This is a genomic window from uncultured Marinobacter sp., assembly GCF_947259545.1.
In the GTDB taxonomy this organism is placed as follows: Bacteria; Pseudomonadota; Gammaproteobacteria; order Pseudomonadales; family Oleiphilaceae; genus Marinobacter.
The window spans coordinates 747,016-804,686 of sequence record NZ_CAMYMK010000007.1; the positions used below are offsets into that span (position 1 = coordinate 747,016).

At 58.0% G+C, this 57,671-nt stretch carries 50 protein-coding genes and 3 tRNA genes (2 of these 53 only partly in view); 24 read left to right on the plus strand and 29 right to left on the minus strand.

What is annotated here, in order from left to right; genetic code table 11:
• The 3 genes from Q0Y21_RS11175 to Q0Y21_RS11185 form a co-directional block, all read right to left on the minus strand.
• Positions 1 to 2,003, minus strand: partial view of an ATP-binding protein gene (locus Q0Y21_RS11175; RefSeq protein WP_297795116.1) — the 5' portion only. 397 nt of this gene lie to the left of the window's left edge; the window shows 2,003 of its 2,400 coding nt (coding positions 1–2,003); its start codon is at positions 2,001 to 2,003; its stop codon lies beyond the left edge, outside the window.
• Positions 2,004 to 2,150: 147 nt separating this feature from the next.
• Positions 2,151 to 2,522 (minus strand): DUF202 domain-containing protein, encoded by a 372-nt coding sequence (locus Q0Y21_RS11180; protein ID WP_297795120.1) that lies wholly within the window; start codon positions 2,520 to 2,522, stop codon positions 2,151 to 2,153.
• On the minus strand, positions 2,522 to 3,400 hold the full coding sequence (locus Q0Y21_RS11185) for a putative RNA methyltransferase (protein WP_297795123.1): 879 nt from the start codon (positions 3,398 to 3,400) through the stop codon (positions 2,522 to 2,524). Before Q0Y21_RS11185 ends, Q0Y21_RS11180 begins: the two co-directional genes overlap by 1 nt.
• A 111-nt stretch (positions 3,401 to 3,511) precedes the next feature.
• Here Q0Y21_RS11185 and Q0Y21_RS11190 point away from each other — a divergent pair, with 111 nt between their 5' ends.
• Together Q0Y21_RS11190 and Q0Y21_RS11195 are read left to right on the plus strand one after the other, a co-directional pair.
• Positions 3,512 to 4,831 (plus strand): MFS transporter, encoded by a 1,320-nt coding sequence (locus Q0Y21_RS11190; RefSeq protein WP_297795126.1) that lies wholly within the window; start codon positions 3,512 to 3,514, stop codon positions 4,829 to 4,831.
• Positions 4,828 to 5,772 carry an aldo/keto reductase gene (locus tag Q0Y21_RS11195; RefSeq protein WP_297795129.1) on the plus strand — a complete coding sequence of 315 codons (945 nt, stop codon included), beginning with the start codon at positions 4,828 to 4,830 and terminating at the stop codon, positions 5,770 to 5,772. Before Q0Y21_RS11190 ends, Q0Y21_RS11195 begins: the two co-directional genes overlap by 4 nt.
• 25 nt (positions 5,773 to 5,797) lie before the next feature.
• On the opposite strand, the gene Q0Y21_RS11200 is transcribed toward Q0Y21_RS11195, so the two are convergent.
• The gene (locus Q0Y21_RS11200) at positions 5,798 to 6,139 is read right to left on the minus strand and encodes a 4a-hydroxytetrahydrobiopterin dehydratase (RefSeq protein ID WP_297795131.1); all 342 of its coding nucleotides are present in this window, start codon (positions 6,137 to 6,139) and stop codon (positions 5,798 to 5,800) included.
• A gap of 131 nt (positions 6,140 to 6,270) precedes the next feature.
• On the opposite strand from Q0Y21_RS11200, the gene imuA reads away from it, so the two are divergent.
• The 3 genes from imuA to Q0Y21_RS11215 are packed head-to-tail and all read left to right on the plus strand — an operon-like array spanning position 6,271 to position 11,507.
• On the plus strand, positions 6,271 to 6,960 hold the full coding sequence (gene imuA, locus Q0Y21_RS11205; protein WP_297795134.1) for a translesion DNA synthesis-associated protein ImuA: 690 nt from the start codon (positions 6,271 to 6,273) through the stop codon (positions 6,958 to 6,960).
• Between the two features lie 9 nt (positions 6,961 to 6,969).
• The gene (locus Q0Y21_RS11210) at positions 6,970 to 8,388 is read left to right on the plus strand and encodes a DNA polymerase Y family protein (RefSeq protein ID WP_297795136.1); all 1,419 of its coding nucleotides are present in this window, start codon (positions 6,970 to 6,972) and stop codon (positions 8,386 to 8,388) included.
• Positions 8,388 to 11,507, plus strand: coding sequence for an error-prone DNA polymerase (locus Q0Y21_RS11215; protein WP_297795139.1), 3,120 nt, complete (start codon positions 8,388 to 8,390; stop codon positions 11,505 to 11,507). Before Q0Y21_RS11210 ends, Q0Y21_RS11215 begins: the two co-directional genes overlap by 1 nt.
• A 52-nt stretch (positions 11,508 to 11,559) precedes the next feature.
• On the opposite strand, the gene Q0Y21_RS11220 is transcribed toward Q0Y21_RS11215, so the two are convergent.
• The 4 genes from Q0Y21_RS11220 to dbpA form a co-directional block, all read right to left on the minus strand.
• Positions 11,560 to 12,894, minus strand: coding sequence for a sodium ion-translocating decarboxylase subunit beta (locus Q0Y21_RS11220; protein WP_297795142.1), 1,335 nt, complete (start codon positions 12,892 to 12,894; stop codon positions 11,560 to 11,562).
• 13 nt (positions 12,895 to 12,907) lie between these two features.
• Positions 12,908 to 14,695, minus strand: a complete 1,788-nt coding sequence (oadA, locus tag Q0Y21_RS11225) for a sodium-extruding oxaloacetate decarboxylase subunit alpha (protein ID WP_297795144.1) — start codon at positions 14,693 to 14,695, stop codon at positions 12,908 to 12,910.
• 40 nt (positions 14,696 to 14,735) lie between these two features.
• On the minus strand, positions 14,736 to 14,987 hold the full coding sequence (locus Q0Y21_RS11230) for an OadG family protein (protein ID WP_297795147.1): 252 nt from the start codon (positions 14,985 to 14,987) through the stop codon (positions 14,736 to 14,738).
• Positions 14,988 to 15,212: 225 nt separating this feature from the next.
• Entirely contained in the window at positions 15,213 to 16,586 is a 1,374-nt protein-coding gene (gene dbpA / locus Q0Y21_RS11235) for an ATP-dependent RNA helicase DbpA (protein ID WP_297795150.1), read from the minus strand.
• Between the two features lie 142 nt (positions 16,587 to 16,728).
• Between dbpA and Q0Y21_RS11240 the strand changes: the two genes are divergently transcribed.
• A complete protein-coding gene (locus tag Q0Y21_RS11240; protein WP_297795152.1) occupies positions 16,729 to 17,265 on the plus strand; it encodes a DUF2058 domain-containing protein in 537 nt (178 codons plus the stop codon).
• Positions 17,266 to 17,391: 126 nt separating this feature from the next.
• Positions 17,392 to 17,904 carry a CHRD domain-containing protein gene (locus tag Q0Y21_RS11245; RefSeq protein ID WP_297795153.1) on the plus strand — a complete coding sequence of 171 codons (513 nt, stop codon included), beginning with the start codon at positions 17,392 to 17,394 and terminating at the stop codon, positions 17,902 to 17,904.
• A 278-nt stretch (positions 17,905 to 18,182) separates the two neighbouring features.
• On the opposite strand, the gene Q0Y21_RS11250 is transcribed toward Q0Y21_RS11245, so the two are convergent.
• From Q0Y21_RS11250 to alaS, 6 genes are all read right to left on the minus strand, one after another.
• Positions 18,183 to 18,259 (minus strand) — tRNA-Arg (locus Q0Y21_RS11250).
• A gap of 22 nt (positions 18,260 to 18,281) precedes the next feature.
• Positions 18,282 to 18,358 (minus strand) — tRNA-Arg (locus tag Q0Y21_RS11255).
• Positions 18,359 to 18,418: 60 nt separating this feature from the next.
• Positions 18,419 to 18,508, minus strand: a tRNA-Ser gene (locus Q0Y21_RS11260).
• Between the two features lie 129 nt (positions 18,509 to 18,637).
• The gene (gene csrA / locus Q0Y21_RS11265; protein ID WP_012139455.1) at positions 18,638 to 18,835 is read right to left on the minus strand and encodes a carbon storage regulator CsrA; all 198 of its coding nucleotides are present in this window, start codon (positions 18,833 to 18,835) and stop codon (positions 18,638 to 18,640) included.
• 193 nt (positions 18,836 to 19,028) lie between these two features.
• Complete coding sequence (locus tag Q0Y21_RS11270; RefSeq protein WP_297795157.1) at positions 19,029 to 20,264, minus strand: aspartate kinase; 1,236 nt, start codon at positions 20,262 to 20,264, stop codon at positions 19,029 to 19,031.
• Between the two features lie 105 nt (positions 20,265 to 20,369).
• On the minus strand, positions 20,370 to 23,000 hold the full coding sequence (gene alaS / locus Q0Y21_RS11275; protein WP_297795160.1) for an alanine--tRNA ligase: 2,631 nt from the start codon (positions 22,998 to 23,000) through the stop codon (positions 20,370 to 20,372).
• A gap of 130 nt (positions 23,001 to 23,130) precedes the next feature.
• Between alaS and Q0Y21_RS11280 the strand changes: the two genes are divergently transcribed.
• Positions 23,131 to 23,667 (plus strand): RDD family protein, encoded by a 537-nt coding sequence (locus Q0Y21_RS11280; RefSeq protein WP_297795163.1) that lies wholly within the window; start codon positions 23,131 to 23,133, stop codon positions 23,665 to 23,667.
• Positions 23,668 to 23,689: 22 nt separating this feature from the next.
• Here Q0Y21_RS11280 and lptG read toward each other — a convergent pair whose 3' ends face one another.
• Both lptG and lptF read right to left on the minus strand, forming a co-directional pair.
• Positions 23,690 to 24,751, minus strand: coding sequence for an LPS export ABC transporter permease LptG (gene lptG / locus Q0Y21_RS11285; RefSeq protein WP_297795166.1), 1,062 nt, complete (start codon positions 24,749 to 24,751; stop codon positions 23,690 to 23,692).
• The gene (lptF, locus tag Q0Y21_RS11290) at positions 24,744 to 25,841 is read right to left on the minus strand and encodes an LPS export ABC transporter permease LptF (protein WP_297795168.1); all 1,098 of its coding nucleotides are present in this window, start codon (positions 25,839 to 25,841) and stop codon (positions 24,744 to 24,746) included. Before lptF ends, lptG begins: the two co-directional genes overlap by 8 nt.
• A 225-nt stretch (positions 25,842 to 26,066) precedes the next feature.
• On the opposite strand from lptF, the gene Q0Y21_RS11295 reads away from it, so the two are divergent.
• The 5 genes from Q0Y21_RS11295 to Q0Y21_RS11315 all read left to right on the plus strand — a co-directional run bounded on the left by Q0Y21_RS11295 (position 26,067) and on the right by Q0Y21_RS11315 (position 32,778).
• A complete protein-coding gene (locus Q0Y21_RS11295; RefSeq protein WP_297795171.1) occupies positions 26,067 to 27,560 on the plus strand; it encodes a leucyl aminopeptidase in 1,494 nt (497 codons plus the stop codon).
• Positions 27,547 to 28,062: a DNA polymerase III subunit chi gene (locus tag Q0Y21_RS11300; protein ID WP_297795174.1), complete on the plus strand. Its 516-nt coding sequence runs from the start codon at positions 27,547 to 27,549 to the stop codon at positions 28,060 to 28,062. Before Q0Y21_RS11295 ends, Q0Y21_RS11300 begins: the two co-directional genes overlap by 14 nt.
• A gap of 319 nt (positions 28,063 to 28,381) precedes the next feature.
• Positions 28,382 to 31,234 carry a valine--tRNA ligase gene (locus tag Q0Y21_RS11305; protein WP_297795177.1) on the plus strand — a complete coding sequence of 951 codons (2,853 nt, stop codon included), beginning with the start codon at positions 28,382 to 28,384 and terminating at the stop codon, positions 31,232 to 31,234.
• A 3-nt stretch (positions 31,235 to 31,237) separates the two neighbouring features.
• Positions 31,238 to 32,221 (plus strand): ketopantoate reductase family protein, encoded by a 984-nt coding sequence (locus tag Q0Y21_RS11310; RefSeq protein ID WP_297795180.1) that lies wholly within the window; start codon positions 31,238 to 31,240, stop codon positions 32,219 to 32,221.
• Entirely contained in the window at positions 32,221 to 32,778 is a 558-nt protein-coding gene (locus Q0Y21_RS11315) for a cob(I)yrinic acid a,c-diamide adenosyltransferase (protein ID WP_297795183.1), read from the plus strand. Before Q0Y21_RS11310 ends, Q0Y21_RS11315 begins: the two co-directional genes overlap by 1 nt.
• A 16-nt stretch (positions 32,779 to 32,794) precedes the next feature.
• Here Q0Y21_RS11315 and Q0Y21_RS11320 read toward each other — a convergent pair whose 3' ends face one another.
• The 4 genes from Q0Y21_RS11320 to Q0Y21_RS11335 form a co-directional block, all read right to left on the minus strand.
• Positions 32,795 to 34,825 (minus strand): methyl-accepting chemotaxis protein, encoded by a 2,031-nt coding sequence (locus Q0Y21_RS11320; protein ID WP_297795186.1) that lies wholly within the window; start codon positions 34,823 to 34,825, stop codon positions 32,795 to 32,797.
• 125 nt (positions 34,826 to 34,950) lie between these two features.
• Complete coding sequence (locus tag Q0Y21_RS11325) at positions 34,951 to 35,838, minus strand: histidine kinase (protein ID WP_297795189.1); 888 nt, start codon at positions 35,836 to 35,838, stop codon at positions 34,951 to 34,953.
• A complete protein-coding gene (gene ampD / locus Q0Y21_RS11330) occupies positions 35,838 to 36,416 on the minus strand; it encodes a 1,6-anhydro-N-acetylmuramyl-L-alanine amidase AmpD (protein WP_297795419.1) in 579 nt (192 codons plus the stop codon). Before ampD ends, Q0Y21_RS11325 begins: the two co-directional genes overlap by 1 nt.
• Positions 36,417 to 36,543: 127 nt before the next feature.
• Positions 36,544 to 38,787, minus strand: a complete 2,244-nt coding sequence (locus Q0Y21_RS11335) for a DUF1631 domain-containing protein (RefSeq protein ID WP_297795191.1) — start codon at positions 38,785 to 38,787, stop codon at positions 36,544 to 36,546.
• Positions 38,788 to 39,009: 222 nt separating this feature from the next.
• Between Q0Y21_RS11335 and nadC the strand changes: the two genes are divergently transcribed.
• The gene (gene nadC / locus Q0Y21_RS11340) at positions 39,010 to 39,849 is read left to right on the plus strand and encodes a carboxylating nicotinate-nucleotide diphosphorylase (protein WP_297795194.1); all 840 of its coding nucleotides are present in this window, start codon (positions 39,010 to 39,012) and stop codon (positions 39,847 to 39,849) included.
• A gap of 7 nt (positions 39,850 to 39,856) precedes the next feature.
• On the opposite strand, the gene Q0Y21_RS11345 is transcribed toward nadC, so the two are convergent.
• The 5 genes from Q0Y21_RS11345 to Q0Y21_RS11365 form a co-directional block, all read right to left on the minus strand.
• Positions 39,857 to 40,195, minus strand: coding sequence for a YqcC family protein (locus Q0Y21_RS11345; RefSeq protein WP_297795197.1), 339 nt, complete (start codon positions 40,193 to 40,195; stop codon positions 39,857 to 39,859).
• Between the two features lie 13 nt (positions 40,196 to 40,208).
• Positions 40,209 to 41,006, minus strand: coding sequence for a ParA family protein (locus Q0Y21_RS11350; protein ID WP_297795199.1), 798 nt, complete (start codon positions 41,004 to 41,006; stop codon positions 40,209 to 40,211).
• 83 nt (positions 41,007 to 41,089) lie between these two features.
• Positions 41,090 to 41,788, minus strand: a complete 699-nt coding sequence (gene hda, locus Q0Y21_RS11355) for a DnaA regulatory inactivator Hda (RefSeq protein ID WP_297795202.1) — start codon at positions 41,786 to 41,788, stop codon at positions 41,090 to 41,092.
• On the minus strand, positions 41,785 to 42,342 hold the full coding sequence (locus Q0Y21_RS11360; protein WP_297795205.1) for a CDP-alcohol phosphatidyltransferase family protein: 558 nt from the start codon (positions 42,340 to 42,342) through the stop codon (positions 41,785 to 41,787). The genes hda and Q0Y21_RS11360 overlap by 4 nt, the downstream gene beginning before the upstream one ends.
• Positions 42,343 to 42,366: 24 nt before the next feature.
• On the minus strand, positions 42,367 to 43,611 hold the full coding sequence (locus Q0Y21_RS11365; RefSeq protein WP_297795207.1) for a DUF2066 domain-containing protein: 1,245 nt from the start codon (positions 43,609 to 43,611) through the stop codon (positions 42,367 to 42,369).
• A gap of 193 nt (positions 43,612 to 43,804) precedes the next feature.
• On the opposite strand from Q0Y21_RS11365, the gene purM reads away from it, so the two are divergent.
• From purM to Q0Y21_RS11380, 3 genes are all read left to right on the plus strand, one after another.
• Positions 43,805 to 44,869, plus strand: a complete 1,065-nt coding sequence (gene purM / locus Q0Y21_RS11370; protein ID WP_297795210.1) for a phosphoribosylformylglycinamidine cyclo-ligase — start codon at positions 43,805 to 43,807, stop codon at positions 44,867 to 44,869.
• Positions 44,866 to 45,540 carry a phosphoribosylglycinamide formyltransferase gene (gene purN / locus Q0Y21_RS11375; protein ID WP_297795213.1) on the plus strand — a complete coding sequence of 225 codons (675 nt, stop codon included), beginning with the start codon at positions 44,866 to 44,868 and terminating at the stop codon, positions 45,538 to 45,540. The genes purM and purN overlap by 4 nt, the downstream gene beginning before the upstream one ends.
• Positions 45,541 to 45,617: 77 nt before the next feature.
• The gene (locus Q0Y21_RS11380; protein ID WP_297795216.1) at positions 45,618 to 46,403 is read left to right on the plus strand and encodes a DUF3108 domain-containing protein; all 786 of its coding nucleotides are present in this window, start codon (positions 45,618 to 45,620) and stop codon (positions 46,401 to 46,403) included.
• On the opposite strand, the gene Q0Y21_RS11385 is transcribed toward Q0Y21_RS11380, so the two are convergent.
• From Q0Y21_RS11385 to apbC, 4 genes are all read right to left on the minus strand, one after another.
• Entirely contained in the window at positions 46,400 to 47,671 is a 1,272-nt protein-coding gene (locus Q0Y21_RS11385; RefSeq protein WP_297795219.1) for a valine--pyruvate transaminase, read from the minus strand. The two genes, Q0Y21_RS11380 and Q0Y21_RS11385, sit on opposite strands and share 4 nt — an antisense overlap.
• A gap of 73 nt (positions 47,672 to 47,744) precedes the next feature.
• A complete protein-coding gene (locus Q0Y21_RS11390; RefSeq protein WP_297795222.1) occupies positions 47,745 to 48,344 on the minus strand; it encodes a YjaG family protein in 600 nt (199 codons plus the stop codon).
• Between the two features lie 40 nt (positions 48,345 to 48,384).
• Complete coding sequence (dcd, locus tag Q0Y21_RS11395; protein WP_297795224.1) at positions 48,385 to 48,951, minus strand: dCTP deaminase; 567 nt, start codon at positions 48,949 to 48,951, stop codon at positions 48,385 to 48,387.
• Positions 48,952 to 49,209: 258 nt separating this feature from the next.
• Positions 49,210 to 50,310 carry an iron-sulfur cluster carrier protein ApbC gene (gene apbC, locus Q0Y21_RS11400; protein ID WP_297795227.1) on the minus strand — a complete coding sequence of 367 codons (1,101 nt, stop codon included), beginning with the start codon at positions 50,308 to 50,310 and terminating at the stop codon, positions 49,210 to 49,212.
• 189 nt (positions 50,311 to 50,499) lie between these two features.
• Between apbC and metG the strand changes: the two genes are divergently transcribed.
• The 7 genes in view from metG to Q0Y21_RS11435 are tightly spaced (at most 37 nt apart) and all read left to right on the plus strand, a layout consistent with a single transcriptional unit that may run on beyond the window.
• Positions 50,500 to 52,533 (plus strand): methionine--tRNA ligase, encoded by a 2,034-nt coding sequence (metG, locus tag Q0Y21_RS11405; RefSeq protein WP_297795230.1) that lies wholly within the window; start codon positions 50,500 to 50,502, stop codon positions 52,531 to 52,533.
• A gap of 37 nt (positions 52,534 to 52,570) precedes the next feature.
• Positions 52,571 to 53,152, plus strand: coding sequence for an electron transport complex subunit RsxA (rsxA, locus tag Q0Y21_RS11410; protein WP_012139489.1), 582 nt, complete (start codon positions 52,571 to 52,573; stop codon positions 53,150 to 53,152).
• Positions 53,153 to 53,181: 29 nt separating this feature from the next.
• On the plus strand, positions 53,182 to 53,760 hold the full coding sequence (gene rsxB, locus Q0Y21_RS11415; protein WP_297795234.1) for an electron transport complex subunit RsxB: 579 nt from the start codon (positions 53,182 to 53,184) through the stop codon (positions 53,758 to 53,760).
• Positions 53,760 to 55,583 (plus strand): electron transport complex subunit RsxC, encoded by a 1,824-nt coding sequence (rsxC, locus tag Q0Y21_RS11420; RefSeq protein ID WP_297795236.1) that lies wholly within the window; start codon positions 53,760 to 53,762, stop codon positions 55,581 to 55,583. Before rsxB ends, rsxC begins: the two co-directional genes overlap by 1 nt.
• 22 nt (positions 55,584 to 55,605) lie before the next feature.
• On the plus strand, positions 55,606 to 56,658 hold the full coding sequence (rsxD, locus tag Q0Y21_RS11425) for an electron transport complex subunit RsxD (RefSeq protein ID WP_297795238.1): 1,053 nt from the start codon (positions 55,606 to 55,608) through the stop codon (positions 56,656 to 56,658).
• A gap of 3 nt (positions 56,659 to 56,661) precedes the next feature.
• Positions 56,662 to 57,363 carry an electron transport complex subunit RsxG gene (rsxG, locus tag Q0Y21_RS11430; protein ID WP_297795241.1) on the plus strand — a complete coding sequence of 234 codons (702 nt, stop codon included), beginning with the start codon at positions 56,662 to 56,664 and terminating at the stop codon, positions 57,361 to 57,363.
• 2 nt (positions 57,364 to 57,365) lie between these two features.
• Positions 57,366 to 57,671, plus strand: partial view of an electron transport complex subunit E gene (locus Q0Y21_RS11435; RefSeq protein WP_297795244.1) — the beginning only. It continues 411 nt past the right edge of the window; the window shows 306 of its 717 coding nt (coding positions 1–306); the start codon lies at positions 57,366 to 57,368; its stop codon lies off the right edge, out of view.

Here is a 57,671-nt window from a genome sequence, read left to right on the forward strand (position 1 = left end):
GCAAAGGACTGTTTCAGGGGAATCCGGGCAATGGCCGAAAGCAGCACACAGGTTTCAGCCACCGACGCGGAATCCCCCTCTACCCCACCATAGGATTGTTCAAAGGCCAGACTTGCCGACAGGGACAACTCCCCTTCACCCGCATAACGGCTTGCCAGAAACCGCGAAAGAATCATCACTGCCTTGCTGTGAATGGGACCACCGAGTTTGGCTTCCCGCTCGATATCCGCAACCTGGCCCTTGCCCGGGCGAGCCGTCGCGGTAATCCGCGTGGGCTGCCCGAACATGGAGGCACCCAGTCTGAGCACCGACAAGCCATTGATCTGCGCCACCTCCTCACCTTCCGTAGCGATCATCACCACACCCCGGGTTATTTGCTCCCGGCTTCGCTCGCGAACCCGGCTGGCCCGGTATTCCCGCTCATCGATGGCCTGCTGAATGTGACTGGCTTCGACCGTATCTGCACCAGACTGGCCGGCCCAGTGGTCCGCCTCGCTCAGAATGTCCCGAAGCACGCGATCGTGGGCGGTCAACTTGCGTTGATCCGCGGCCAGACGACTGGCGTGCTCAATCAGCCGGGCCACCGCATCACGCTCCAGAGGCCGCATTTTCAGCGCGCGGGCCATGGTGGCGATCATCCGGGAGTAGAGTTCGTAACAGTCGTCGCTGCGATCGAGGTCGTCCTCGAAATCCGCTTCTACCTTGAACAGATCCAGAAAATCGGGGTCGTAATGGGAGAGCAGGTAATACAGCATCCGATCCCCGAGCAGCACCACCTTGACCGAAACCGGTATCGGCTCGGGCTGCTGGCTGACGGTACTAACCAGGCCATAAAGCCGTTCCAGCGACTCAATACGGATTTCACCCGAGAACAGAATCCGCTTGAGGCTCTCCCACGCCATTGGCTGGGTAAGTACACGCCGGGCGTCCAGGATCAGATACCCGCCGTTGGCGCGATGCATGGAGCCACCGCGGATCAGAGTAAAATCGGTGTAGAGGTTGCCCTGGCGAGCCCGGTGTTCAATCTGGCCGGTCAGGTGCTGGTGATTGGGAAGGTCCTCATAGATAACGGGCGCTCCCACGGTATCGGCGTTGTCTATCAGTAGATTGACCTTGTAGCGGGCCAGCAGGCCGACCGGAGGGCCTTCATCGCTGTCCTGGAACGCTTCGGCATGCTCAACCACGTCTTCACGAACCGCATCCAGGTAATCGACAACCGTAGGAAGATGCGACCATTTCTCCCGCAGTTCGCCAATGGGTCCGCCCAGCGTCAGCTGAACCATTTCTTCGTTCAGGGCATGGACTCGTTGCCGCACTTCCTTGCGCAATCTGGGAATCTGCTGGATGGTCTGCTGGAGTTTTTTCTGTAATTCCTCGACCTTGGCTTCAATCAGTTGTTTCTCTTCGTCAGATAAGGTCTTGTACTCTTCCGGGTCAATCACCTCACCCTTACGCATCGGCGCAAAGGTAAAACCCGCCGGGGTGGTGATCATCGCGATGTTGTTGGCGTTCGCCTCCTCCTGAATGCCAGACAGGCCCTGGTGCTGGCGCCTGGCCATTTCTTCCTGAAGTTCCTGGAGCCGGGCCTGATATTCCTCGCTCTCAAAGGCTGCCGGAATGGCGGTGCGCAGTTCCTCGGCCAGGTCGCTCATGTCCCCCTTGAACTGCTGCCCCTCCCCTGCCGATAGCTGAATGACATTCGGTCGGTCCGAATACCGGAAGTTGAAAACATGGCACCAGTCGGGGGGTACCGGCTGCCGGGCCGCCTGTTGCGAGAGAAAACGCTGCACCAGTTCGTGCTTTTCCGCCCCTGAAGGCCCGAGAACAAAGAGGTTGAAGCCATCGGCCTGCATATTGGCACCGAACTCCAGCGCCCTCAGAACCCGATCCTGTCCGCAGGGCTGCTCCAGGTCTTCAAGATCCTCCGTGGTAATGAAATCCAGCTTTTCCGGCGGACAACGGTAGTAGACCTGCTCTCCGGTCAAAGGTGCGGGTAACGGCATTACATCCTCCTGATGGTTTCAACGGTAAAGCGAGATGCCTTGGTGCCAGACCGATTGATACACTGTCATGAGGAAACTATAGATGATCCGGTGCCATTCAGACGCGGATTTTCGGGATCAGACGACCAGGCTGGCAGCCCGGCCCTATCACATACGACCCACGAACAGGGAAACCACGAGTATCGTACCGAGGAATGCCACGATCATATTGACTGTCAGCCCCCAGCGGAATCCATAGCCTTCCGGGAACTCCGCAGGGGTCAGGGTGCGCAACAGCGCCCGGAACTGGCGTGACGACCAGATCGCCGCGAACGCTCCCAGCAAAATAAACAGTATGCCGATCCAGAACGTCAGCACCGAGTTAATGGCCCCCACGACGTCCGGAGCCAGGGCGTGTAACAACAAACCAGCCCGCTCGATCAGGAACCCGAAGGCGATAAAGGACAAACTGGTCCGATTCCATGCCAGCAGGGTACGTTCGGCGGCAAACAACACTCGCGGGTCTTTCAGGTCTGACATCAGGTGCTTTCCTTTCCGTCCAGAAGCGGGTTCTCGGGTGCGTGCCCGTAACAGGTAATGCGTATATCCACGGTTACCGTCAGGGAGTCCAGCGCGGCGGCACGCTCAAGTCCCTCTGCACTCGCCCGGTACAGATGCGGCGTCATTGCCAGCAAATCGGCGATCCGGTCCTGGCTGTTGAGCGCCAGGGTAAATCGCTCTGTTGTGGTATTCAGGGCAATGAAGCCCTCCGGGGCTTTGGCGGCCACGTTCTTTTCTGGCTTCAATGCAGGATAAATAATCTCCCGCAGCTCCAGCAGGTGCTCCGACCCCGCATCCACCTGGATCAGCTGACCACCCGGTTTCAGAACCCGGGAAAACTCGGAATACACCGGAAACCCGAACAAGCATAGCACCCGGTCCACGGAATCAGATAACACCGGCAATCTGGCGTTGGTGCCCACCACCCATGCCGGTCGTTTGTCCTGTTTCGCGGCCGCCAGCACCGCCCACTTGGAAATATCCACGCCCAGCAGTTCAAGGGAGTATCGTTCTCCGGCCGCAGCCGCCAGCTGCCTCAGGTAATACCCTTCCCCGCAACCAGCATCCAGGCAGCTGATGGAGCCTTCACCAGGAGCTTCCGCCAACACCGCACGATTCACCGCAGCGGCGATGGGTTGATAGAAGTCACCATTCAGGAGGTTGCGGCGTGCCGCTACCATCTCCTTGCTGTCGCCAGGGTTGCGGGAGCGCTTGTTCTGCACCGGTAACAGGTGCGTGTAGCCCTGACGGGCGATATCAAAGTTGTGACCTGACGGGCAGCGCCAGGCCGTGTCAGTCCGGGTCAGCGGGTCGCCATCCAACGGGCAGGCCAGAGCCTGAAACGGGGTAACGGGCATGCAGTATCCGCCTGAGTTCATCTGTGTACGGGGATGCAAGGCTAACCCAAACGCCCCCGATGGTCTAAATTTAAAGCCACGCCTGTCACCAAACCAGCCCGTTGCGTGTTTATGAGCAACCCGTTCGCCAAGCTGCTCAACATCAACCGCGAGGAAATCCTCCCGGTCATGCTCGCGGTGTTTTTCTTTTTCTGTGTACTCACCGCGCTGATGGTTCTGCGCCCCGCGCGGGAGGCCCTTGGTATCCAGGGTGGCATTGAAACCGTACGCTGGCTGTTTATCGGCACCGCGGTCATTACCCTGATGATCAATCCGGTGTTCGGGCTGCTGGTCAGCCGCCTGCGCCGCCTGACCTTCATCACCACGACCTACGTGTTTTTCGGGTTAAGCCTGGTGGCGTTTTATCTGGTCATGACGCGGGCCCCCAACGTCATCGGCGTCACCACCGGGCAGATTTTCTATGTCTGGTTCAGCGTGTTCAATCTGTTCATCACCATGGTGTTCTGGGCGGTGATGGCGGATCGCTTCACCCTCGATCAGGGCAAACGCTTTTTCGGTGTCATCGCCGTGGGCGGTACCTGCGGGGCCATTTTCGGGCCCTGGCTGACGTCCGTGCTGGCTGAGCCCCTGGGGACCCCGGCCCTGCTTCTTGTCAGCACCGGGTTTCTGGCTCTGGCGCTGGCTGCCTGCTGGGCTGTTACCCACGTACAGCCGGACCGGATCGGTCGCACACACGATACCCGGCCAGCCATCGACGAGCGCGAACTGATCGGTGGTAAAGCCTGGGAAGGCTTTCGGGCAGTGTTTCGTTCCCGTTACCTGTCGGGCATAGCCACCTACGTCATCATCCTGGCGATCGTGGTTACGTTCATTTATTTCACGCGGTTGCAGATGGTGGCCGAACTCGGTGAAAGCACCGACCAGAGAACCACCCTGTTTGCCAGAATCGATCTGATCACCCAGGCGGCCACGCTCATCATGCAGGCACTGGTAGCCGGCCACCTGATGAAACGGCTCGGCGTACACATCACCCTGGCTCTGCTACCTTTAACTACAGTGTTGGGCTTTATCGGCCTGGCCATGGTCGGCTCCCTGGCGGCGCTGATTACCCTGGAAGCTTCCTTCCGTGCGGTACAGCGCGCCATTATGCGCCCGGCCCGGGAAACCCTGTATACCGTGGCAAGCCGGGAGGACAAATACAAAGCCAAGGCCTTTATTGATACCTTCGTCTATCGTGGTGGTGATGTGGTGGGCGCGCAGGTAGAAGGCCTGCTCGGGCGCCTGGGTATGGGGCTGGCCGCCGTGGCCAGCGTCGCGGTTCCCCTGGCATTGATGTGGGCCCTACTGGGGCTGTGGTTGGGCAGGACGCAACAGTCCATCGCGACCGCTCTGGAATCGGAGGACGCCACCGAAAAGAGGACATCACCATGATTTCCCGCAGAGACTACCTGAAACTCACCCTCGCCGCCGGCGCTACACTGGCCCTGAATCCCGGCATGCTCTGGGCCGAGGACAAACAACTGGAACTGATCACCCGTGCCATCCCGTCCTCCGGCGAACGCCTGCCAGTGGTGGGGCTGGGCAGCTCCGCCACTTTCGCCAGTGTGTCCCGCAGTGACGACCGGAATGCCTTACGGAACGTTCTGAAAACACTGGTCGAGAAAGGCGGCAACGTCTTCGACACTGCCCCGAGCTATGGCGCTTCGGAAGCAGTGGCCGGGCAAATCGCCGAGGAACTGAACATCACCGATGACCTGTTCTGGGCCACCAAGGTGAACGTTGCCGGATGGGGTGGCGGCAAGGCCAATCCCGACACTGCGAGAGAGCAGATCGAAACTTCCTTCCGGCGCATCGGTACACCGGTCATCGACCTGATACAGGTCCATAACCTCGGGGACGTACCCACGCAACTCGGCATTCTCAAGGAGATGCGGGAAGAACAGCGGGTGCGTTATATCGGCGTAACCACCACCTTCCCCCGCCAGTATGAAAGCCTGGAGAGCATCATGGCGCGGGAACCCCTGGACTTCATCGGCATCGATTACGCCGTCGACAACCTAACGATGGAGCAGCGGATACTGCCACTGGCCAGGGAAAAAGGCATAGGCGTACTGGTCTACGCTCCTTTCGGCCGAACCCGGCTCTGGGACAAAGTGAAGGGCAAAGATGTGCCCACCTGGGCGGCGGAATTCGACGCTTATTCCTGGGGTCAGTTCTTCCTGAAGTTCGTCGTCGCCCACCCGGCAGTCACCACGGCCACACCGGCAACCAGTAAGGCCCGTCACATGGCGGACAATATGGGTGCTGCCATGGGGGCTCTACCCGACGAGGAAATGCGTCAGAGGATGATCCACCATATCGCTGGCCTGTGATCACAACGGACCGGAACGTTGCTGATCAGCCCTCGTAGGCGGCATCGGTGCGCGCCGCCATGATGAAGTCGTTCCTGTGCAGACCACCGATCTTGTGGGTCCACCAGCGTACGGTCACCTTACCCCATTCCAGCAGGATGGCAGGATGATGGCCCTCCGCTTCGGCCAGTTCCCCGATCGTGTTAGTAAACGCCAGGGCCTTGGCAAAATTGCTGAACTTGAAAACCCGCTTCAGCTGCTCTTCGCCATCCAGTTCAATAAGCTGCCACTCCGGAACTTCTCGCTGCAGGCTCTGCTTCTCTTCGTCGGTGGCTTTCGGGGCATCCGCACGACAGGCTTCGCAGGATTGCGTGGTCAGTGAACTCATGGTTCAACCTCCCTGATTAATGACTGGTACTACAAGCGTGGGTGCCGGGCTCTACATTATCAAGCCCGCTATTGAAATCCCCGCCTTTTCGGAATACTGTATATTTAAACAGTATTTCGAGAGTTTTCATCATGAGCGAGCTTCTGAACACGCTGATGCAGGATGCCCGTGTCTGGCAGGGGCACCGTCACGTACAGACCACACAGACTGCGGAACCAACCGGGTATCAGGTGCTGGATAACCAGCTTGGTGGCCTGGGCTGGCCCCGGGGCGCCCTGAGTGAATGTCTTCTTGATGCACCGGGTATCGGGGAGCTGCATTTGCTGCTACCACTGATGCAACGGGTGTGTGCTGAGGGTAGAACCGTGTTCTGGCTGAATCCGCCGCACACGCCCTATGCACCGGCCCTGGCCCGGGCAGGTGTCAATCTGGACCAGGTAGTGCTGATCCAAACCGAAGACGAAGGCGACTTTCTGTGGACACTGGAAAACTGCCTGCGCTCACCGGTGACCGGGCTGGTTGTGGCCTGGCCCGGGAAACTGGCCTCCCGGGAAGTCCGGCGCCTGCAGCTGGCTGCTGAAGCCGGCAGCAATGTGTGCGTACTGTTCCGGGAACGGCGTTACGCCGAGCAGAACTCTCCGGCTGCCCTGCGTCTGGAGCTGGAACCCGATGAGCAACAGGCCCTCAAGGTGAATGTGCTGAAGCGCCGGGGCAGCTGGCCCGGGCAACGCTGCTCACTGGCCATGGCCCAGCGGGCCGACCTGTCATTCCGTGAAACCACCCGGATCGTCCGGGGCCCCTGGTCGGGTTCAACCGGGTAATCATTCGTCATGCTGTGGCTGTATCTGCATTTCCCGCACCTGTTGCTGGACCACATTCGCCGTTCCCGTGAAGATCAGGGCGCTCTGGTCATTGTGGAAGGCTCTGGCCAAAGGGTTATCCAGGCCTGCCCTGAGGCCAGGACCCAGGGCATCCGTACTGGTATGCGCCTGAAAACCGCCATCAGCCTGGCGCCGGATCTGGGCATGGTCCGGGCCGATGCCTCCCGGGAAGCCGGAATCCTGGAAGACCAGGCCCGCTGGCTTTACCGCTACGCGGCCCACATTGTGCTGGTTCCTCCCGATGGCATGCTGGCCGAGGTCGGCAGCCTGCAGAAGCTGTATGGTGGGTTGCCCGCCGTTTGGCAAACGGTGGAACAGGGGCTGAATGAACGTCAGCTGAATGCCTGGATCGGGATTGGCTACACGCCCCTGGCAGCCCGCCTGATTGCTCGTGCAGGCAAGGGGGAATGCACGTCAGACAAGGGCCACATTCAGCGAGCCCTGAGCCAAATGCCCCTGCTTGCGGCGGAATTCGATGAGAAAGCCTGCACCCGACTACAGCGGCTGGGACTGAACACACTGGGAGAGGTTTTTGATTTGCCGCCCGGCGAACTGGCCCGCCGTCTCTCACCCGAACTGCTGGCTTACATCCAGAAGATCCAGGGCACCCGGCCAGACCCGCGAACACCCTGGCAGCCGCCCCACTCTTTCCGCCAACAGGCGGATTTCGTGCAGGAGATCGAGCACACCCAGGGGCTGCTGTTTCCGCTCCAGCGAATGCTCACGGAACTGGAAGAGGATCTTTGCTGGCGTCAGCAGGATACCGACAGCCTGCGGCTGGTGCTGAAACACCGGCACTCGGAACCTACACGTTTACACATCCGCACTTCCGGACCGGAGCACCGGGCCGACAATTTCCTCAACCTGATTCGCCTGCGGCTGGAGCAGCACTCGCTGCAGGCGCCGGTGATTTCTCTGACGTTGTCGGTGAAGCGCTTCCTGTCCCGGGAGGCGCCCTCCGGCCAGGATTTGCTGGGCGAAACACAGGATCTGAACGAGGCCTGGCATACACTGATCAGCCGCTTGCAGGCCCGGCTCGGGGCAAAAGCGCTCAGACAGCTCTCGCCCCAGGCCGATCATCGCCCCGAGCGGGCATGGTCTGCTTCGGAAGTTCTGCGCAAGAACGGCACAGCATTAAAGCCTGGGACAGAACTTCCAAGGCGCCCCCTCTGGCTGCTGAAAGGCCCGCAACCGCTGACCGAGGCGCCAGTCGCCTGGTTTGCTGGCCCGGAGCGCATCAGTGGTGGCTGGTGGGATGGCCAGCGGGTGCACCGGGATTACTACATTGCCCAGTTGAACAGCGGCCAGTTGGCCTGGGTCTTCCGGGATGCCCGGGAGGGCTGGTTTGTGCATGGGTGGTTTGGCTGATGTCCGAGCGTCAGTACGCGGAACTGTTCTGCTTCAGCAACTTCACGTTTCTGACCGGGGCCTCTCACCCTCAGGAGCTGGCCGAGCGGGCACACGAACTTGGCTACACGGCCCTGGCCATCACCGATGCCTGTTCCGTTGCCGGTATCCCCCGGGCCTGGGCGGCACTGGCAGCAAGCCCGGTCCAATTGATTACCGGCAGCTGGTTTGAGCTGTCCGATGTGCTGCCCGGCGCCACCACTCCCCGCTTCATCCTGCTGGCCCGCACCCGCAAGGGCTATGGCCAGCTCTGCCAGTTGATCACCACCGGCCGTCGCCGGGCCGAGAAAGGCCAGTACCAGCTGTTCTGCCGTGACATTGAGACTCACACGCTGGATGACTGCCTGTGCCTGTGGCTGCCACCCTCACCGGCCGAGGCGGCGTCCGATCAGGCCCTGGCCTGCGGCGAATGGCTGGGCCGCCTGTTTGATCTGCGGCTCTGGATTGCCGCCGCCCGCACCCTGGAATCCGGCGAGGAACAGCGGCTTGCCCGGATACACTGGCTGGCTGACCAGTTACGCATCCCGGTTGCCGCCGTTGGTGAAGTACACATGCACAGCCGGGAGCGCCAGCCTCTGCAGGATGTGCTCACGGCCCTGCGCAATCACACCAACCTGGAAAATGCCGGCCACTGCCTGTTCCAGAATGGGGAGCGATACCTGCGCCCATTACCCGTGCTGCAACGGCTGTTTCCACAAACCTGGCTGAATGAAACCCTGACCATTGCCCGAGAGTGCACCTTCGAGCCCGGCAGCCTGCGCTACGAATACCCGCCGGATCTGGTACCGGAAGGCGAAACCCCTGCCGCTTACCTGAAGCGGCTGACCAGTGAGGGCGAGCGCCGGCGTTATCCGGAAGGCACGCCGCTGCAGGTCCAGAGCCTGATCCGCAAGGAGCTGGGCCTGATCTCCGAGATGAAGTACGAGCACTATTTCCTGACCATCCACGACATCGTGGCCTTTGCCCGCAGCCGGGGGATTCTCTGCCAGGGCCGGGGTTCGGCGGCCAACTCTGCGGTCTGTTATTGCCTGGGCATCACCGAAGTGAACCCGGCCCGGGTGGAACTGCTGTTCGAGCGGTTTATTTCCAAAGACCGGAACGAGCCCCCGGATATTGATGTGGATTTCGAGCACGAACGGCGGGAAGAAGTCATCCAGTATATCTACCGGCGCTACAGCCGCGAGCGGGCCGCCCTGGCCGCCACGGTGATCCGTTACCGGCCCCGCAGCGCCATTCGCGACGTCGGTAAGGCCCTCGGCTTTGATCCCGCCCTGGTAGAACAACTGCTGGAAGGTATTGACTGGCGAGACCAGGCCACCAACTGGCGCCAGCAGATCCTGGACAAGAAAATCACCCGTAACCCGCAGGTGGCAGACCAGTTCTTTAGCCTGGTCAACACCCTGCTGGGCTTCCCACGGCACCTGTCCCAGCATGTGGGCGGTTTTGTCATCAGCGCCGGGCCGCTGGCCGAGCTGGTACCGGTGGAAAACGCCACCATGGCCGACCGCACTGTGATCCAGTGGGACAAGGACGACCTGGAAAGCCTGGGCCTGATGAAAGTGGATGTGCTGGCCCTCGGTATGCTCTCTGCCATACGCAAGGCCCTGGAGTTAATCAGCGAGGAAAAGGGCCAGCCATTCCGCATGCAGGACATCCCCCAGGAAGACCGGGCCACCTACGCCATGCTCCAGACAGGTGACAGCATCGGCGTATTCCAGGTGGAATCCCGGGCCCAGATCAACATGCTGCCGCGCCTGAAACCGGAGACCTATTACGACCTGGTGATCGAAGTGGCCATCGTACGACCCGGGCCCATCCAGGGCGACATGGTGCATCCGTACCTGCGCCGTAAACACGGCCTGGAACCAGTGGACTACCCGAATGATGCCGTACGCAACGTTCTCGAACGTACTCTTGGCGTGCCTATCTTTCAGGAACAGGTCATCAAACTGGCCATGGTGGCGGCCGGTTTCTCCGCCGGCGAAGCTGACCAGCTGCGCCGGGCCATGGCCGCCTGGAAATCCCATGGTGACCTCACCCCGTTCCGGGAAAAACTGATTACCGGTATGCTCGAACGCGGCCACGATGCCGACTTCGCCGAACGGCTCTACCAGCAAATCTGTGGCTTCGGTGGCTACGGTTTCCCGGAATCCCACGCCGCCAGCTTTGCCTTGCTGGTGTACGTCTCCGCCTGGATCAAACGGCATTATCCCGCGGCCTTTTACTGCGCCCTGCTCAACAGTCAGCCCATGGGATTCTATTCCCCCTCACAACTGGTGCAGGACGCCCGGCGGCACGACGTTACCGTCCTTCCGCCGGACGTGAATTTCAGCCAATGGAACCACACACTGGAGAGCAAAGAACGCCACCTGCGTCTGGGCCTGAGGATCATCCAGGGCCTATCCGCCAACGGCGCCGAACGCATCCACCAGAACCGCCCGGCAACCGGCTACCGCTCCGCCAGCGAACTCCGCCATCTGGCCGCCCTGAATCAGCGGGATATGGAACTGCTTGCCGGCGCCAACGCCATGCCCGGATTCACCGCCAACCGGCATCAGGCTTACTGGCAACTGCTCGACCACGAACAGCCTACAGAACTGTTCGCCGAGGAAACTTCGGTTGAATACCAACCGGAATACTGCACCCAGCTACCGGAGCCCACGGAAGGCCAGAACGTCCTCGCCGACTACGCCAGCCAGGGTCTGACCCTGCAACGCCACCCGCTGGCCCTGCTGCGGGAACAGGGTCACCTGACGTTCTGTCTGAGCGCCGAGCAACTCAGAACCACCAAAGCCGGCATCCCCGTCCAGGTCGCCGGTCTCGTCACCGGCCGACAGCGCCCCGGCTCCGCCTCCGGCGTGACCTTTGTGACCCTGGAAGACGAGACCGGCAATGTGAACGTGGTGGTGTGGCTGGAAACCGCGCGGCGGCAGCGCAAGCCGTTATTGACTGCCCGGTTACTGCATGTGAAGGGGATTCTGGAGAGAGAGGGAGACATTGTGCATGTGATGGCGGGGAAGCTTTCCGATCTGAGCCACCTGATTCAGTCGTTGCCCGTTCATTCCAGGAATTTTCATTAAAAACAAAAAAACCCCGCACAAAGGCGGGGTTTTCGGTACTGCGATAAGAGGATCAGCTCAACAGCTTGATCATCACACCGGCAGCAACCGCAGAGCCGATAACACCGGCCACGTTCGGACCCATGGCGTGCATCAGCAGGAAGTTCTGCGGGTTGGCCTCAAGGCCTACCTTGTTGGAGACCCGCGCTGCCATCGGCACCGCAGATACACCGGCAGAACCGATCAGCGGGTTGATGGGCTCCTTGGTGAAGCGATTCATAAGCTTCGCCATCAGAACACCGCAGGCAGTACCCACACCGAAGGCCACAATACCCAGGCCCAGGATACCCAGCGTCTGGCCATCCAGGAACTTGTCTGCCATCAGCTTGGAGCCAACCGACAGGCCCAGGAAAATGGTGGTGATGTTAATCAGTGCATTCTGGGCAGTATCGCTCAGACGCTCGACCACACCACACTCACGCATCAGGTTACCAAAGCAGAACATACCCAGCAGCGGAGCCGCGTCTGGCAGGAAGAGAACAACCGCAATCAGAACCACCAACGGGAAAGTGATCTTCTCTCTCTTGCTCACCGGGCGGAGCTGGGACATCTTGATGGCCCGCTCTTTCTGACTGGTCAGCGCCTTCATGATCGGCGGCTGGATCATCGGAACCATCGCCATATAAGCATAGGCGGAGACCGCAATGGCACCAAGCAGATGCGGAGCCAGCACGCTGGACACGTAGATGGAAGTTGGACCATCCGCACCACCGATAATACCAATCGCAGCGGCTTCCAGAATGGTGAAATCCAGAATACCGAGCCAGTCGAGCAGAGCCGCACCCAATACAGTACCGAAGATACCGAACTGGGCCGCAGCACCCAGCAGCATTGTCTTAGGGTTAGCCAGCAGCGGACCGAAGTCCGTCATCGCGCCAACACCCATGAAGATCACCAGCGGCCCGATGGTGCTGCCGATAACTACCGAGTAGAAGTTATACAGCATGCCATTGCCGTATCCGAAATCCTGGGCAATAGAGTTTGCCATCGCCATTTCGGAATAGCTGGCCTCTTTCACCGCTACCTTGAAGGCTTCTTTCAGCTCAGGCGTTATTGCCTGACCGGCCTGGTAAGCCACGTCCAGCGGCGCCGCCAGCGCTGCAAGAATCTCGGCGCTTCCGCCTTTCAGGGCGAAGTGGATCGCATTTTCCGCCGCAGTCAGGGCAAGCCCCGCCTCCGGAATGTTCGCCAGAATACCGCCAAACCCGATGGGGACCAGCAGCAATGGCTCAAAACCCTTGCGAATCGCAAGGAACAGAAGAAGAAGGCCAACGGCGATCATGATCACCTGGCCGATCTCGATATTGAACAGGCCACTACCCGTCCAGAGAGTCAGTAATTTATCCATGGAATGCTGGCCCTTATGCGATTGTCAGCATTTCATCATCAGGGGAGACGGCATCACCGACCTTGATGAAGACTTCACCGATGGTACCGGCCTTCGGTGCGCGAACCTCGGTTTCCATCTTCATGGCTTCGAGGATGATCATCACATCGCCTTCTTCTACGGTGTCACCCGGAGAAACCAGAACCTTGAAGATGTTACCGCCAAGAGGTGCGACCACAGGCTCACCTTCGCCAGCAGCAGGTGCTGGAGCTGCGGATGCAGCCGGTGCAGAAGCAGCACCGCCCTCGCCCTGGATCTGGGTGATTTCGCCACCCTCGGATACTGCCACCACGAACTTCTTGCCGTTCACATCAACGGTGTAAGTCTCGGGGCCTTCAGCCTTCTTGGCAGGTGCGGCATCTTCAGCGGTCGGAACCGGCTCAAATGCATCCGGGTTGTCGCGGTTTTCCAGGAATTTGAGACCAATCTGCGGGAACAGAGCGTAGGTCAGAACGTCGTCTACGGTGTTCTCTGCCAGTTTGATGCCTTTCTCATCAGCCAGCTTCTTGAGTTCGTCGGTCAGCTTGTCCATTTCCGGCTCAAGCAGATCCGCCGGACGGCAGGTCACTGGCTCTTTCCCGTCCAGAACACGCTCCTGCAGCTCCTTGTTCATTGGCGCCGGTGCTGCACCGTACTCGCCCTTCAGGATCGCAGAGGTTTCCTTGGAGATGGACTTGTAGCGTTCACCGGTCAGAACGTTCAGTACCGCCTGGGTACCCACGATCTGTGAGGTCGGAGTTACCAGCGGGATGAAGCCCAGGTCTTCGCGGACCTTGGGAATCTCGTCCAGAACCTGGTCGAACTTGTCGCTTGCGTTCTGCTCGCGCAGCTGGTTTTCCATGTTGGTCAGCATACCGCCCGGTACCTGGGCAATCAGGATGCGGGAATCGGTACCACGGAGGCTGCCTTCAAACTTCGCGTACTTCTTACGTACCTGACGGAAGTAGCTGGCGATCTCTTCGAGCAGGTTCAGGTCAAGACCGGTGTCGCGGTCAGTACCTTCGAGGATGGCAACCACGGCCTCGGTGGGCGAGTGACCATAGGTCATGCTCATGGAAGAGATGGCAGTATCCACGTTATCAATGCCGGCTTCCGCCGCTTTGATCGCGGTGGCGGTAGACATGCCAGTGGTCGCGTGGCACTGCATGTGAATCGGAATATCCAGTTCTTTCTTCAGACGGCTGACCAGGTCAAAAGCCACATAAGGCTTGAGAATACCCGCCATATCCTTGATGGCAATGGAGTCCGCACCCATATCGGCGACTTCCTTTGCCAGCTCTACCCACATGTCGATGGTGTGCACCGGGCTGGTTGTGTAGGCAATGGTGCCCTGAGCGTGCTTTCCGGTCTTGCGTACGGCCTTGATGGCGCGATCCAGGTTACGGGGATCGTTCATCGCATCAAAAATACGGAACACGTCGACGCCATTCTCGGCAGCGCGCTCGCAGAAACGGTCCACAACATCATCCGCGTAATGACGGTAACCCAAAAGGTTCTGGCCCCGCAGAAGCATCTGCTGCTGAGTGTTGGGCATGGCCTTTTTCAGTTCGCGGATACGCTCCCAGGGGTCTTCGCCCAGGTAACGGATGCAGGAATCAAAGGTAGCTCCACCCCAGGATTCCAGAGACCAGAAACCGACTTTGTCGAGTTTCTCGGCAATGGGCAGCATGTCGTCAAGCCGCATACGGGTGGCGAGCAGGGACTGGTGGGCGTCACGCAGGATAACGTCCGTAATCCCCAGCGGTTTCTTTGTGTCAGTCATCGTGTCAGCCTTCTGTTTAAAGGTTCTATCTTTTACCGGGTCACTTCTTGTGGCGCGACCGGAATTGTGCAATCGCCTTCTTGATGGCCTCGGCGGTGTCAGGGTCAACCGACGTTGGCGCCTTGGGCTTGGCACGTGGCGTTCTGGCCGGGGTTGCCGGCTCTGGCGGCGCAAACCGAGAAATGAGTTTGGACATGAGCAGCGTGGCAAAAACCAGCACTATCAGGAACGAAAACACGAATCCCATGCCTGCAATCATCAAATCTACGGCTTGTGACATCAGGTCATTCATATCGAATAGCTACCTGTTCTGGTTTGTGTGATTTCCCCGATCTGCCCGGCACAACCGCGTTGGACCAAAGTCGTAGGCCCAACGAAAACAAATCGGGAGGCAAAATCCTGCGTAATTTACCGGTTTAGATTGCTTCGGGCAACCTGAATGCGAATTACTATACGCGCTTTCCGAGCCTCAAGACCCATTATGACAGACATAAGGCCCGCTATAATCCACCTCCACTCAGGCATATCGGACGCGCATTTTACGGCCTTTTATCCTGCCATTCTCCAGCCTATTCAGCGCCTCTCCGGCGACACTACGGTCAACTGCCACAAAGCACTGGAAGTCAAACAGATCAATCTTGCCAACGGCTTTGCCCGGAATACCTGCCTCTCCGGTGAGCGCTCCCAATACATCTCCCGGCCGGACCTTGTCCTTGCGGCCACCAGAAATGCATAACGTACGCATGGTCGGCACAACTGGCCTGTCAGGATTGGCTAACAGTTTTTCGGTATCTCCCCACCGCACTTCCTCGTCACGCTGGGATTCCAGACGGGAAATCTTATGGCCCTGGGAGGGTGTACACAGAGTTACTGCCAGACCCGCCTCACCTGCCCGGCCGGTTCGGCCAACGCGGTGGGTGTGAACCTCCGGATCTCTGGCCGGCTCGACATTCACCACCAGCGGCAACGCCTTGATGTCCAACCCACGGGCAGCGACATCCGTTGCCACCAGGACCGAGCAACTCTGGTTCCCGAAGCGAACCAGCACGCTGTCACGATCCCTCTGCTCGAGATCTCCGTGCAGGGGCAAAGCCGAGAAACCACGATCACCCAGAGCCGCGGCCAATTCATCACACTGCTGCTTGGTGGTGCAGAAGGCAATACAGGAGGCAGGCTGGAGATCCGACAGCAGCGCCGCCAGTGCATCCGCCTGCTGGCCGGAGGCAATCTCATAGAAGATTTCACGAATGTCGGGCTTTTCAATATGCCCTTCAACCCGGATATCCACAGGATTCGATTGGTAACGCTCACTGAGCGTGCGAATAGCGGCCGGCCAGGTTGCCGAGAACATCAGAGTCTGACGCTGCGATGGCGCCTGACTGATGATATCTTCCACCGCATCCTGAAAGCCCATATCCAGCATGCGATCAGCTTCATCCAGCACCAGGGTTTGTAGCCTATTCAGGGTCAGTGTGCCCTTGCGCAGATGATCCTGGATTCGTCCTGGTGTGCCGACAATGATATGGGCGCCATGACTCAGGGAGCCAATCTGCGGCCCGATGGCAACACCCCCACACAGCGTCAACACCTTCACATTGGTCTTTGCCCGTGCCAGCTCCCGCAGGGCCTTGGCTACCTGATCGGCGAGCTCCCGGGTCGGACACAAAACCAGCCCCTGGACCGAAAACTGCCGGGTCCTGAGCTTCTCAATCAACCCGATACCAAACGCCGCTGTTTTACCACTGCCTGTTTGCGCCATGGCAATAACATCCTTCCCAGCGATGGCAGCAGGCAACGCCCTGGCCTGTATGGGCGTGGGTTGCTGGAATCCCAACTGTGCAAGATTGGAGACCATGGCCTGGGAAAGGCCAAGCTGGTTAAAGGAAGACATAAATAGAAAATCCTGAAATGAATAATGCTGGTTATGGCGGAGTTTGCGGTGCGCGTATACTACCTTATCAGCGAGCGCCCCGTCTGGTTAATTCATCACCAGGACGAGGCATCAGAGTCAGCAACTATTTACGGAGTCGTCGATGGCATCACTTCAGGACCAGTTATTGAAGGCCGGACTTGCCGATGAAAAAAAGGCCAAGGCCATTCGCAACGAAAAGAAGAAGCAACGGAAACAGCAACCCAAAGGAACCGTGCAAGTCAGCGAGGCTGAAATTCGCGCCCGCAAGGCCCGGGAAGAGAAAGCCGAGCGTGACCGCCAGCTGAACCTGGAACGCCAGAAGGAAGCCGAGAAAAAAGCCATTCAGGCGCAGATTCGCCAATTGGTGGATACCAACCGCCTCGACCGTTCCCGGGGAGAAACCTCCTACCAGTTTGTTCACGACAAGAAAATCAAGAAAATCTTCGTGGACGACAAAATGGTCGACCAGCTCTCCCGCGGACGCCTGGCCATTGTGTTCGTCAACGACCAGTACGAGATTGTCGCCGAAGGCGTCGCACGGAAAATTCAGGAGCGGGATGAAAATGCCGTCGTTGTCCTCCATGATCGCCACAAAGATGATGCTGGGGAAGACGACCCCTATGCCGGGTACGAGATTCCTGATGACCTGATGTGGTGATCATCGAGGTATTCTCCGGGCCAGATTGCTGTTTTTTCACCATGAGGTGCATCTGATTTGCCACTTCATGCGAATAACCCTATGCGGCTTACCGCAAAAAAACAGCAAAAACCAAGGAGAACACCGATGAAATCATCCAGCGTAAAAACCTTGATGGCAGCGACTCTTACCTGTGCCGCCATGGGCGTATCGTCTGCGGCCATGGCGGGTCACACTAACCATGTGCTGACCACCCAGTTAAGCGCCAAGGAGATGGTAGGTAGCAAGGGCGACCCCAACGGCAAGGGCCATGGCCACGTTTTCGGCGTCGATGGTGACCCCAAGACGCTGTGCTATATCGTTCAGGTGGAAGGTATTCAGACTGTACCGGTAGGTGAAGGCATGGCTGCCCATATCCATGAAGCTGCCAAGGGTAAGAATGGCGCCCCGATTGCCATGCTCGCCGGCCCGGAAGACGGAGACGCAGCTGACTGCCTGACAGAAGGCGAAGAAGGCAAGTTTCCTACTGGTGAAAGCGGCATCGTTAAGCGCATTCTCGAGAACCCGTCCGATTTTTACATCAATGTGCACAACCCGGAGCATCCCAATGGCGCCCTTCGTGGACAGCTGATGGGGGCAGATCATAAAGGCAAGATGTAAGAAGACAGATCGCGAGGACCAAATCCTCGGCTGATCCTCAGATCTGTAAACAAAAAACCCCGCTCAAGGCGGGGTTTTTTGTTTGATATGGCGCGGCTGGGAGGATTAGGCGGGCCTGCGGCCCTTCCCCTTCGGGGCCGCCGTCGCTGCGCTCCCGCGTTCCTTCGCACACTGCGTGTGCTGCGGTCGAACCTCTTTCGGTTCAAATCCTCCCAGCTATACAAAGCAAAACGCCTCAGCCTGTGGGGTACACAAACTGAGGCGTTCTGATCTTGATATGGCGCGGCTGGGAGGATTCGAACCTCCGACCGCCTGGTTCGTAGCCAGGTACTCTATCCAGCTGAGCTACAGCCGCTTAAAACTTTGTATGGCGAAAATGGCGCGGCTGGGAGGATTCGAACCTCCGACCGCCTGGTTCGTAGCCAGGTACTCTATCCAGCTGAGCTACAGCCGCGCATCTTGTCGCTCTGGTTGAGTGCCAAATCAACCTGCTCTCTTTTCCGGTGAGGGAAAATGGCGGAGAGGGAGGGATTCGAACCCTCGGTACGATTGCTCGTACGGTTCCTTAGCAGGGAACTGGTTTCAGCCACTCACCCACCTCTCCTTGAGAACGGGGCGTATACTACCATAATTTTTCTGTTTTCATAGGGTTGACACAAGTTTTTTGCATCTCATTTTTACCAGGCAGAAAAAAAGCCGTTCAGGTTTCCCCTGAACGGCTTTTTAAGGCCTCTCAGCTATTGCCAGGTTCTGGCTCATCAGAATCTTTCTCGCTCTGAATGCGCTGATAAATCTCTTCACGGTGTACTGCTACTTCCTTGGGAGCGTTAACACCGATACGCACCTGGTTTCCCTTAACTCCGAGCACGGTAACGGTGATTTCGTCACCCACCATCAGAGTTTCGCCAACACGGCGAGTCAAAATCAACATATCCTGTTCTCCCTTGTCCAGAGCTACCTGTTCCGAAAATAACGTTCTACTTTTGTGTAGTCACTTTTATAGTGGGACTACTTGCTACTCAAAAGGCGCATAGTTCCTTATACGGAAACCTGCGCTAACGGGAGCAACAAATAACACCCTTTTTTTCAGACAGCCTGAGCGAACCGACCTGTGCTTCGCTTGATCAGGCTTCTTCAACCCCGGACTTGTCCAGCTCGAAAGCACTGTGAAGTGCACGAACTGCAAGCTCGAGATACTTCTCATCAATCACCACGGAAATCTTGATTTCGGACGTGGAGATCATCTGAATATTGATACCCTCATTGGAGAGAGCTTCGAACATCCGGGTGGCAACGCCGGCATGTGAGCGCATGCCAACACCAACGATACTAACCTTGGCAATTTTACTGTCACCGCCAACTTCACGAGCTCCCAGCTCGTCTGCGACACCCCGGAGCACTTCCTGCGCCCGCTTGAAGTCATTGCGATGGACCGTAAAGGTGAAGGACGTGTGATTATCCTCCCCCACGTTCTGCACAATCATATCAACTTCAATATTAGCGTCGCTAACAGGTTTCAGTATACGCAAAGCACTGCCAGGTGTATCGGGCACACCGGAAATAGTGACTTTGGCTTCGTCACGGTTGAAAGCGATGCCGGAGACGACCGGTTGTTCCATGGCGTTATCATCCTCAAGAGTAATCAGGGTGCCTTCACCTTCCTGGAAGCTGGAAAGAACCCTTAAAGGAACATTGTACTTACCTGCAAACTCAACGGCACGAATCTGCAATACCTTTGAACCCAGGCTGGCCATTTCCAGCATTTCCTCAAAGGTAATTCGCTCAAGCCGCTGCGCACTGTCAACAACCCGGGGATCGGTCGTGTAAACCCCATCCACGTCGGTATAGATCTGACATTCGTCGGCTTTCAATGCCGCTGCCAATGCAACGGCTGTGGTATCCGAGCCACCACGGCCAAGCGTGGTGATATTGCCGTTGTCATCAATACCCTGGAAACCAGCGACCACAACCACTCTCCCCGCGTCCAGATCTTCGCGCATACGCTGCTCATCGATCTGCTTGATGCGGGCCTTGGTATGGGAACTGTCGGTCACGATACGGACCTGCGAACCGGTATAGGAACGCGCGGTGCACCCTAACTTCTGCAGGGCCATGGACAGCAACGCAATGGTGACCTGCTCGCCGGTAGAGACCAGCACATCCATTTCCCGGGGCGTGGGCTCTTCCATGATATCGTTTGCCAATGCGATCAGGCGATTGGTTTCGCCGCTCATGGCGGACACCACCACAACCACCTCATGCCCCTCACGACGGAAGCGAGCCACTTTCTCGGCCACCGCCTGAATACGCTCGGTAGTTCCTACCGACGTACCACCGAATTTCTGAACCAACAGAGCCATTTTCTTCCCGGTATCCTGAAGAGGACAAAGGCGGAGCCAAAGCCCCGCCGGTTAAAAATCAAACGGGCAGGATTATAAACGTCTGCCCGCTATCGCAACAGTTGCTTATGCAATATTTTCTTTCACCCAGTCAGGAACGCCTGCCAGGGCATCAGCCAATCGAGAGGGATCGTTTCCACCACCCTGAGCCATATCCGGACGACCGCCGCCCTTACCATCCACCTGGGCCGCGAGATGCTTCATCAGGTCACCGGCTTTGATCCTGCCGGTGGCCGACTTGGTGACACCAGCAACCAACGTGACTTTGCCGTCCTCCACACTGGCAAGCACCACAACCCCTTCACCGAGCTTGTTCTTCAACTGATCCGCTGTTTCCATCAATGACTTGCGATCAGCGCCTTCCAGCTCGGAAGCGACGACTTTCAAGCCGGCCACGTCAACAGCGGAACTGGCCAGGTCAGTCCCGGCAGAGCTGGCCAGTTTGGCCTTTAGGGCTGTCACTTCTTTTTCCAGCTGACGATTACGATCCACAGTCTGCTGAACTTTCTCGATCAGCGATTCCCTGGTTCCTTTCACCAGCCCGGCGGCTTGCTTCAACGTTTGCTCGGTTTCGTCCACCCACTCCAGAGCACCGAAACCAGTGACTGCCTCAATACGACGAACCCCTGAGGAGATACCGCTTTCCGAGGTGATCCGGAACAGACCGATATCCCCGGTGCGCGCCACATGCGTACCGCCACACAGCTCGACGGAAAAGTTATCGGAGCCCATGCTCAGTACTCGCACAGTATCTCCATACTTTTCACCGAACAGAGCCACCGCACCTTTTGCCTGGGCCTGCTCCATGTCGGTGACTTCCGTCTGTACCGGTGTATTGGCAAGAATCTGCTCGTTTACCTGACGCTCGATTTCCTTCAACTGTTCCAACGTAACAGCCTCGAAGTGCGAGAAATCGAAACGCAGTTTATCCGGATCCACCAGTGAACCCTTCTGGGTGACATGCTCGCCCAGCACATTGCGCAGTGCGGCATGCAGCAGGTGGGTGGCAGAATGGTTGCGTTTGGTGCGCTCACGGCGGGCGTGATCTATGCGGGCGTCCACTTCCAGCCCGGAAAACAGCTCGCCTTCAATGACGGTGCCGATATGAAGGTGGTTATCCCCTTCCTTGCGGGTATCGGTTACCTGGAAGCGGCCACCACTCCAGGTCAACAGGCCGGTATCACCCACCTGACCGCCGGATTCCGCATAAAACGGCGTACGTTCCAGCACGACAACCGCCTCGTCCCCGGCTTCGGCCGCCTTCTCTTCATCGCCGACAATCACGGTGCGAATCGTCTCATGGCCATCGATATGCTCGTAGCCGGTAAACTCAGTCTTGCCTTCAATGGACAGGCCGGCGGCATTGTAATCAATGCCGAACTTGCTGGCGGCACGGGCGCGCTCACGTTGGCTTTCCATCGCCTTTTCGTATCCCTCGTAGTCCAGTGTCAGGCCACGCTCACGGGCGATGTCATTGGTGAGGTCCACCGGAAATCCGTAGGTGTCATACAGGGTGAAAATCGTCTCGCCAGGGATAACACTTCCCTTCAGCTCAGCAATGTCCTGCTCCAGCAGACGCAGCCCCTTGTCCAGCGTTTTGGCAAACTGCTCTTCTTCCTGCAACAGCACCTTTTCGATCTGCTTTCGGCTGCTGATCAGCTGTGGATAGGCATCCCCCATCAGCTCAACCAGGGCACCGGTAAGCTTGTAGAAGAAAGGCTGGGTGGCACCCAGTTTGTTGCCATGGCGGGCGGCACGGCGAATGATCCGGCGCAAAACAAACCCGCGACCTTCATTGGAAGGCATAACGCCGTCGGAAATAAGAAACGCACATGAACGGATGTGGTCGGCAACCACCCGTAACGATGCCTCGGTCGTATCGACACCGCCCAGAATACTGGAAGCCGCTGTCAGCAGGTCCTGCATCAGGTCGATTTCGTAGTTGCTGTGAACACCCTGGAGAACAGCGGTGATGCGCTCAAGCCCCATCCCGGTATCCACCGACGGCTTTGGCAGATTCAGCATTTCTCCGTCAGACGTGCGGTTGTACTGCATGAAGACCACGTTCCAGATTTCAATGTAACGGTCGCCGTCTTCTTCGGGGCTGCCAGGAGGGCCACCGGCCACGTCAGGACCATGGTCATAGAAAATCTCGGTACAGGGACCGCAAGGTCCAGTGTCACCCATCTGCCAGAAGTTGTCGGACGCATAGGGTGCGCCCTTGTTATCACCAATGCGCACAATTCGCTCAGCCGGAACACCGATTTCCTTGTTCCAGATATCATAGGCCTCGTCGTCCGACGCATAAACGGTGACCCACAGCTTGTCTTTGGACAGCTTGAGCCAGTCGTCACCGGTCAGAAAGGTCCATGCGTAGTTAATCGCTTCGCGCTTGAAGTAGTCACCAAAGCTGAAGTTGCCCAGCATTTCAAAAAAGGTATGGTGACGCGCGGTGTAACCGACGTTCTCAAGATCGTTATGTTTGCCGCCGGCACGCACGCATTTCTGGGAGGTCGTCGCGCGGGTGTAATCGCGCTCTTCACGGCCAAGGAACAGATCCTTGAACTGGTTCATCCCCGCGTTGGTAAACAGCAGGGTGGGATCGTCCGCCGGTACCAGCGAACTGCTCGGCACAATGGTGTGCCCCTGCTGCTTGAAATAGTCCAGAAACGCCTGTCGCAACTCTGCGGTTTTCATAGCCCTTTGATACCCTTCTATAAACCCGTCGGGGTCCACGATTGAGAACACATACTTACATGCGTGTGCAAATCCGCTACTCTAGCACACGCCGAGAACAGGAAAAACGTGAAACATCACAGGAGACCCCATGCCCCGACGCTTTCATGACGCCGAGGAATTGCTACCCCCCGCCACGTTTATCAAACGACTTCTGACCATTATTTACGATGGCTTGATCTGCATTGCCGTGCTGTTGGTGGCAACCTGGATTTACACCATGATAGCCGGATGGCTGACGGGATGGGATCGTTACCAGGACATGGCTGAAAGCGGGACCCTGGGCGGTGATCCGCTGCTGACGTTTATCCTGTTCCTGGTGCTGTATCTGTTTTTCGCCTATTTCTGGACGCATACCGGCCAGACACTGGCCATGCAGGTCTGGCGCATTCGCATCGAGAACCTGGATGGCACTTCCGTGAGCTGGTCCCAGGCGCTTCTACGTTATGCTACTGCCGCAGCGGTTTTCTTCGTAACTCTGCTGGCCTCTTATTACCTTGGGACGATTACCCTGGCGATCACCATACCCGCCATGCTGTCCCTGTTCTGGCCGATTAACGGCCTGTCCGTCACAGACCGGATTTCCGGTAGCGTGGTGGTACAGGTACCCAAACCGACTAAGAAGTAGCGCCACTCTTCTTATCCTCGCCTTACCCCGCCCGTCGCATCAACACCGCACCAACGGCGGCATTGATTGCGATGGGCAACAGAATGGCCAGAACCGGATTAAAGCCGAAGACAAGACTCATCGGGCCAAGCAGATCCTGCATGTACTTGAACAACAACCCGACGATCAGACCGGTAAAAACCCGGAAACCCATGGTCACCGAGCGCAACGGCCCAAAAATGAAGGAAATGGCTACCAGCACCATCACTGCCGTACCCAGCGGCATCAGCACCTTCTTCCAGAACGCCAGCCAATAATTGGCCGAGCTCAGCCCCTGCTGATCCAGGTAACTGGCGTAGGTGTATAGCCCGGTCATCGGCAGATTTTCCGGCTTGACGATCAGCACACTCAGCACGCCAGGGGAAAGCCCCGTCTCCCAGCGCAGGGTTTCGCGGGTTTCCTGAGTCAGCCGCTCTTCACCCATCACGGTGGTGGTCACGTTCTGCAATTGCCAGTGATCGCCCTGGTAAGTCGCACGCTCGGAAAAGCTGGCCGAGAGCATCCAGCGGTCGGCATCAAAACGAAACAGGGACACACCCTGCAATTCGCCATTCGGACGGACAGCGTTGAGGTGCATGAACACATCCCCCTCCCGATGCCAGATGCCCGATGCCGTAGCAATGTTTTCCCCCGCCCCCCGGGCAATCGCTTTCTGGCTCTGGGCCATGCGCTCTGCTGGCGGCGCCACGTACTCTCCGATCACCAGTCCGATCATCACCACAATCAGCGTGGGCTTCATTGCAGACCAGACAATGCGCTTGATGGATACCCCGGCGGCTCGGATAACCGTCAGCTCTGAGGAACTGGCCATCGCCCCCAGGCCCACAAGACACCCCATAAAGGCGCCCAGGGGCAGATAATCATAGATACGGCGGGGCAGCGTCATAAACACGTACCATAACGCCTGCAGTGTCTGGTAATCGTTACGGGTGTCATCCAGTTCGGCGATGAACCCGAAAATCAGGTCCAGGGACAGCACCACCACCATGACCAGGAACATCGCTCCGCCCACGGTACGCATGACGTATTGATCGATCTTACGCACGGGCCTGGCCCTCCCGAATCAGACGCCGCTTATACAGCCAGGCGGGACCAAACTGGAGCCACAGCCCCAGGGCAAGGAAAATGGCATGTACCCACAACAGGCCGATCCATTCCGGCACCTTGCCTCCGGCGAGCGCATCCCGGGCCACGATCAACAGGCCGAGATAGGTAATGTAAACCAGCATCGCGGGAAGCAAATGGAAGAAACGGCCCTGGCGGGGATTCACCCGGCTCAGCCGGACCGCCAGCAAGGTGACAATGGGAACAATCAGGGGCAAGGTGAATCGCCAGTGCAGCAATGCCCGGTCGTCCGGGTCATCCGAGGCCATCAGGTCCAGGGTGCTGACCCCCTCTTCCAGCTCCTTGTCACGGCCACCACCACTCTGAACTTTCAGGCCGTAGGCATCAAAACCGGTCATCTGGTATTCAAGCTGACCGGGCTGCCCCTCAAAACGCCCACCCTCTTCCAATATCAGAAAACGACTACCCGTTTCCTGATCAATCAACTGGGAGCCGGATTCCGCCGTGATGATGGTCAACCCCTCACGACCGTATTCTGCGATGAACACACCTTCAAGAACCCGCTTGTCGTCACTCAGACCTTCGGTGTAGGTCACCCGGCCGCCAGAGGCCAGATCCTGAAAACGACCGGGCGCCAGCATTTCAAACTCGGTCGCCTTTCGCTGCTCATTGAAAATCGCCTCCACCTGTTTCATACCCCAGGGCGAAACATACAGACTCATCGCCCCCACAGTCAGCATCACCGGTATGCTGGCTATCAGAGTTTTGCCAAGCACCTGGCGGTCACTCATGCCACAGGCAAACAGGACCGTCATTTCGCTCTCAAGGTACATACGACCGTAGGCCAGCAGGATACCGATGAAGAATCCAAGGGGCAGGATCAGCTCCAGGAAACCGGGGAAACGGTATGCCATGATCTGAAACAGCACATCACCCGCCAGCTCGCCTGCGGCAGCATCCGCCAGATATTTGATAAACCGGCCGCTCATGAATACCAGCAGTAAAACACCGGAAACGGCGAGCATACTGATCATGGTCTGGCGGGTAAGGTATCGGAAAACGATGCTCAAAACGTTGTCTCTGGCCGGAACGGATCGTTGTCAGTGGATGGAAAAACGACGGGGCTATTCTATGTAACCTTTGCACTGAATGACAGTACCGGAAGTTAAGGAGCTGTCAACGCTTGATAAATCCGTCCGAAACCTCAATCCTAGGAACATTAGTTCGCAAGGTTACAGCACCGACTCGCAGTTAATCTGAATCGCACTCAACCAGAATCAAACAAGGGAGTTGCCATGAACTTCAGCCTGAGCAGTAAATCGATCACCAGCACCAAGGCCGATTGTCTCGTCGTCGCCCTTCCTGAAAAAGGCAACTGGCCTGACACCACCACCCAGGCGGATGAAGCTCTGGGAGGTCTGATAAAGAAACTGGAGAAGTCCGGCGACATCACCGGCAAAAACGCCACCACCACAATGATCCCGGTTGATGACCAGCCATGGAGCCGGATTCTGGTGATTGGTACTGGCAAGGACAGCGATCGTACACCGGCCAATTATCGCAAAGCCCTGATCGCCATGATGGGACAGCTGAAGGATGGCGCCTCGAAAACCGCACTGATCGCCCTGGCGGATACGCCCGTAACCGGCGACGACGCGGTAACCTCTGAAAGCGCACGCCTTAACCTGATTGGCCGAACCCTCGAGGAACAGCTTTACACGTTCAATGAGTTCAAGAGCGAAAAGCCCAGTGCGCGCAAGCTGAATAAAGTGGTTGTGGCGGCATCAGGCGCTGGCAAGGCACTGAAAGATGCCTTCAATCTCGGACTGGCTACCGGTCGCGGTATGAACTTCACCCGCGATCTGGGGAACACACCACCGAATGTTTGCCACCCCTCCTGGCTGGGCGAGCGCGCCGAACAACTGGCCAAGGACCATGACGTCATCAAGACCGAGATCCTTGACGAGAAACAGATGAAAAAGCTGGGCATGCACAGCCTGCTGTCGGTTTCCGCAGGCAGCGCGCAACCCGCCAAGCTGATCGTCATGGAATACCGTGGCGGCAAGGCCAAGGACAAACCCTACGTCCTGGTCGGTAAAGGCATCACCTTCGATACCGGCGGTATCAGCCTCAAGCCAGGCGAAGGCATGGATGAAATGAAATACGACATGGGCGGTGCCGCTGCCGTATTCGGCGCCATGCAGACGATTGCCGAAACCAAACCGAACATCAACGTCGTCGCGGTGATCGCCGCTGCCGAAAACATGCCCAGCGGCACCGCAACCCGCCCTGGCGACATTGTCACTTCTATGTCGGGGCAGACCATCGAAATCCTCAACACCGACGCCGAAGGCCGCCTGGTGTTGTGTGACGCCCTCACCTACGTGAAAAAGTTCGACCCAGAAGTCGTCGTCGACATGGCTACCCTCACCGGTGCCTGCATCATCGCCCTGGGCAACCACGCTACCGGCCTGCTGAGCAATAACGACGAACTGGCCAACGAACTGCTGGCCGCAGGTGAACGCGCCGGCGACCGCGCCTGGCGCCTGCCGCTGTGGGACGAATACCAGAGCCAGCTCGACAGCAACTTTGCCGACATGCAGAACATCGGCGGCCGCCCTGCCGGCACCATCACCGCCGCGTGCTTCCTGTCGCGCTTCACCAAGGAATACCGCTGGGCCCACCTCGACATCGCCGGAACCGCCTGGAACTCCGGCAAAGCCAAAGGCTCCACCGGCCGCCCGGTACCCATGCTGGTCGACTACCTGATGTCCCATGCAGGAAAATAAACCCGAAAACCGCCCGGAACCCGGCAGCACCGCTGCCGGTCCCTCCGGACAGGGCGACCGCAACCAACGATACTGGTTCCACATCCTCGCCCAGAACACCCCCGCCGCCCGCAACCTCCACGCTGCCAAACTGGTGGACAAAGCCTGGCAACAGGGCGACCGCGTGTGCGTCGTCTGCGACACCGCACGTCACGCAGAAGAACTGGACGACCTGCTGTGGAACTTCAGCCCGGACGCGTTCATTCCCCACAGCGTTGTACCCGACTCCGCCACCACCTGCACCGACCCCGTTGGCATCCTGCTTTGCCCGCCGGTGGCTGAGGACTGGGATACAGTGATCATCCTATCGGCTACCCTGCCGGCAGATGCCGATCGGTTCAAGCGACTGGCTTTAGTTGCTCACAATGATCCGAATGTTCTCAATCAGGCGCGGTCGCACTTCAAGCAGCTGAGGGCGCTGGGGATCGAACCGAAGGTGCATGATCAGAGGAAACGGGGATAAGTTCGGCCCCGGTTGTCGGGTTACGCTGCGCTAATCCGACCTACGTTTGCAGCTGCCCTGGAACTCCCGCGAAATGCAAAATGTCAGATCTGCGGAGTCGGAACAGGCTTCCCAAAAATTTCGAAGGCCATGGATGGCCTGAGAGAAGCGCACATGGATGTGCTCGTAGCGGTTTTTGGGAAGCCTGTTCCGACTCCGCAAGGCACCAAATCAGCAGGCTACGTGCATACAGAGGTTCGCCGCAGCGAGGGCGAGCATGTATAATCAGGCGTCTTAATTTTCCCTTGTGAATCAACCAAACGGTCACCAGCAGAAACCCATGGAAAAAACCTACCAGCCAGAAAACATCGAGCGCCAGTGGTACGAGAACTGGGAATCCAAAGGGTACTTCCGCCCCAGCGGTGAAGGCCAGTCCTACAGCATTGCCATCCCGCCGCCCAACGTCACCGGCAGCCTCCACATGGGCCATGCGTTCCAGCACACCATCATGGACACCCTCACCCGCTACAAACGCATGCAGGGCAACAATACCCTGTGGCAGGTAGGCACCGACCACGCCGGCATCGCCACGCAAATGGTTGTTGAGCGCAAACTGGCAGCCGAAGAAGGCAAAACCCGCCACGACCTGGGCCGGGAAGAATTCATCAAGCGCATCTGGGACTGGAAAGATCATTCCGGCGGCACCATCACCCGCCAGATCCGCCGCCTGGGCAACTCCGTAGACTGGGACAACGAACGCTTCACCATGGATGACGGCTTCTACAAAGCCGTACAGGAAGTGTTCATCCGCCTGTACGACGAAGGCCTGGTCTATCGCGGCAAGCGCCTGGTCAACTGGGATCCGAAACTGCACACCGCCATATCCGACCTGGAAGTGGAAAACAAGGAAGAAAAAGGCTTCTTCTGGCACCTGCGTTACCCGCTGGCTGACGGCGCCAAAACCCAGGACGGCAAAGACTACGTCGTCGTGGCCACCACCCGCCCGGAAACCATGCTCGGCGACACCGCCGTGGCGGTACATCCGGACGACGAGCGCTACCAGCACCTGATCGGCAAACACGTCATGCTGCCGCTGGTGAACCGCCGCATTCCGATTGTGGCCGATCACCACGCCGATCCCGAAAAAGGCTCTGGCTGCGTAAAGATCACCCCGGCCCACGATTTCAACGATTACGCCGTTGGCAAACGCAACAACCTGCCGATGATCAACGTCATGACCCAGGATGCCAACATCCGGGCCATGGCCGAAGTCTTCAACAGCGACGGCACCGAGAACAACGAACTCGATGGCACCATGCCCGCCGCCTACGCCGGCCTGACCCGGGAAGATGCGCGCAAAGCCATCGTCGCGGATCTGAAAGAAGCCGGTCTGCTGGAGCGCGAAGAGGACCACGTGCTGAGCGTGCCTCGTGGCGACCGCTCCGGCCTGATCATAGAGCCCATGCTGACCGACCAGTGGTTTGCCGACGCCAAGACCCTGGCCAAGCCTGCCATCGAAGCGGTGGAAGATGGTCGCATCCAGTTTGTCCCCAAACAGTACGAAAACATGTACTTCGCCTGGATGCGTGACATTCAGGACTGGTGCATCTCCCGCCAGCTGTGGTGGGGTCACCGGATTCCGGCCTGGTACGATGCCGAGGGCAACATCTACGTGGGGCGCAGTGAAGAGGAAGTGCGCCAGAAGCACAACCTGGCCGCCGACCTCGAGCTGAACCAGGACGACGACGTACTGGACACCTGGTTCAGCTCCGCCCTGTGGACCTTCGGCACCCTGGGCTGGCCGGAAATCACCGAACGCCTGAAAACCTTCCACCCGACGGACGTGCTGGTCACCGGCTTCGACATCATCTTCTTCTGGGTTGCCCGGATGATCATGATGACCATGCACTTCATGAAGAACGAGGACGGCACCCCGCAGGTACCGTTCAAGACCGTCTACGTCACCGGTCTGATCCGCGACGAACACGGCGACAAGATGTCCAAGTCCAAGGGTAACGTCATCGACCCGCTGGACATGATTGACGGCATCGGCCTGGACGACCTGCTGGAGAAGCGTACCGGCAACCTGATGCAGCCCAAGCTGGCCGAAAAGATCGGCAAGCGCACGAAGAAAGAGTTCCCGGAGGGCATTGCTGCCCACGGCACTGACGCCCTGCGTTTCACCCTGGCCGCCATGGCCACCACCGGCCGCGATATCAACTGGGACATGAAGCGCCTGGAAGGCTACCGCAACTTCTGCAACAAGCTGTGGAATGCCGCCCGTTACGTGCTGATGAACACCGAAGGGGAAGACTGCGGCGTCAACGACGAGCCGGTGGAACTTTCCCTGGCAGATCGCTGGATCATCAGCGAGCTGCAGAAGTGCGAGCAGGATGTCACCCGCCACCTGGAACAGTACCGTTTCGACCTGGCCGCCTACGCCCTGTACGAGTTCATCTGGAACGAGTACTGCGACTGGTATCTGGAACTGTCCAAGCCGGCATTGAGCGATGATAATGCCAGCGCGGAGGCCAAGCGCGGCACCCGACGCACCCTCGTGCGGGTACTGGAAGCCGTTCTGCGACTGGCCCATCCGATCATGCCGTTTATTACCGAGGAAATCTGGCAGCGTATTGCGCCGCTGGCAGGAAAATCCGGTGACAGCATCATGTTGCAGCCCTTCCCGCAACCGGACAGCAGCAAGCAGGACGCGGCTGTGGCAGCGGACATCGAATGGCTGAAGGGGGTTATCGTTGCCGTCCGCAACATTCGTGGCGAGATGAACATCTCCCCGGCGAAGAAAATCCCGGTACTGCTGCGCGGCAAAGACGCCGAAGACAAACGCCGCATGGACGACAACCGCCAGTTCCTGAGCTCACTTGCCAAGCTGGAAAGGCTGGAATGGTTTGAAGGCAACAAGGCACCCATGTCGGCCACTCAACTGGTCGGAGAAATGGAAGTACTGGTCCCGATGGCCGGCCTGATTGACAAGGACGCCGAACTGAAGCGCCTGGACAAGGAGCTGGAGCGCCTGCAGAAAGAGATTGGCCGCCTGGAAGGCAAGCTGGGCAATGAGAAGTTCACCGCCAAGGCCCCTGCCGAAGTGGTCGAGAAGGAACAGGAAAAGCTGCGGGATGCGCAGGGCAGCCTGACCCGCCTCAGTGAGCAGCGGGCTGACATCGAGGCCATGTAACCCATGGCCGACGCCCGGCATCAAGCACAAAGCGCTCCCGGGAATGGCCGGATAGCGATTCTCGGGGCCGGCTCCCTCGGTCGGCTCTGGGCCGCCCTGCTCCCCGCAGGAACGACCACTTTCATCCCTCGCCAGTATGGTTCGGAAAAAAATGATCCGGGCCTGACATATCGCTTTCAAGACAGGCACGGGTACGAATACCCGATCTCAGTGCCATTACTGGACTGGAGCACCGAATCCCCCGGCGCGGTAATCGTCACCACCAAAGCGGGTGACACGCTGGGGGCGCTGGAAGCCAACCTGCCGAACCTGAAACCATCCGTTCCCGTGGTGTTATTCCAGAACGGCATGGGTAGCCAACAAGCTGTTGCTGAACGATGGCCTGACCGCCCCATCATGGCCGCCAGCACGACCGAGGGCGCCAATCGCCCCGATGCGCGGACAACGGTTCATGCCGGCGAGGGAGAAACCTGGATCGGCGCCCTGACAGCCAGCGCATCACCACTTGTTGCCGGCGTCGTCGCTCAATTGAATGCCTCTGGTCTGGTCATCCATGAAGAACCGGGCATTCTGAAGCGGCTCTGGGGCAAACTGATCATCAATGCCGGGATCAACCCGTATACCGCCATTCTCGATTGCGCCAACGGGGACATACTCGACGCACCGCTATTCCGGAACACTGTTGGGGCGCTGTGTCTTGAGCTGGTGAGTGTGATGCACCATGAGGGCCTGTCTCCCCCATCTCCGGAAGAGATGCAGGCGCAGATCGAAGCCGTTGCCAGAAAAACCGCGAAGAACACCTCGTCCATGTGCAGTGATGTGCACCGGGGCAAGCCCACGGAAATCGACTACATCAACGGCTATATTGTCAGCCGGGCACGTGCCCATAACCTTCCGGCACCAGTGAACCAAATGCTGACGGAACGGGTAAAACTTCGGACAGCGACACAGCAAGAAACTAAACCGGACACTCCAGGAGCAACCTGATGGGCAACCGCCTTTCCAAGATCTATACCCGCACCGGCGACGACGGCTCGACCGGTCTTGCCGACGGCAACCGCATTGCCAAGAACGCACAACGGGTTGAAGCGATGGGAACCGCTGATGAGCTGAACTGCCATCTTGGACTGCTAATTGAGTGCCTGGAGAGCGATGACGGCCTGGTGGAAACCCTGCGTCGGATACAGCACCATCTGTTTGACCTGGGAGGGGAGTTTGCCATTCCGGGCAGTCACATGATTGGCGATGAACACATTGAGTGGCTGGAGGCGACTCTCGATCAGCACAACGAAGATCTGCCACCATTGAAGAACTTCATCCTTCCCGGTGGCACGCCGGCGGCTGCCCAGTGCCATCTCGCCCGATCCGTGTGCCGCAGAGCGGAGCGAGTTGTTGTCGCCCTCAGTCATGAGGACTCGATAAACGCCGCGTCCCGACAGTATCTCAACCGATTGTCTGATCTGTTGTTCGTGGTCGCCAGGGTTCTGGCGCGCCGGGGTGGCGGAACGGAGATCCTGTGGGAACAGAAAAAGTCCGGCCTCTGAGGCCGGACCTTGAGCATCAGACCTTGAACGCCTCCACCAGGCGTTGAAGGGACGCGGTCAGCTCCGACATCTGTCGCGCCGAGCCCAGCGTCTCGTCCGCGTTCTCGGCGGTGACCTGCCCCAGATCGCTTATCCGTTCAACGTTCGTGTTGACGTTCTTGGCCACCGCTGATTGCTCCTCAGCCGCCTGGGCAATCTGATGACTCATATCCACGATCGTGGAAATACCGCCGGCAATGCGATCCAGTGCTTCGGTGACTTCTGAAGATTTTCGAACCGTTGTCTCAGTGACATCATGGCTGTTGGTCATGGCCCCAACGGCATCCTTTACACCGTTCTGCAACCGGGAAATCATGCCTTCGATTTCCTCGGTGGACTTGTGGGTCCGCTGGGACAAAGACCGGACCTCGTCAGCCACAACCGCAAACCCGCGCCCATGTTCACCAGCACGCGCAGCCTCAATGGCGGCATTCAACGCTAACAGGTTGGTTTGCTCAGCAATGGCCTTGATCTCAACCAGCACCTGACTGATGTTGTCGCTGTCTGCACTCACGCGGTTGATCACTTCCACCGCACCGGAAATCTCGGTTGCCAGGCGATTGATGGTTTCCACCGTGTCCGCCACCACCTGGCGACCGGCCTCCGTATCACGCTCTGCGGTACCCGCACTGTCAGAGACCCTGTGGGCGCTCTCAGTAACCTCATGAACCGCCTCCACCATCTGGGTCATGGCCTCATTAATCTGGCCGGATTCGTCCATCTGGTGAGCGACAGCCTCACTGTTGGCCGTAGCCGTATCTTTTACCCGGATGGCCTGCTGATCTACATCCAGGGTTGTGCGGCCCACCGAGCGAATCAGGCCCGCGATGCGGTCCGTCATGTTATTGAACTCAGTCGTCAACTCACCAAGCTCATCACGGTTATCAAGCTGAATGTGCGCTGTCATGTCACCGGCGGCCACGGTCCTTGCCGCCTCACTGAAGCGGTTAATTGCCGTACGCACCGACATGAAAAATCCTATATACAGGTAGACCACGACCAGCAAAACAAGAACCAGGGCAACAATGATCAGCTGCCGCTGCCGCATTTCTCCCTGCAACCTGGCCGACATGTTGTTTCCCACCACATCAAAGACGGTCTCGGTCAACGCGTCGTAGTGTGCAAGCTGCTTCGCCACCAGTGCATCAAATTCCTGCCACGGCATTTCGAGACGCATGGGGGTGATAATCTTGACGTCCAGTTCATCCCTGACAACCGACAGACTGTCAGTGATGCTATCCATGGTGTCACCGGCTTCCGCCGCCAGTTCCGGAGACGCATTCCTGGCGACAGACAAAGCGGGGGCCAGCAGTGAAGCGCGGTTTGTCAGGGCATCGTATATCTCGTTAAGCGCCTCACTCAGGTTATATCCCACCTGCCCGTCTACCAGCGCATAGGTCCCGAAAGCCCTGGCACGACCAATGACGTGGCGTGCCTCCGGAAGAGATTCCCTCAACAGGCCCAGCAGCAACAGATTCTCGCGGGACGAATCCTGCCCCATGCCGGAAATCTCAATGGTTGCCGACTGTATGGCCCGAACCTTCTGGACAAATTCCTGATAGTACTTGAACTGCGGGTCAAGGTTGCTCTGGTAACTGTCCTCGCGGCGCAAGGTCTCCCACTCTTCCTGCAACTGAACCAACTGCTCATTCCAGTTACCGGAAACATCGAATGCCAACTCGCGGGTAGCCAGGTCTTTCAGGATACGGCTGATGGTCTCGGCAGCCTGGTCGGATTTTGCCAGGAGCTCAGAATTATCCCGGACCTTTGCGGGGGCACGATAGTCCCGGTAATCAAATGAGGCATTCAGCAGGCGATCCACTTGCTCCAGTTGTTCCAGTCCCTCGACACTCCGGGTCATGGTTTCCACGGATCGGTTCAGTTCGCCGATCACCAGCCAGGAGAGACCACCAATGGGAAGCAGGAACAGCACGCTGATCAGGCTGAACTTGTAGAACATCGGCAACCGGTTCATCAGCGCGACTGCTGGATTGATAAATTGCTTCACTGTTTGCCCCTGCCAGGTTTTTCAAAGAAAGGATGATTTATTCTTTGTTTATATTGTCGCCTAAAGTATTAAAAACTTTAGGCCTTATTGTTGTTATTCTGTAAATTCCTGGAAAAATCGGGACGTCAAACCACCCCGGCAATCACCAACAGGGCGATGCCACACACCCACACCAGCATGCTTCGGTTCAGCAAATCACGAATAGCTTTCAGACTCCTGCCACCGAATGCAGTCCACTCGTCCGGATGAATCCTGGCAAAACGCGCGGGATCCAGAGCGTATCCGGTCAGTGCGCCATTGGCCGCCTGGATTAACATCCGGTCGGCTGCCAGCCCGGAGGAAAACAACACGCCCCGGGCCGTCTTCAACCAACCCGCGAGATCCCCCGCCAAACCAAAAGTACAGGCAAGCAGCCGTGCGGGTAGCCATTTCGCCAGTCCGGCGATGCGGGCATAGCGTGGACGCGCAGCCGCCTGCGGCCAATGTTCCTGTAATGCCACCAATCCCCTGGCCAAAAAAGCCAGACCAATACCACCCACCACGTACCAGAATGCCACCAGGAAGAAACGTTCAAACACGGCAACCAACAGTTGTTTGGACAACGCCCGATGCATTTCATCCGGCGAAACCGCCTGCCCTCGCTCGTCAGCGGGCAGGCAATCCTTGATATGATGCCAGGCTGCCTGCATGTCCCCCCTACTCCAGGCCTCACTGTATGCCCTGAGTAGAGGCTTCCATCCCGGCGCCCCCATCAGCCCCAGCAACAACAGAAATTCCAGCGGATACACCGCCATGCGCCAGCCATGGGCAGACGCCGTCCAGACCAGCCCCACCAGCAGCAATGCCGGCACAAGGACCCGCAACAAGCCCCAGCGGATCTCCATTTCATGACCAGCCTTCGCCGCGCGGCCGGAGTGGAACCATACTCGCCACACCCGATCACCGGACAATGTGTCGGACAGATCCAGCCGACGACGGACCAGCCAGGCCAAGAGAAACACCACCAGCACCATCAGGGCATCTCCCGGGTCATTGCATCCAGATCGGACAAACACTGGTGGTAGTAATCCCAGTCAAATGCCGGGCCGGGGTCGGTTTTGCGGCCCGGCGCTATATCACAGTGACCGGTAATCCTGTCTGCAGTGATCCTGGGCCACGCCTGCATGATCAGCTTCGACAGTTCCGCCAGCCGAGCGTACTGCGCCGGCGTATAGGGAATATCATCGCTCCCTTCCAGCTCGATACCGATGGAGAAATCGTTGCATTCCTCTTCGCCACGAAAACAGGAGCGCCCGGCGTGCCAGGCCCGCTCCAGCAGGCTGACAAACTGTACAACGTCACCATCACGCCGGATCAGGGCGTGCGCGGATACCTTGAGCTCAGCAATGGTTTCAAAATAGGGGTGTTCAGAGGCATCCAGACAATTACAGAAGAACCGCTCAATAGCATTTCCGCCGAACTGGCCCGGGGGCAGGCTTATATTATGAACAACGAGCAGCGATATATTGGCGCCCTCGGGCCTCGGCCCGAAATTCGGCGATGGACACCAGCGCACTCCGGAAATGCGACCGGTCTCGCGCAAATGGCTGATGGAATCGTGGCTACAAAGGATAGCGTTCTGGCTTTGAATCGAGTCAGGCAAGGTAAATCCAGCAGGTTTGTCGCTGTTGATATTTGCACTGATTGAAGCACAAAGTTGCCCGCGTTGCTACGGCGGGTCAATCCTTGCGGCTGCTGCGCAGGTTATCAATAATCGACTCCAGCGCACGGTCAAAGATCAGACCATCGTCCAGCATCGTGATCTCCTTGCAAGCCATGGCCTGAGCCAGAGATTCCCTGTGATACTCGGCCACTTTCGCACCACTGCGATTGACAAAGATGTACTTACCAGTTGCCTTGATAAAGGCCGCCAGCTTGCAACGGATCTTGGTGGCGTCCCTGGTCAATTCGATCCAGGAGCCCACTCGCAGGGTATCCGCGCGATCAAGCCAGGCCGCTTCCACCTTCGGTTCAGCCGCGACTTCCGTTTCAGCCACAGCCTCCTCGACTGCGGGCTGCCCCCCGGACAACTCGGCTTCGCGACGGGCGTTGACGGCGTCAGCCGTTTGTTCGCCAGTGACATCCCGGGACGTGGCGGCTTTGGACGTCACTAATCGCTGGAAAACATCAACATGGGCCAGTTCAAGATCACGAATAGCCGCGTCCGTAGCAAACGGATCCCAGGAGATTTCCTGAAGCGCATGGCGCAGGTCATCCACAATCGAGGGAATGGACCGCAACAGATCAGTACGGGTACTGTCAGTCACAGGCCGGGGGTCCACACTCCAGACCAGTTTGCGCGTCAATTCAACGGCAGACGCCCAGCCGTCGCTGCCCTCTCCCTCTCTGAGCACCTTCCACTGCAGGTACTTGTTCCAGGCTTCCCGCATCAGATTGCTGACTGGGTCCGGCAGGTCCCGCCCCGCCGTTATGTCATCCAGCATCTGACGGGCGGCCTGCGCTGCCCGTTCCTGTTTCGCGCGGCCCTCTTCCGCATCCCTCAGGCGTTGTTCCACCAGTTCCCTGCGCCGACGGTCAAGGTCCATGAAATGACTGAAATCCGAGAGCAACTCGCCAAACAAATCTACATTATCGGTAAATTCATTCAGAACCCGATTCACCACGGATTCGATCTTCTCTCTCAGGGGATCCCGCTGGCCATTTTTCTTTTCAGTCCAGCCAATGGCTGACAGGGCCAGCTCATTGAGAAGCTTGCGAACGGGGTGTCCGCCCCGATTGAAAAAGTTCTTGTCACTGAGGGCAACTTTCAGGACCGGAATCTGCAAACGGCCAATCAGGGCCTTCATGACCGGATGCAACTGACGATCTTCCAGGATGAAATCAAACAGCATGGACACCAGGTTGATCACGTCGCTGTCCACCTGACCTACATTAGCCGCCCGGCCATTGTCGATTGTCAGTACGGGTTGCAGCTGTTCAGCCAGCGAAACCACTCGCCCCTGAGCCCAGTCCCCGGGCAAAGACTGAATTTCATTCAGTCGTGCCATAAGGTCCCCGGTATCCAGAAAACCATCACCACCAGTAAAGCTTTGTCCCTCGCTGCTGCGCCCCTGATGGAGCAGCGCACTGAGTTCAGAAAAGGTTCCTCCTGACTGACTGGCTGATGAAGTGCCTGCAACGCCCTGGGCACTTTTAGCGTCAGCGGCCCGCGCCGGCTTGGAAACCTGCTCAGACTTTGACGGGGACGGGCGCGAACTATCGCCAACAGGTGGGCGCTTCATATCCGGCAGCACACCCTCGGCAATCAGCGTGCGGTTCGCTGCCTGATAAAAATCGCCGAGGGTATCGGCCAACAAGCGATCAAACAGTTTCAGCACCACCAGCTTGGCGCGAATATCTATTTCCAGGTCTGAGCAGGCTTCGGCCAGGCCACCACAGATCACTTCAGGACTCAGCGGCATCTGGCTGTCACTGAGCCGTACAGAAGGTACCAGGTGGTGTACCCGCGCATTCAGCATGCGGATGGCATTCGCATGCCTGCTACGCAATTTGCTGACCAGGCTTTCAATGGCCACGCGCTGTTCCAGCTCTGAGTGATCCAGCAGACTTAGTGAATCCTGATCAACTTCATCCAGACTGGCGCTGGTTCTGGCATTGTCGGGGTGGAACTTGCCAATATCATTGAAGGCACGACTGATGTACTGGAGAATGGAGACGGTCATCAACTTGCGGCGCAGCCGCAGTTCACGCATGGCATCAAAGTAGGCGGTCTGGTCCTGAGTCGAGCCGGCTTTATCGGCGAGCTCGAACAAAGCATCGTCCGAGTTGTCAAAAAAACCCGCCAATACAGACTTCAGCGACTGCCCCGATGCGTCACGCAGTCGCACCAACGCATGGGGCAAGGCAAACCGGCCGCCGGGTACCCGTGCTGAAAAACTGACCACCTTGCTTTCCTGCGCCATTACGCTACTCCGGGTAGTAAGTGACAAACCAATCGACTCTGCTTCACTGCATATCCTATGTCGTTTCAACGTCACCTTGTGTCAGATTTTGTCACCTTTTGTGACCAGTAGATTCAGTTCACACTTTAGCAGGCAATCAGGTTCCCGTTTGGCGATTCTGCTGGCTGGCTATAGAATCACGCCCCAGATACTGACAACTCTCTTTTTTACCGGACTGTTACCATGATCCCAGCTGAACTGCTTCGCCAATCCCGTGTTGAATCCGTCGCTCACAGTCTGCGAGAAGATATAGGCGATGGAGACATCACGGCACAGCTAATCCCGGCGGACAAAATCAGCACTGGCCGCGTAATTACCCGTGAAACCGCTGTGATCGCAGGGGTCCAATGGGTCGACGAAGTGTTCCGCCAGGTAGATCCATCCCTTGAACTGACCTGGCACGTTAAGGACGGCGACCACGTTGAGCCCAACCACGTGCTGTTCAGCTTCCAGGGGCCGGCACGGGGCCTGCTGACTGCCGAACGGGCGGCCCTGAACTGGCTACAAACTCTCTCGGGAACAGCAACCGCCTGCGCAGCGTTGGCGGAACAGGTTGCTCACACCGGCGTTAAATTGCTGGACACACGCAAAACACTTCCCGGTTTACGTCTGGCACAGAAATACGCGGTAAGCTGCGGCGGCTGTTACAACCACCGTATCGGCCTGTGGGACGCCTTTCTGATCAAGGAAAACCATATCGCTGCCTGCGGCTCCATTGCCCAGGCAATCAGCGAAGCACGTCGCATCGCCCCCGGGCGACCCGTAGAGGTAGAAACCGAAAATCTGGACGAGCTGGATCAGGCACTGAAAGCAGGTGCCGACATCATCATGCTTGACGAGTTTTCACTGGAGGACATGGCCAGGGCTGTCACCATCACGGCTGGCAAGGCAAAGCTGGAAGCGTCCGGCGGAATCAACGCCAACACCCTGGTCCCCATCGCGGAAACGGGCGTTGATTATATCTCCATTGGCGCATTGACCAAGGACATCCGGGCCGTCGACCTTTCCATGCGCCTTGACTGAGATCGCTTCAGGACTGTCCCGACAACAACTGGTCCATGACCTCCAACTCCCGAATCAGGCCCTCCCCTGGTTCGGAGCGCCCACGGAAATGCTCCTCTGCCATGGGCGCAATGCCCGATACCGACGGTAGAGGGTGATCAGCCTCAATAAGGATCTTCAGGCGAGCAACAAACACAAACTGCAACCACTGGGTGAACTCCAGAGTGTCGATACAGAATGGCTGGGTGCTATGAAAAGCCTCGGGGGGCGGTGCTTCGCTCTCCCACACCCCAATCTGGCGAAGCTCCATTTCTATTCTGAGCAGACTGTCTGCAACTTCGGCAATCTGAGCGGATGACTGTGACATAAACTCCCCGAAATCAGTCCGCAAGGGGCTCCAGTTCCACGGCCTCGCCATGCAACACCCGGAACAGGTCTTCGTACTGCCTGGTTAATGCGTGTTTCGGGGCCATGTGAATCAAGGGCTGCCGACTCTGATGGGACTCCTTCATTTTAACGGAGCTCGACAACCGCACCGGCAACATGGGCAACCCCTCTTCGGTCAACTCACGGACCAATTGCTTCGGCAGACTTGCGCGGGGCTGGAACTGGTTGGCGATAATGCCCTCGACCACCAGGTCCTCGTTATGATCTTCCTGCAGATCGCGGATTTCATTGAGAATATTGTAAAGCGCCTGACGGGAGAAATCGTCGCAGTCAAAGGGAATAAGGCATCGCTGAGCGGCGATCAACGCTGAGCGGGTATAAAAATTCAGGGCCGGCGCCGTATCGATGTATATGGCGTCGAATGACTCCTCAAGTTTCTTCAGCGCTTCCCGGAGCTTGTAAATTTTGTGCTTGGCTTCCAGCTTCCGCTCAAGGAAATCCAGTTCGGGGCTCGAAGGCATCACAAAAAGATTATTAAACGGCGAGGCGTGAACAAACTCGTCAGGACGACGGTTGAATACCGTAAAGGCAACCGTTTGCTCCAGCATATCGGCCACGGTATCTTTCAGGTCAGCCGCAGGTTTGCCCAGAAGATAATGTGTAGAGTTACCCTGGGGATCCAGATCCACCACCAATGTCCGCTTCCCCCGGGCCGCACTGATAGCCGCCAGGTTACAGGTAATGCTGGACTTACCGACACCACCTTTCTGATTGAAAACGACTCGCCTCATCTCTTCCCCCCGAAGTATCTCTGCGGCATTCGACGCTTGTCGAACCTGCTGTTTCTGATGTTATTGTAAATATTTCAAGCCCTTCACCAGCCCATAACGGACTTGACGAAGGGTATGGTCAACCTGCGCTGGGCCTGCAGGGAGTTCTCATCGAGGCGATCAAGGATCGCCAGCAGCTCCCCCAGTCTGCGCGGTGCACGGCGCAAAATAAAACCAGCTACGTCATCCCCCATGACCAGTCCGCGCTTCTCCGCTCTGGCCATCAGGATTTTCAGGCGATCATCGTCCCGGTAAATTCCCAGTTGGATCAACAAGCCATGAGCAAGCCGTGACACCAGGTCAGGCAACACAAACGGCAGGGAACCCGGCACTTCCGACAGACTGACGACCAACAAATGGCCGTTATCGAGTACGCGATTGTACAGATGAAACACCGCCTCTTCCCAGTCTTCCCTACCCGCGATCAGGTCGACATCATCCAGACAGATCAGAGCCTGATTCTCAAGACCCGACAAGGCTTCTGGCCCAAATGGCAACAGCTCCTGAATGCTGACACAAACCACTGTATCGCCCCGGCTTTCGAGGAAGTGACAGGCAGCCTGTAAAAGGTGGCTTTTTCCGGTATCCGAATCGCCGCACACTGCCACGACCGGGACCCGATTCAGGTCACCGCAAATAGCTTCCAGGCGGACAGCCGCCTCGGCATTCCGGTCACCATGAAAATTATCAAATCGCGCGTCATCCCGGAGTTTGACCCCCAGAGCCATCTGTGACGAACTCACTGTCGCTTTGCCCTCCAGGCCCGAACGCTCCAGACGATGAGATAGTGCCCTCCACTGATAATCGCCGAAACTGCCACCAGAAGAATGCCCACTTCCAGCACCCAGGGCGGCATGGGCAATCCTGCAAGCAGGACAATGATTGCGAGTACCACCAGAATCTGAATCAGTGTATTGAATTTCCCCGGGATACTGGGCTCCATATCAAAGCGACCGACACCATAATGATACGCCAGCCCGCCAATAACAATCAGGATATCCCGACCGAGCACCAGGGCAAACAGCCAAAGCGGAAAGACCTCCGTCCATGTCAGCATAAGGTAGGCTGTGATGAGCAGAGCCTTGTCTGCCAGAGGATCCGCTATGGCCCCCAGGCGGGATTTCCAGTTGAACTGCCTGGCGAGAAAGCCATCAAAGGCATCCGAGGCAGCCGCTATAAAAAATATCCCCAAAGCCAGGCGGTATTCGCTGGCCAGTAGCGCGGAGGCAAATGGAACAATCAGCACGAAGCGCAAAAACGTCAGGGCATTGGGTATCCAGCGCCACCGTTCTGACATTAGCAGGCTCCCTCTACCCTTGAGTTACTCGGCATCATCCGTACTGATCACCGATGCTGGCTGCCAGCGATAATGGAGAATTTCATAGAGCGATTCAAAAGTCTCCTCGGCCTCCTCACTGCCACTCAGAAGCGGCTGGTAGGAATACAGCGGATCTGACATGGCATCCGGAGCTTCCTGCACCGTGCCGACTGTAGGCTGTTCCGGGCTCTGCTCCGCAGAAGGCTGCGCGACTGGCTCACTGCTCAGCACTTCTGCGCTGGATAACGGAACGAAGCGCGTATCCAGTGCTATGTATTCCCGAAGTTGTTCAAGCTCACCCGAAAATGCAACCCTGAGGGTGAGCTTATCCCCGGCAACCCTGGAAGCCCCCACATCCTGCACTGGAGTCAGATTATCCAGTACACCGATAATGTTGCCATAGTCCTGCAAGGTGCTGACACCCTGAACAATAATTTCGACCCGGGGCAAATCTCCAACATCACCGGCGGCCACTGCGTAACGACTGGCAAAGGCGTCAGCCCAACGATCAATGACCTTTTCGGCCAGCTCACTCTCGGTTCCGGCGGTCACGGACTGCTCACCTTCGTCCATCCCCATACCGTCGAAAATCCAACCGGCGCGCCACTGGCCTCCGGAACGGCTCACCCGAACCAATGCCATCAGATCATGATCGAGCGCTTCGGAAGCCGATTTCACACGACGGGTAAACTGCCCCCAGATATCCGACAGCAGTTCACGGTCACCCGCTATTGACCTGGGCGGAAGATTGATTGGCAATCCACGATCAGCAGCGGCCTGACGGAAGGCCGCAGACCATTGGCTGTCCGCACCATCAGTATCCGCACCGGAAGTCAGCAACGCCCGGGAGCCCCGCTCCTCGACCGCAATCCAGGCCAGCGTCAGGGGCCGGTTTGCCCCCCAAACCGGGGCGTCGACCGATGCGAGCGCCCTGTTCACTCCCACGGCACCGAAACTCATCCGCAGGCGATCACCGTCTTCGCCGCGAAGCAATTGATAAGACTGAAGCAGGGACTCGGCGTCATCAAGAAGCGATTGCACGCCTGTTTTACTGCCAATATTGCTGCTTCCGGATACCCGGATAAAGACCTTTTCGAGGCCATCGGCGTACCCTTGACGGAGTTCACCGGGCTGACCTCCCGCAACAGGTACCTCCACCGTATACAGTCCGCTCACGGTCACTGCCCCGGCGGGAAAGGCCGCCAGTAGCGCCAGAGCAGCGGCTAACGGCAAGATGCGCCGAAACATACGCGCTGCCCGTGTCGAAATTCGTCCTGATAATGACATGAAACACCCTGCAATTCGCCTGAATGGCGCATAGGATACACCAAGGCCCAAGTTGTGAGTAGCTAAGGGGGATTTCGGAAAATCAATTTGGAGCACCACCGCTCACCTGTTAAAATCCGGCGCCTGACCCACTGGCCAAACGGTTAAGCACACCATGAGCGAACAGAAGCCCTCCCTCACTTATCGCGATGCCGGCGTTGATATCGACGCAGGTAACGAACTCGTCAACCGCATCAAGGACACCGCTGCCCGCACGCGTCGCCCGGAAGTGCTTGGAGGTCTGGGCGGTTTTGGCGCCATGGTGTCCATTCCCGCCGGTTACCGTGAACCGGTACTGGTATCCGGCACTGACGGCGTTGGTACAAAGCTTCGGCTGGCCATGCAACTGCAAAAACACGACAGCATCGGCATCGATCTTGTCGCCATGTGTGTGAACGATCTCGTGGTCGGCGGTGCCGAGCCACTGTTCTTTCTCGATTACTACGCCACTGGCAAGCTGAACGTCGATGTTGCCGCTCAGGTGGTCGAAGGCATCGGTGAAGGCTGTGAGCAGGCGGGCTGCGCGCTGGTGGGCGGCGAAACCGCTGAAATGCCGGGGATGTACGAAGGCGACGACTATGACCTGGCCGGATTCTGTGTCGGTGTGGCTGAGCGCAGCGAAATTATTGATGGCAGCCGGGTACAGAATGGCGATGCGCTTATCGCTCTGGGGTCCTCAGGCCCGCACTCAAACGGTTATTCACTCATTCGCAAAATCATTGAAGTCAGCAACGCCGACCTTAGCCAGCCCCTGGGCGACAGCACCCTGGCTGACGCACTGATGGCGCCCACACGCATCTACGTCAAGAACCTGCTGCAACTTTTCCGTGAAGTGGATGTACGCGCACTGTCCCACATTACCGGTGGCGGCTTGCCGGAGAACATTCCCAGGGTGCTGCCGGACGGCTCTGTTGCCGCCATCGACACCTCGAGCTGGACCCTCCCACCGGTCTTCCAGTGGCTTCAGAATGCCGGAGGTGTTGCCAGCGAGGAAATGTATCGCACCTTTAACTGCGGCGTCGGCATGATCGTCTGTGTACCTGCCAATCAGAAAGACCTCGCGCTCGACACACTCAACTCCATGGGCGAAAAAGCCTGGCAGATTGGCATCATCGAAAACGCAGACGATGCCTCCGCCAAATCTGTCGTCCGCTATGCTCCGGGGCTGCTTGCCGAATGAATGCCGATCCAGCACCAAAGCCCCGCATTCTGGTTCTCGCCTCTGGCAGCGGAACCAACCTTCAGGCGTTGATTGATGCCAGCCGCGAACGGGACTTCCCGGGACAGATTGTGGCCGTTGGCTGCAACCGCCCGCAGGCATTTGCGCTGGAGCGTGCAGCCCAGGCCAATATCGATACGTTTGTGGTGAACCACAAGGATTATGAATCACGGGAAGAGTTTGATGGCGCGCTGATGGCGGAAATTCGCCGCCACAACCCGGATCTTGTCCTTCTGGCCGGGTTCATGCGCATCCTGACAACCGATTTTGTACGCGCATTGCGGGGCACCATGCTGAACATCCACCCCTCGCTACTTCCCAAATACACCGGGCTGAATACCCACCAGCGCGCGCTTGAAGCTGGTGACAAGGTACACGGCGTTTCAATCCATTTCGTGACCGAGGAACTGGATGGTGGCCCCGTCATTGCCCAGGCAGAAGTCACGATCGATCCGGATGACACCCCGGAATCCCTCGCGGAAAAAGTTCAGGCAAAAGAGCACCTGCTCTATCCGATTGTGGTTCGCTGGTTCTGCGAGGGACGCATCCAGCTTGGCAGCGACTACGTCCTGTTTGATGGCGAACTGCTGAAACAACCCATGCGACTACCTGATGAGCGGGTAACTCACTAAACAGATTGTCATCCTCCCGAATGAACGTACAGGCTACACTGGTCACATCATGTAGCCGTGCGCAACAGGAGTGAACCATGACTGCACCCATCCGGGTCAGATTGCCCGCCGTCTTTATCGCCTGGGTGACGATAACGCTTTTGCCCACCCCGGCTTGTGCGCAGGACGCGCAGGACAGTGCCGGGGCCCCTCAGCAGCAATCTCGCACCCAGACCACGGAATACCCTCCGCTCCTTCCGCTGAAGGCCAGCTATAACGCGTCCATGGACAAAGGCATTACCCTGAGCGGCACCGCCAGCCGAAGCCTGATCAAGCAGGAGGACGGCACCTGGCTCTATCGAACCGATGTCGACTCCTTTATCGCGGATATCAGGGAATCTCTGATCCTGCGATGGGAGAACAATCAGGTCGTTCCCATCCGATATCGTTATGAACTGTCAGGCTTCCTGATCAGGGATCGCGCAGAGGCGATTGACTTCGACTGGGACAAGGGAGTTGCGACCGGCCATCACGAGGGTGACCGGTTCTCTCTGGAACTTGAAGAGGGCGCCCTGGACCCAATGGGCTACCAGCTCCAGCTCCACCAGGACCTACGCGCAGGCAAGACAGAAATGGTGTACCGCGTAGTCGACGAGGGTGACTATGACACTGACCGCTTTGCGGTCGTTGGCGAGGAAATCCTGCAAACAGACCGGGGCGAGATCGCTACAGTCAAGGCGGAGAAAGTCCGCGACGACAGCAAACGCCAGACCCTGATGTGGTTCGCCCCGGACATGGAACACCTGTTGATTCAGCTATTGCAGGTTGAGCCGGATGGCGGCCGCTATAAAATCACCATCGATAAGGCAGACATCCGCCGCTAGCCTTGCTGGGCAGCCCACACCGCTTTGACTTCATCCGCAATAATGCGCAAACCTTCCGCTACCCGCTCGTCGTCCTGGGAGTATGTGACCCGCAGGCACTCGTGACGGTGCTTCCAGCTTTCATCCGGCAATCCCGGGAAAAAATAATGACCGGATACCACTAACACGCCCCGAGCCTTGAGGCGCTGATAGAGCTCCAGACTGCTGATCGGCAAATCCGGGAACCATAGCCACAGGAACATAGCCCCCTCGGGTTTGTGAACATACCAGTGGCAACCAGCGTCACCCATGGCTTCCCGGAAAACAGCCACTGCCCTTTCCATCTTGGCCTTATAAAACGGGCACACCACATCCCGACTCAGGGACAGAATCTCACCGGAGCGCACCATAGGCTCCGCCAGCATGGCACCGAAGCTACCGGTGGCCAGGTTCATGATGGCATTGATGCCGGAAAGCGCCTTGATGACCGGCTCGGAGGCAATAACAATCCCCGTGCGGGCTGCCGGCAGACCGAGCTTGGACAAGCTCAGGCAAAGAATGACCTGTTCATTCCAGGTCGGCGTCGCGTCCACAAACAAAAGGCTCGGGAACGGGGTACCGTAGGCGCCATCCACGATAAGTGGCACATCGTGCTGGCGAGCCAGCTGTTCAAGCCTGGCCAACTCTTCGTCGGTGATGACGTTGCCGGTTGGATTGGTGGGCCTGGATACGCAGATTGCGCCGGTTTCTCCGGTCACCTCGACCGCATCAAAATCCACCCGGTACTTGAACTCATGGGCGTCGGTGAACGAGATATCCGGCTGCACGGCATGGAACAGGCCCGGCTCGATACCAGCGTCCGCGTAACCGATGTACTCCGGCGCCAGCGGCAGCAGGATGTGTTTTTTGAGGCCGTCGCCGTACTCTCCGCCGAACATATTGAAGAGCATGAAGAAGGCGGCCTGGCTGCCATTGGTGAGCGCGATATTCTCGGGCTTGAGCCCCCAGCCATACTCGCGGTTGAGCAAATCCGCCAGCGAGGCGATAAACTGCTTTTCGCCCTGGGGTGGATCGTAGATTCCCACCAGGCGACGCATGTCCGCCGGTGTCTGACAGATATCCGCCAGTATTTCCTGAACCCTCTGCTGAATTTCCGGGATATGTCCCGGGTTACCTCCCCCCATCATGATCATATCGTCGCCAGAGGCCAGCGCATTACCCAGGTCATCCATCAATGAGGTAATGCCGGCATCGGCGGTGAATTTCCGACCAAAAGCTGAAAGTTTCATGAGGCTTCCCAAATTTAACAGGGGGTTACGGATTCAGTGTAGGACAGGAGCGACACAATCGCAGACTAACGGTTCAGCCTTCCAGAGAAACACCCAGGTTGCTCACGCCATCGTTGGCCGCCTGCTGGCGCAAGCGCTCGACAAACTGACTGGTGGGTGTGCGCTGGCGCTTGAGGTCGAGCACCAGATCCCGCTGGAATGCCTTGTCTTCCTTCATGAGCGGGTGCTGGTCCAGCAGCCTGACCAGCTCGTCCTCATCGAGATCGTCGCCTTCGGACATTTCCACGAAGTTCATGACGGTTGTGGTGGCGATCCCGGAGGCTTCGGTTGCCCGGTGCTTGCCCGGATTGAGCCGGTTCAGCAGCGCCTGTTCCAGCAACTGGCAAAAATCAAACGCCGGATAGACACCGTAGGCATCGTAGGCATTCACGTCCGGGGACAGGGCTTCCAGCTTCGCCAGTAACTGTGGGATAGCCGCTTCCGAGGCATCCTTTTGCAGCATGTCCCAGGCCAGGTCCATGAGCTGGCGCATCTTGGCACCGGTTTTCAGTTCCACCGCATCTGCAAACAGGGCGTAATTGGGAAAGGAGCGTTCCGCCAGTGCCAGCAGGAAAGCGCATTCCCGCCAGCCCTGGAGTTGTGAGACCGCTTTGAGAAACTGATTGGCGTTCAAGTCAGCCTCCGGTATTGCTCGGAAAATCGGCAGGATTTTCTCATGTCTTGGGCAACGTTACGCCGGTCTGGCCAAGGTATTTGCCGCCCCGATCCTTGTAACTGGTTTCGCAGATTTCGTCGGACTCGAAGAACAGCATCTGGGCCACGCCTTCGTTGGCGTAGATTTTCGCCGGCAGGTTGGTGGTGTTGGAAAATTCCAGGGTCACCTGACCTTCCCACTCGGGTTCCAGCGGGGTGACGTTGACGATGATGCCACAGCGTGCGTAGGTGGATTTGCCCAGGCAGATGGTGAGTACGCTGCGGGGGATGCGGAAGTATTCTACGGTCCGCGCCAATGCGAAGGAGTTTGGCGGGATGATGCAGACGTCACCGGTGTAGTTCACGAAGCTGTTGTCGTCGAAGTTTTTGGGGTCGACGGTGGCTGAGTGGACGTTGGTGAATATCTTGAATTCGTTGCTGCAGCGTACGTCGTAGCCGTAGCTGGAAGTGCCGTAGGAGATGACACGGCCTTTTTCGGTTTCACGGACCTGGCCGGCCTCGAAGGGCTCGATCATGCAGTGTTCTGCGGACATCCGGCGAATCCACTTATCGGATTTGATGCTCATGGGTGAAGGTCTCGTATCCACTGGGAAAAATTGACGCCGTAGTTTACCTGTTACTTGGGAGGCTGTCGAAGCCTCTGGGGGTTCCGCCCTTAGGCCTGTGAGTGCGGGGGTTGCGGCGTCAGGCCGTCCGTTCCAAAAACCGCTACAAGCACATCCATGTGCGCTTCTCTCAGGCCATCCTTGGCCTTCGAAATTTTTGGAACGGACGGCCTGACGCCGCGGTCGTACTTCCGTGTTGTCCGCTACTAATCGACGAATCTAGTGCTCGGTTACCGATACGCTGGAGATTGATCCGCTCAGGTTACGCTCTCTGGTGGACAGCTCTGCCCCAACACGACGGGCAATATCCCGGTAACGGCGGGCCACTTCCGAGTCCGGTTCGGCGACCACGGACGGGATGCCGCCATCAGTCTGTTCGCGGATAGTCATGTGCAGAGGCAACTGGCCAAGGAGCGTTGTGTCGTATTCCTCGGCGATGCGTTCGCCGCCGCCGTGACCGAACAAGGGCTCTTCGTGGCCGCAGTTGCTGCAGATGTGGACGCTCATGTTTTCCACTACGCCCAGCACCGGAATGTCGACTTTGCGGAACATTTCGATGCCTTTTTTGCCGTCCAGCAACGCGATGTCCTGCGGGGTGGTGACGATGACGGCGCCGGTGACGGGGACTTTCTGGGCCAGGGTGAGCTGGATGTCGCCGGTGCCGGGGGGCATGTCGACGATGAGGTAGTCCAGTTCGTTCCACAGGGTCTGTTGCAGCAGTTGCATGACAGCACCGCTGACCATGGGGCCACGCCAGACCATGGGGGTTTTCTCAGTGACGACGAAGGCCATGGAGTTGGCCTGCAACCCGTGGGCTTCCATGGGGACGAAGTATTTGTTTTCGCGGGTGTCGGGGCGTTTACCTTCGGGCACGCCGAGCATCATGCCGATGCTGGGGCCGTAGATGTCGGCGTCGAGGATACCGACTCTGGCGCCTTCGGCCTGCAGGGCCAGGGCGAGGTTGACCGCGGTGGTGGATTTGCCGACGCCGCCCTTGCCGGAAGCCACGGCAATGATGTTTTTCACGCCAGGCACTGAGGGCAGGTCTTTCTGGACTTTGTACGAGTGGATTTTCTGGCCAACGTGGACGTCGGCGCTTTCAACGCCTTCGACGTCTTCCAGGGCGTGGGTGACCAGTTGTTTCAGCGCGCCAGCAATGCCTTTTGACGGGTAAGGCAGTTCCACCATGAGGGTTACTTTGCCGTTGTCGTCGGCGGTCAGGGACTTGACTGCGCCTAGGTCGTATAGGTCCTGGTTGCGGTATGGGTCACGGTACTCGCGAACCGCCGCCTGCAGGGCCTGTTCTGAAATCTGGGTCATCGGGTTCTCCGGAATAAGCTCATGCTTGATTTGAAGCACGGAAACAGGTGTTTCGGATGAAAAATATCTGTCCGGAAGGTATCATCTGTGCCCGTTTCTGGCCATACAGAGTCTTTACCCGGATCAAGGGGTATCTCTGTTTCACTGATTAACGCCAAATCCTTATTCATTAAAGGTTCGGATATCAACATGACGCAAGCGAGTTCAAAGCAACAGCGCGATATTCTGGTCACCAGCGCCCTGCCTTATGCCAATGGCCCCATTCACCTGGGTCATCTGCTGGAATACATTCAGACGGACATCTGGGTGCGTTACCAGAACATGCGAGGCCAGAACTGTTACTACGTTTGCGCCGACGATGCCCATGGTACCGCGATCATGCTGCGTGCCGAGCGTGAGGGCATTACGTCCGAGCAACTGATCGATCGCATCCGTGAGGAGCATCAGCAGGATTTCCGCGGTTTCCATATCCGCTTTGACAACTATTACACCACGCATTCCGAGGAAAACCGTCAGTTCTCGGAATATATTTACCGGCAGCTGCAGGAAAACGGGCACATTGCGACCCGCAAGATTACCCAGTCCTTTGATCCGGAAAAGAATATGTTTCTGGCGGACCGGTTTATCAAGGGCACCTGCCCGAAATGCAAGACCGAGGACCAGTACGGCGACAACTGCGAAGCCTGCGGTGCGACCTATACGCCAGCCGAGCTGATTAATCCGCGCTCTGCGGTGTCCGGTGCCACGCCGATCGAGAAAGAATCCGAGCACTATTTCTTCAAACTACCGGACTTTGCGGATTTCCTGGCGAAGTGGACCCGTAGCGGCACCCTGCAGCCGCAGGTGGCCAACAAACTGGCCGAGTGGCTGGACGCAGGCCTGCAGGAGTGGGACATCAGCCGCGATGCGCCCTACTTCGGGTTCGAGATTCCGGACGCTCCGGGCAAGTATTTCTATGTCTGGCTGGACGCACCGATCGGGTACCTGGCCAGCTTCAAGAACCTGTGCAACCGGGAAGGCATCAACTTCGAGCATTTCTGGAAAGCGGATTCCACGGCCGAGGTGTACCATTTCATCGGCAAGGACATTATCAATTTCCACGCACTGTTCTGGCCGTCCATGCTGCACGATGCCGGTTTCCGCACGCCGACAGCGGTCTGGGCCCACGGCTTTGTCACCGTTAACGGCAAGAAGATGTCCAAGTCCCGGGGCACGTTCATCATGGCCCGCACCTACCTGGACCATCTGAACCCGGAGTACCTGCGTTATTACTTCGCCGCCAAACTGACCAGTGGCGTGGATGACATGGACCTGAACCTGGAGGACTTCGCCTCGCGGGTGAATTCGGACCTGGTCGGCAAGGTGGTCAATATCGCCAGTCGCAGTGCCGGCTTTATCACCAAGCGTTTCGATGGCCAGCTAGGCAAGGTCACCGAGCACGACAAGCTTAAAGAGTTTATCGATGCCGGCAACGACATCGCCGACTTTTATGAGGCCCGTGAGTTTGGCCGCGCCATGCGTCGCATCATGGAACTGGCGGATATCGCCAACCAGTATGTAAACGACGAACAGCCGTGGGTGATTGCCAAGCAGGAAGGTCAGGAAGACAACCTGCAGGCTATCTGTACCAACGCCATCAACATGTTCCACCTGTTGATGACCTATCTGGCCCCGGTGCTTCCGGAAACCGCGAAAGCCTCCGAGGCGTTCCTGAATGCGCGTCTCGACTGGAATAACCGCGGCGAGCGCCTGGAAAACCACGGTATCAACAAATTCAAGCCGCTGATGAACCGCGTGGATATGGCGCAGATCGAAAAAATGCTGGACGCGTCCAGGGAAGAAATGCCCGCAGCGACCGCGAAACCCGCTGAGACCGCCAATCTCGAACCGGTCGCGGAAGAGATAGAATTCGGAGACTTTGCGAAAGTGGATCTTCGGGTCGCAAAGATTGTCAAAGCGGAACATGTGGACGGTGCCGACAAACTGCTGCGGCTGACACTGGATATCGGGCATGGTGACCGGAACGTGTTTGCTGGTATCAAATCCGCCTACAAGCCCGAGGAACTGGAAGGCCGTCTGACGGTTATGGTTGCCAACCTGAAGCCGCGTAAAATGAAGTTCGGAATGTCCGAGGGTATGGTTCTGGCAGCCGGTCCCGGCGGCAAGGACATCTTTATCCTGTCACCGGACTCCGGGGCCACCCCGGGCATGCGGATCATGTAAGGCACCTGCGTAAAGGCAGCGTGATGGAGCAAAGCGAATGACCGAGTATTTGCTGATTCTGGTCAGCACCATTCTGGTGAACAACTTCGTACTGGTTCAGTTCCTGGGACTGTGCCCGTTCATGGGGGTGTCCGGCAAGCTGGAGACCGCCATGGGTATGTCCCTGGCCACCACCTTTGTGCTGACCCTTGCTTCGGTATGCAGCTATCTGGCGTACACCTACCTGCTGGAGCCCCTGAACCTCGCGTTCCTGAAAACCATCACCTTTATCCTTGTGATTGCGGTGGTGGTTCAGTTCACTGAAATGGTGGTACGTAAGACGAGCCCCCTGCTCTATCGGGTTCTGGGTATTTTCCTGCCGCTGATCACCACCAACTGTGCGGTGCTCGGTGTGGCGCTGCTTAATCTGAACAAGAACAACAACTTCGTGGAGTCTGTCCTGTATGGCTTTGGCGCGGCCGCCGGCTTCTCGCTGGTTCTGGTGCTGTTTGCCGCCATGCGTGAGCGCATTGCCGTGGCCGATGTACCCGTGGCTTTCCGTGGCGCCGCCATTGGCATGGTGACGGCGGGGCTGATGTCATTGGCATTCCTGGGCTTTACCGGCCTCGTCGGCGTTTGACGGGGTAAGGTTTTAGGGGTATCGATTTTATGTGGACAAGCATCCTTATCGCTGTTGTTGTTCTGCTGGCTCTGGCTGTGGTGTTCGGCGGCTTGCTGGGCTTCGCCGCTGAGCGCTTCCGGGTGGAAGGCAATCCCCTGGTCGAACAGATCGACTCTCTGCTACCACAAACCCAGTGTGGCCAGTGTGGCTACCCCGGCTGCCGCCCCTATGCCGAGTCCATTGCCGAAGGTGGCCCCATCAATAAATGCCCCCCGGGCGGTGAAGGTACGATCAAGTCCTTGGCCGACTTGCTGGATGTGGAACCCGAGCCGCTGGACGCCGAGCACGGTGTCGAGCAGGAGAAGCGGGTGGCGGTCATTCGCGAGGATGAATGCATTGGCTGTACCAAATGCATCCAGGCCTGCCCCGTCGACGCCATTCTGGGTTCCGCCAAGCACATGCATACGGTCATCGAAAGCGAATGCACCGGCTGTGACCTGTGCGTGGATCCCTGCCCGGTCGACTGCATTGATATGGTCACCATCGAACCGGACATCCGGGCGTGGACCTGGAACCCGCCACAGACCAATCTCATTGCCACCGATCGCCAGGGGGCCAGCGCCTGATGACACAACTCTGGGATTTCGCCGGCGGTATTCATCCGGCAGAGAACAAGCATCAGTCAACCAGTCGCCCCATTCGTCAGGCAGGTACTCCGGAGCGATTGGTATTGCCCCTGCAACAACACATTGGCGAGCCTGCCGAAGCCATTGTGGCCGAGGGCGAGCGCGTCCTTAAAGGACAAAGGATTGCCGAGGTACCCAATGGCATGGGCGTTCCCGTGCATGCACCGACCTCCGGAACCGTTGAGTCTATCGCCCGCTTGCCGGTACCCCATCCCTCCGGCATGGACGACTGGTGCATTACCCTCATTCCCGACGGTGAGGACCAGTGGTGCCAGCGTCATCCGGTTTTGGACTATCGCAAACTGGAGCGGGACGAGGTGCTGGAAGCCATCCGTAACGCGGGCATCTCGGGTCTGGGCGGTGCCGGCTTCCCCACCAATATCAAACTGAGACCGCCCAAGGACCGTAAGGTCAGCACCCTGATCCTCAACGGGGCAGAATGTGAGCCGTACATCACCGCCGATGACATGACCATGCGCGAACGGTCGGACGAAATTATCGCCGGCCTGAAGATCATGGCGTGGATTCTGCGCCCCGAGCGTTGTGTTATTGCGATTGAGGACAACAAGCCAGAAGCGGCCGCAGCCATGAAAAAAGCGGCCGAGGGCACACAGATTGAAGTGGTAGTGGTGCCGACGAAGTACCCGTCCGGCGGCGAAAAACAACTGATCCAGATTCTCACCGGCATGGAAGTGCCCAGTGGTGGCATCCCCGCAGACATTGGCGTTATGTGCCAGAACGTGGGAACCGCCATCGCCGTGGCCCGGGCTATCCTTGAGGGCGAACCGCTGATCAGACGTGTGGTCACCATTACCGGCGAGGCCGTTACCGAGCCCGGCAACTTTGAAGCGCTCCTGGGCACCCCGATCGACTACCTGCTGAGTCGGGCCGGACTGCAGGAGGCAAAACTCCACCGGCTGGTTCTCGGTGGGCCGATGATGGGGTATACACTGAACACCCCTGATATACCGGTGGTCAAGACCAGCAACTGCGTGATCGCCGCCACTGCGCAAGAGCTGCCTGACCCGGAACCGGAACAGGCCTGTATCCGTTGTGGTCAGTGTTCCGAAGCCTGCCCCATGGAGCTGTTACCGCAACAACTGTTCTGGTACGCCAAAGCCGGCGAATTCGAAAAAGCCGAACACCTGAACCTGTTCGACTGCATTGAGTGCGGCATCTGTTCTTATGTATGTCCCAGCTCCATTCCCCTGGTGCAGTATTACCGTTTTGCGAAGGGCGAAATCCGGGTTCAGCAGGCTGAGCAACTGAAAGCCGATCGTGCCCGGGAACGCTTTGAGGCTCGCCAGGCACGTCTGGAGCGGGAACAGCAGGAGAAGGAACTGCGCCGCAAAGAACGCGCCAAGGCCGCAGCGGAAGCCCAGGAAAAAAAGAAAGCGGAAGCAGAACAAGCAACAGCCAAAGGCGAAGCGGTTGATGAAAAGGCCGCCAAGGCCGCTCTGGTCCAGGAAGCATTGGCTCGCAAGAAAGCCGGGGCAGCAACGGCATCCGAAACTCAGACCACCGACGCGGAGAACTCCTCGCCGGCACCGGACATTCCTGCTCTGGAAAAACAGTTGACCCAGGCGAAATCCAAGCTGGAAACCATGCAATCGATGCTTGAGGACGCCAAGGCCCAACAGGCCGACAACGTCGACAAACTTGAGCGCGCGGTTGCCAAGAACCATGAACGGGTAAAACGGGCGGAAGAAGCACTGGCTGAAGCTGGTGCGGACACAATCCCGGCCACCCAATCCACCGAATAACGGACATCAGGGCCAAGTCTTCATGGCATTAGCACAACAGTCTTCTCCCCATGCCCGCAAAGCCCGGTCAACCTCCCGGCTCATGCTCTGGGTGATTCTGGCCACCGTGCCCGGCCTGCTGGCACAGACAATCTTCTTCGGCTGGGGCAACCTGATCAATGTGGTGTGGTGTATTGTTATCGCCCTCGCGGCGGAAGCCGCCATGCTGTCGATTCGCAAGAAACCACTGGCGTTTTTCCTCAAGGACAATACCGCCGCCGTCACCGGCCTGTTGCTGGGGCTGTCGCTGCCCCAGTTTGTGCCCTTGTGGGTATCGGCCATCGCCGTGATCTCTGCCATTGTCATGGCCAAGCAGTTGTATGGCGGGCTCGGCTCCAATCCTTTCAACCCGGCCATGGTGGGTTACGCGCTGGTGCTGATTTCCTTTCCCGTGGCGATGACGACCAACTGGGCCCAGCCCGGCCTGCTCTGGGAGTCCGCTCCCGGGTTTGGTGAAACTCTCAACCTGCTGGCGTCCGGTCAGCAGACCGTTGTGGATGGCTACACCATGGCCACCCCCCTGGACGAGTACAAACACAAGATCGCGACCCACACGGCTGCGGAAGTACTGGAGCATCCCACCTTCGGTGAGGGCGTCGCCCGGGGCTGGGAGTGGGTTAACGCAGCCTTTCTGCTGGGCGGCCTGGTACTGATCGGCCTCAAGATCATTACCTGGCACATTCCCGTCAGCATGCTGGCCGCCATTGCCGTGATGAGCCTTGCCTTTGGCAGCAACCCCGACCAGTACGCTCCGGTCACCCTGCATATGCTGGCTGGCGGGACCATGCTCGGTGCCTTCTTTATTGCCACTGACCCGGTATCCGCCGCCACCAGCCATCAGGGCAAGCTCATTTACGGGGCCGCTATCGGTGTACTCGTATACGTCATCCGCAGCTGGGGCAATTATCCCGACGCGGTTGCTTTCAGCGTACTGTTGATGAACTTCGCTGTACCCTTTATCGATCACTACACGCCGCCCCGCACTTATGGGCACCACAAGGCCCGGCGCGGCGTGCCCGGCAAGACTCAGGGGTAATCCATGGCAGCCATCGCACAGTCCATCCGTCGTAGTGCCATTGGGCTCGGCCTGTTTGCGGTCATCACCGGCGGCACCATCGCTGTCACCCAGGTTCTGACCGCTGATCGCATTGCCGAGCAGGCCGCCCGCGCCGAAGCCAGGGCCCTGTTCGAAATCATTCCCGAGAGCCGTCATGACAACGACCTGCTGAGGGATACCGTGCAATTGCCGGCAAGTGATCGCCTGCCCCAATCCGGCCCTATAACGGCCTGGGTCGCACGCTCCAATGGGCAACCGGTCGGGGTGATTCTTCCCGCTGTCGCGCCCGACGGCTATTCTGGGGATATTCGCCTGCTGGTCGGTATCGACCTTGAAGGCAACGTCCTGGGTGTACGGGTGACAAGTCACAAAGAGACACCAGGCCTTGGTGACCGCATCGAAACCAAGAAGTCCGACTGGATTTATTCCTTTGAAGGGCGCAACCTCAGGGACCCGGTTCCCAGGCGCTGGAACGTGAAAAAGAACGGCGGTGTGTTTGACCAGTTTACCGGCGCCACCATCACCCCCAGGGCCGTGGTAAAGGCCGTTCAGAAGACACTGATCTACTTTCGCCAGAACCGGCAGGAACTGCGGAAAATTCTCAATGAGACTCCGGAAAAGCGGAGCGCGCCCATCATTCCCGACGCCGTCGCTGGCCAACATCAAGACGCGGAGCACTCCTGATCATGGCAACCAAGACCAACTCGGAAATCGTTCGTGAAGGCCTTTGGACCAACAACCCCGCCCTGGTCCAGGTACTCGGACTGTGCCCCTTGCTGGCAGTCACCAGCACCGTGGTTAATGCCATCGGACTGGGGCTGGCGACCCTTATGGTATTGATGGGATCAAACCTGGCAGTCTCCCTTATCCGGAACTTCGTCAGCGAATCCGTGCGCCTGCCCGCGTTCGTGATGATCATCGCCTCCTTTGTCACCTGTGCCGAATTACTGATGCAGGCTTTCACTTACGAGCTGTACCAGATTCTCGGCATT

Coding starts and splice junctions, on each gene's coding strand:
- Q0Y21_RS11180 (WP_297795120.1), bottom strand. CDS start 2,522: ATGTCAGACCTGAAAGACCCGCGAGTGTTGTTTGCCGCCGAACGTACC.
- Q0Y21_RS11185 (WP_297795123.1), bottom strand. CDS start 3,400: ATGCCCGTTACCCCGTTTCAGGCTCTGGCCTGCCCGTTGGATGGCGAC.
- Q0Y21_RS11190 (WP_297795126.1), top strand. CDS start 3,512: ATGAGCAACCCGTTCGCCAAGCTGCTCAACATCAACCGCGAGGAAATC.
- Q0Y21_RS11195 (WP_297795129.1), top strand. CDS start 4,828: ATGATTTCCCGCAGAGACTACCTGAAACTCACCCTCGCCGCCGGCGCT.
- Q0Y21_RS11200 (WP_297795131.1), bottom strand. CDS start 6,139: ATGAGTTCACTGACCACGCAATCCTGCGAAGCCTGTCGTGCGGATGCC.
- imuA (WP_297795134.1), top strand. CDS start 6,271: ATGAGCGAGCTTCTGAACACGCTGATGCAGGATGCCCGTGTCTGGCAG.
- Q0Y21_RS11210 (WP_297795136.1), top strand. CDS start 6,970: ATGCTGTGGCTGTATCTGCATTTCCCGCACCTGTTGCTGGACCACATT.
- Q0Y21_RS11215 (WP_297795139.1), top strand. CDS start 8,388: ATGTCCGAGCGTCAGTACGCGGAACTGTTCTGCTTCAGCAACTTCACG.
- Q0Y21_RS11220 (WP_297795142.1), bottom strand. CDS start 12,894: ATGGATAAATTACTGACTCTCTGGACGGGTAGTGGCCTGTTCAATATC.
- oadA (WP_297795144.1), bottom strand. CDS start 14,695: ATGACTGACACAAAGAAACCGCTGGGGATTACGGACGTTATCCTGCGT.
- Q0Y21_RS11230 (WP_297795147.1), bottom strand. CDS start 14,987: ATGAATGACCTGATGTCACAAGCCGTAGATTTGATGATTGCAGGCATG.
- dbpA (WP_297795150.1), bottom strand. CDS start 16,586: ATGTCTTCCTTTAACCAGCTTGGCCTTTCCCAGGCCATGGTCTCCAAT.
- Q0Y21_RS11240 (WP_297795152.1), top strand. CDS start 16,729: ATGGCATCACTTCAGGACCAGTTATTGAAGGCCGGACTTGCCGATGAA.
- Q0Y21_RS11245 (WP_297795153.1), top strand. CDS start 17,392: ATGAAATCATCCAGCGTAAAAACCTTGATGGCAGCGACTCTTACCTGT.
- csrA (WP_012139455.1), bottom strand. CDS start 18,835: ATGTTGATTTTGACTCGCCGTGTTGGCGAAACTCTGATGGTGGGTGAC.
- Q0Y21_RS11270 (WP_297795157.1), bottom strand. CDS start 20,264: ATGGCTCTGTTGGTTCAGAAATTCGGTGGTACGTCGGTAGGAACTACC.
- alaS (WP_297795160.1), bottom strand. CDS start 23,000: ATGAAAACCGCAGAGTTGCGACAGGCGTTTCTGGACTATTTCAAGCAG.
- Q0Y21_RS11280 (WP_297795163.1), top strand. CDS start 23,131: ATGCCCCGACGCTTTCATGACGCCGAGGAATTGCTACCCCCCGCCACG.
- Q0Y21_RS11295 (WP_297795171.1), top strand. CDS start 26,067: ATGAACTTCAGCCTGAGCAGTAAATCGATCACCAGCACCAAGGCCGAT.
- Q0Y21_RS11300 (WP_297795174.1), top strand. CDS start 27,547: ATGCAGGAAAATAAACCCGAAAACCGCCCGGAACCCGGCAGCACCGCT.
- Q0Y21_RS11305 (WP_297795177.1), top strand. CDS start 28,382: ATGGAAAAAACCTACCAGCCAGAAAACATCGAGCGCCAGTGGTACGAG.
- Q0Y21_RS11310 (WP_297795180.1), top strand. CDS start 31,238: ATGGCCGACGCCCGGCATCAAGCACAAAGCGCTCCCGGGAATGGCCGG.
- Q0Y21_RS11315 (WP_297795183.1), top strand. CDS start 32,221: ATGGGCAACCGCCTTTCCAAGATCTATACCCGCACCGGCGACGACGGC.
- Q0Y21_RS11325 (WP_297795189.1), bottom strand. CDS start 35,838: ATGGTGCTGGTGGTGTTTCTCTTGGCCTGGCTGGTCCGTCGTCGGCTG.
- Q0Y21_RS11335 (WP_297795191.1), bottom strand. CDS start 38,787: ATGGCGCAGGAAAGCAAGGTGGTCAGTTTTTCAGCACGGGTACCCGGC.
- nadC (WP_297795194.1), top strand. CDS start 39,010: ATGATCCCAGCTGAACTGCTTCGCCAATCCCGTGTTGAATCCGTCGCT.
- Q0Y21_RS11345 (WP_297795197.1), bottom strand. CDS start 40,195: ATGTCACAGTCATCCGCTCAGATTGCCGAAGTTGCAGACAGTCTGCTC.
- Q0Y21_RS11350 (WP_297795199.1), bottom strand. CDS start 41,006: ATGAGGCGAGTCGTTTTCAATCAGAAAGGTGGTGTCGGTAAGTCCAGC.
- Q0Y21_RS11360 (WP_297795205.1), bottom strand. CDS start 42,342: ATGTCAGAACGGTGGCGCTGGATACCCAATGCCCTGACGTTTTTGCGC.
- Q0Y21_RS11365 (WP_297795207.1), bottom strand. CDS start 43,611: ATGTTTCGGCGCATCTTGCCGTTAGCCGCTGCTCTGGCGCTACTGGCG.
- purM (WP_297795210.1), top strand. CDS start 43,805: ATGAGCGAACAGAAGCCCTCCCTCACTTATCGCGATGCCGGCGTTGAT.
- purN (WP_297795213.1), top strand. CDS start 44,866: ATGAATGCCGATCCAGCACCAAAGCCCCGCATTCTGGTTCTCGCCTCT.
- Q0Y21_RS11380 (WP_297795216.1), top strand. CDS start 45,618: ATGACTGCACCCATCCGGGTCAGATTGCCCGCCGTCTTTATCGCCTGG.
- Q0Y21_RS11385 (WP_297795219.1), bottom strand. CDS start 47,671: ATGAAACTTTCAGCTTTTGGTCGGAAATTCACCGCCGATGCCGGCATT.
- dcd (WP_297795224.1), bottom strand. CDS start 48,951: ATGAGCATCAAATCCGATAAGTGGATTCGCCGGATGTCCGCAGAACAC.
- apbC (WP_297795227.1), bottom strand. CDS start 50,310: ATGACCCAGATTTCAGAACAGGCCCTGCAGGCGGCGGTTCGCGAGTAC.
- metG (WP_297795230.1), top strand. CDS start 50,500: ATGACGCAAGCGAGTTCAAAGCAACAGCGCGATATTCTGGTCACCAGC.
- rsxA (WP_012139489.1), top strand. CDS start 52,571: ATGACCGAGTATTTGCTGATTCTGGTCAGCACCATTCTGGTGAACAAC.
- rsxB (WP_297795234.1), top strand. CDS start 53,182: ATGTGGACAAGCATCCTTATCGCTGTTGTTGTTCTGCTGGCTCTGGCT.
- rsxC (WP_297795236.1), top strand. CDS start 53,760: ATGACACAACTCTGGGATTTCGCCGGCGGTATTCATCCGGCAGAGAAC.
- rsxD (WP_297795238.1), top strand. CDS start 55,606: ATGGCATTAGCACAACAGTCTTCTCCCCATGCCCGCAAAGCCCGGTCA.
- rsxG (WP_297795241.1), top strand. CDS start 56,662: ATGGCAGCCATCGCACAGTCCATCCGTCGTAGTGCCATTGGGCTCGGC.